Raw genomic sequence first — 57,671 nt, forward strand, 5'->3', positions numbered from 1 at the left:
GTAATCCTAAATCTAAAATTACATTACGAACGGCTTCTTTTTGTGTTTTAGAAAAGTATTTGGAAACCAAATCTCCGTTTTCTGCTAATTCTTCTTCAGTAAACAGGGCGATTACTTCTTCTTTAACAAGGGCGAATTTTTCACCTCTTTCTTGTTTTGAAGTCCCTTCCTGTGCGATTGCATAGCATTTGTCGTAGGCAGCTTCTTTTACTTTTGCATAAATAGCCTCGTCATTTTTCTCTTGCTCATACGTACGTACTTCGGTAAGACCTAAAGCGGCACGTAACTTGATTTGTGCGTTGATTTGTGTTTTAATGGCTTCGTGTGCAAATTTGATTGCTTCTACCATTTCTTTTTCGGAGATTTCTTTCATTTCTCCTTCCACCATGGCAACGGAATCCAAAGAAGCTCCGATCATCATATCGATGTCTGACTTTTCTAAATCCTGTTTGCTAGGGTTGATGACCAATTTCCCGTCAATACGACCCACGCGTACTTCAGAGATATACGTTGTAAATGGAATGTCGGAAACCGCTAATGCAGCAGAAGCAGCCAAACCGGCTAATGAATCAGGCATTACGTTTTCGTCGTGCGACATTAATTGGATCATTACCTGCGTTTCAGCATGGTAATCGTCCGGAAATAACGGACGTAAAACACGGTCAACAAGACGCATGGTTAAAACTTCGCTATCACTTGGACGCGCTTCACGCTTAAAGAAACCACCCGGAAAACGTCCGGCTGCGGCAAATTTTTCGCGATAATCTACTGTTAACGGTAGGAAATCCACTCCTGGACTGGCAGTACGGGCAGATACAGCAGTAGCTAATAACATTGCATCGCCCATACGAACCACGACAGAACCGTCTGCTTGTTTGGCTAGTTTTCCTGTTTCGATAGTGATTGTTCTTCCATCACCTAAATCGATAATTTCTTGGGTAACCTTAGGAACCATAAAATTAATTTTAATTCTTAATTAGACAAATGGGTTTTAGTTGTGTTGTTGTCGTTGTTGTTGTGTAGTTGTCTAATACCCAATGAAAAACCAAACTTTTTTCTGTCAAAATATACAAAACAAAAAGAGGCGCGCGGGCGCCTCTTTTCAGTGATTATTTTCTGATGTTTAATTCTTTGATAATCTCACGATATCTGTTGATATCTTTTTTCTTTAAGTAGTCAAGAAGACTTCTTCTTTTACCTACCAATTTCACAAGCGAACGCTCGGTGTTGTAATCGTGACGATTAGCTTTTAAGTGTCCAGTCAAGTGATTAATTCTGAATGTGAATAACGCAATTTGTCCTTCTGCAGAACCTGTGTTAACTGCATTTCCACCGTGTTTTGCGAAAATATCCGCTTTAACTTCTTTAGTTAAATACATGCTAATATTATTTAAATGATTATTATGTAGTGAATTAGGGTAGTCCTATTTCGTGTGCAAAGGTAGCTTTATTTTTGGAACTAACAAATAAAAACAGGAAACAATGTTAAAAAAGTTGTGCAACCTCCTGATTTACAAATTCCAGAAAACGCTCGTCTGCAGCTGTGAACGGATCCAGAACATGCGAGTCGATATCGATCTGACCGATGTTAACACCATTTACAAAAAGCGGTACCACGATTTCGGATTTTACCGTAAGGCTACAGGCAATATAGTTGTCCTGCGCTTTTACGTCGGGAACCACAAAATTCTGATTGGAAACCGCCACCTGTCCGCAGATACCTTTTCCAAACGGAATCACGGTATGGTCGGTTTCAGCACCTACATAAGGACCTAATACCAGTTCTTCTTTATCACCGTTGCGGAAATAAAAACCAACCCAGTTGTAATATTCAATGTGATCCTGTAAAAGCTGACAGATGTTTTTTAATTTTTCATCCCGACTACTATGGGTATTGGCAACAATTGCCTTCACTTTTGGTTCTAATTCTTGAAACTTCATAACATTACTTTTTGCAAAAGTATTTATTCGGAATGTTTTAATTTTTATATTTTTGTTAAAAAAAAGTGTTTTGAAAAATCTATTCTTCCAATACAAGCCGTTTTTTGTCTTTTTAATAAAATTTCTATTACTCTATATCGTATTGACAGTAGTGTATAAATTGTACCTTGGTAAATATGATGCTGAAAAATTTCAAACCGATGGGATTACGACTTCGGTGGCTTTCCAGGCCGAAAGGATACTACTTTTTTTAGGGGAGCCGGTAACGACCAGGGCAAGTACTGAGGATGCAGCGGTAGTCGTTTTGTTGCATGATAAACCGATAGTACGGATCATCGAAGGTTGTAACGCGGTGAGTATAATAATTATGTTTACGGCTTTTGTCTTTGCCTTTTCTTCCGGTTGGAAAAAAACCTTAATTTATATTATTATTGGAATTGTTCTGATTCATATCCTCAATGTGATACGAATTGTATTGTTGGCGATGGCTCTGGATCGCTATCCGAAACAGGAACATATACTGCACGGAGTGATTTTTCCATTGTTTATCTATGGATTCGTTTTTCTGTTATGGGTGCTTTGGGTTCAGAAATTCTCCGGATATGCTGCAAAACGGGTGGAAAAATAAACAGGCTATTTTAGGAATTCTGTTGGCGGTTGTATTGCTGGCCGTTATCCGGGCTTTTGAAAGCCAGCTTTTTTACGATCCGTTTCTGGAGTTTTTCAGGGGGACTTTTCAGAATGCGGTTTTGCCAACTTACGAAACCGGACGATTGGTAGTTGGTTTGTCATTGCGCTATTGGCTTAATACCGGGATATCTTTATTTGTTATTTATATTGTTTTTAGAGAAAAATCACTACTACAGCTTTCGGGAATATTATATGGCTTCTTTTATATTGTACTATTGACAGCTTTTATCATAGTGCTAAAAAGTTCGGATAAACCCGACTATATGATGTTATTTTATATTCGTCGCTTCTTGATTCAGCCGTTGTTTTTGATATTATTCCTTCCTGCATTTTATTATCAAAAGAAAAAAGTGTAATTTTTTGTACCTTTAAAGATGTGAAAAAATCTATTTAAAGGATGAAAGTTGTAAAACAGTCGGGAGATATCGTAAAATTCGACAGTGAAAAACTGAAACGTTCCCTGCAAATGTCCGGAGCCAGTCCGGAAAAGATAGAGGAGATTCTCAATATAATTGTCAATCAGCTTTATGATGGTATGCCTACCCGGAAAATAAACCGTCAGGCTTTTCAGCTATTAAAAAAAACATCAAAAGTACATGCGGCCCGTTATAATCTAAAAGCGGCAGTTCAGGCTTTGGGGCCAGCTGGTTTTTTCTTTGAAAAATATGTAGCATTATTGTTTGAAAACGAAGGATATGTTGCCAAAACGAATCTGGTTTTAAACGGGAAGTGCGTGGCACATGAAGTAGATGTGCTGATTAAGAAAGATCAGCGGATCGGAATGGTTGAATGTAAATTTCATAGCCGGAATGATATTAAATCGGATGTAAAAGTACCAATGTATATTCTGTCCCGGTTTAACGATTTGAAAAGTAAAACCCATTCTGTTTTTAGTCAGAGCGATACGATCACCCGATGTTGGGTGATTACCAATAACCGTTTTACAACCGAAGCGCTACAATTTGGACGGTGTTCCGATTTAAGGATGGTGAGCTGGGATTATCCCGAAAAGGAAAGTCTGAAATTTAAGATAGAGGAAAGCGGACTTTTCCCGATTACCTGTCTTACAACCCTGACACAAAGTGAAAAGGAGAAATTATTGATTACGGGAGCTTTACTGGCATCTGATATCTTGGATAATAGTCAGCTGCTGGAAGATGTGAATGTACATCCGAACCGCATTAAAAACATTATCCGCGAAGCTTCGGCCTTATGTGAGCATATCGGAAATCAATGTAAAATCTTTAACGATTAGCGTATGAAAGTTCAGTTTTTAGGTGCCGCTGGTACGGTAACCGGTTCCAAAACACTTATCGAAAGTGATAATGGAACTCGGATTTTGGTTGATTGTGGTTTGTTTCAGGGTGGAAAATTATTGAGGAGTTTTAACTGGAATCCGCTATCGGTACTTCCGTCAACCATCGATTATGTGGTACTTACACACGGTCATTTGGATCATTGTGGCTGGTTACCACGATTGGTTAACGAAGGCTTTGATGGGAAAATCTTCTGTACCGGGCCTACAAAGTCAATTAGTAATCTGATTTTGCAGGACAGTGCCAAGATTCAGGAAGAGGAAGCCGAAAAAGCCAATAAAGAACATTATTCAAAACACGATCCGGCCGAACCGCTCTACACAGTTGAACAGGCCGATAAAGTGCTGCCGTATTTTAAAGTCATCGCCATCGATACGCCTTTTGAATTGGAAGAAGGTATAACGGCTACCTATTTTTATGCGGGACATATTCTGGGGGCTTGTTCCATTGCATTGGAGATTGATGGAAGGAGACTCGTGTTTTCAGGCGATATCGGGCGCGACAATGATGTGTTGTTGTATCCGCCGGTACATCCGAAACAAGCCGATTATATTTTTCTGGAAAGTACCTACGGAAACAAAAAGCATCCGGACAACGATCCGAAAGCCGAACTGGAAGCCTGTATTAATGAAACCTATGAACGTGGTGGTACTGTCGTGATTCCGAGTTTTGCAGTCGAAAGGGTGCAAAGTATTATGTATCTGATCTGGCAACTTAAAAAAGAAGGGCGAATACCGGATATGCCGTATATTATTGATACACCGATGGGTATTAAAGTCCTGGATATTTTTACCGACAATGAAAAATGGCACAAATTAAAATGGGAGGAATGTACCGGAATGTGCGCAATGTTTACGATGATCTCCAATTATGAAGAAACAATCGAAGCGATTTACGATGATCGTCCGAAAGTGGTTATTGCTGCGAGTGGAATGATCACCGGAGGACGGGTTTTAAGTTATCTGGAGCGGTATATCGTCCGACCGGAAACGACCGTTGTTATCGTAGGCTATCAGGCCGAAGGAACCCGTGGCCGAAAATTACTGGAAGGCGAAAAAGAAATAAAAATTTACGGACGTTATTATCCGGTGGAAGCCAAGGTTATTGAAATCGAAGGCTTATCGGCGCATGGTGATCAGGACGATTTGGTAAACTGGCTATCAGACCTTGAAAATAAACCCAAAAATATATTTCTGGTTCACGGCGAAGCGGATAGTTTTACCGAGTTAAAAGCGGTAATCGAAACGCGCTATGGCTATGAATGTATCATTCCGGAACTGGAACAAAGTATCGAATTATAAAGTCATTAATACAGTACTACAAAAAAAGTACTATTTTTGTGGCAATGAAAATTAAAAAGCACATTAGTATACTTATAGCAATGCTGATATTGGTCTCCAATATCGGACTGGCTTTTAATGTGCATTATTGTGGTGGAGAAATCGCCTCGGTTTCATTGGCCTACAAGTCGGAAATGCCATGTATGGACACATCTGATTCGGACAGTTCCTGTTGTGCTGCCACCGAAAAAAAAGACAGCTGTTGTTCTAATAGTAAAGTCGACTTAAAGAAAAATACTACCGATAATATTATCGTAAAAAGCTTCCAGCTTGATTTGGGGGCTTTTACAATAGTCGATAACTGGAAACCGGTTGTTGATAGCGAAGAGGAGGAAGTAATCGTAAAAAGCGATATCGCGTCTTTTTACTGCGATAGTAATGCGCCACCACTCTTTAAACTCTACTGCCAATATATTTTTTACGCCTGATTTTTAATGCTTTGAAATCCTGCGCACGATGCGCATACCTTACATTCAAACATTAAAAATTAAATTATGCACAAGAACTTTATGTTTTTTCTGTTGCTGTTTGTCAATTTTATAACAGCGCAAGAAAATGTAACAGGTACGATTACCGATGAACACAATCTACCTGTAATTGGAGCTTCCGTTACCTGGAAAGATACCACAATTGGAGTAACCACCGACGAAAACGGCACTTTTAGTCTACCGTATTCCAAAGAGAATCATTTATTGGTGATCAGTTATGTGGGTTATGAAACACAAACACTTGAAATTCACGAACCGAAAGCGGTTAAAATAAATATTAAACCCTCCAAAACACTGGGCGAGGTTGTTGTACAAACCAAGCGAAACAGTCTGCAGAAATCGTATGTAAAAACGGCTAATGTCGTTACGATGAGTAGTAAAGAATTGCTTAAAGCGGCTTGTTGTAACCTTTCCGAAAGTTTTGAAACCAATCCGTCGATTGATGTAAACTTTTCGGATGCGATTTCCGGAAGCAAACAGATCAAAATGCTGGGATTGACCAGTCCGTATATTCTGATTGCCGAAGAGAATATTCCTTCTGTACGCGGTGCGTCACAAGCCTATGGGTTGTCTTTTACACCGGGAACCTGGGTCGAAAGTATTCAGGTAACCAAAGGAGCCGGAAGCGTGGTAAATGGCTATGAGAGTATCTCCGGACAGATTAATACCGAGTTGATCAAACCTGCGAATGATATTCCGTTTTTCCTGAATGCCTATGGATCGACCGACAGTCGTTATGAGTTAAATACCCATTTTAATAAAAAAATATCCGATAAATGGAGTAGTAGTCTTTTCCTGCATGGAAATGCGCGTGTCGCTAAAAACGATATGAATAACGATGGTTTTCTGGACAATCCTTTGGGAAAACAAATCAACGTGCTCAATCGTTGGCAATATAGCGATGCCGAAAAAGGTTGGGTAAGTTTTATCAATCTTCGCTATATGCGCGATGAAAAACAAACCGGACAAGTAGATTTTGATCCGGATCGGGATAAATTTACCAATAATTATTGGGGATCCGAAATTAACACTGATAAAGTAGACCTTTCCACAAAAATCGGATATGTATTTCCGGATATGCCGTACCAGAGTATCGGTTTTCAGAATTCCTTTAATTACCACAAACAGGAATCTTATTTTGGTTTTAACCAATATAATATCCAGCAAAACAGCTTTTATTCCAATCTGATTTTTAACTCGATTATCAGTAATACGCTGAATAAATTTTCAACGGGGTTAAATTTTACGTCCGATGATTATAATGAATATGTATTTGTTGGATCAGGCATGGATGTGAGCCGTCGCGACAATTCCATCGGAGCCTTTTTCGAATACACCTATGACAATACAGATAACTTTAGTCTGGTTGCCGGAGCGCGTTATGACATTCACAACCGGTTGGGTGCTTTTTTTACACCGCGTTTGCACCTGCGATACAATCCGTGGGAAAAAGCGGTTTTCAGAGCATCGGCAGGAAGAGGAAAAAGAAGTGCGAATATCTTTGCTGAAAACCAGCAATTGTTTGCTACCTCAAGAGCGTTTAACATCTTAAATACGGGCGGTAAAATTTACGGATTGGACCCGGAAATCGCCTGGAATTATGGTGTGAGTTTTATGCAAGGGTTTAGCCTTTTTGGTAGAACCGCAGAGGTAAGTGTGGATTTTTACCGTACCGATTTCGAAAATCAAGCGGTAGTCGATTTGTATGCGAGTCCGCAACAGGTGTTGTTTTATAATTTGGATGGGAAGTCGTATGCCAACAGTTTGCAATTGGAGTTTAACTACGAATTTTTCAAGCATCTAAACCTACGTACGGCCTATAAATATTACGATATCCAAACGGATTACCTAAGTGGAGCCAAAGAGAGACCATTGCAGGCCAAACACCGTGTTTTTGCCAATCTGGCATTCGAAACGCATATCAAAGAAAAAGGGCAACAATGGAAATTTGACTTCACCTATAACTGGATGGGAGCGCAACGTTTGCCGAATACCGCCGACAATGCCTTATTGCGCGATCGTTTGCCGGATTATTCACCGTCATTTTCGGTAATGAATGCCCAGATTACCCGAACCTTTTCGAGTACGTTCGAAGTATATGTAGGAGGTGAAAATATTGGGAATTATAAACAGAAAAAAGCTATTTTAGGAGCGGAAAACCCATTTGGCCCGTCATTTGATAGTTCTATCATCTATGCACCGGTATTCGGACAGATGTATTATGCCGGATTACGATTTAAAATTAAATAACTAAAAATTAAAAACAATGAAAAAAATAATAGTAGTGCTTTTGGTGTCGTTAGTAGGATTTGTGGCACAGGCACAGGAAAAGAAAAACAAAAATGCAAAACACGATATTGCTGTAAAAGGAAACTGCGAGATGTGTAAAAAACGTATCGAAAAAGCGGCTTATGGTGTTCCGGGTGTTAAATCGGCGATATGGACAGCCGATAGTCAGTCGTTACATGTGATTATGAACGAAGAAAAGGCGACGCCATTACAATTACAGGAATCGATAGCCAAAGCAGGGCATGATGCCGGCGAGGTTAAAGCCAGTGCTGATGCTTATGGAAAGCTGCACAGTTGTTGCCAATATGAACGATAAAATTAAAATCCCGATTCTTTCGAATCGGGATTTTTTTATGAAAGAAACGAAATAACAATACTGTGACTAAATCATCATTGTAAAGGACAAGAAGGGAATTGCGTAGCGTCGAGCTATTGAAAATGAATATATTGTATTTTGTTTTTAAGATGGACGGGGTGTTAAATGATTTTGAAAGTTCGGATATTTTCAGAACTTTTTGTACTTTTGAGATGAGGATAATAGGACGGAAAATAATTTTAAAATTAAAATGGAAGAATATCGGAAATAAAAAACTGTGCAACGCAATTGATCAATTACTCGCAGATTTAGAAACATTCGATTTTAAAGTAGCGACTATAACGGATATTAGAAAAGATGCAGATTGTGTACATAGCGAAGGGTTTTATTTTTTTAATATTCATATCCACAGGACATTAATTTTAATCGAAATGGATGATGAAGGAGAGGCAACCCTAGTTTGGGCCGGATCGCATCAGGAATATGAAAGGACTTTTAAAAACAATAAAGCGACCATTGCAAAATGGTTGCGTACTAAAAATTATATCGAATGATGAATACCGATTTTACAATAGACGAATTTATAAGAAAAGGCATCATTACCGATGAACTGGAACTGGAACGCGCGTTAATTGCCGATCGGAAATTGCGACTGCTGGCAAAAGACAACCTTCATTTTAAAAACCTTAGAAAAAAACTAAGAAATTTAATTGAAGCATACGAACGCAAAGAATGGTCGGATATAGGACAATTAACGGATGAAAAACTGGCGGAAAGTAACTTTTGGGAAACCGTAGCGGAACAGGAACGGATTTTTATAGAAAAAAGAAAACACCTTATTCGAAAAGAATTAAAAATCCGGAAGCTGATACAAAAAGACCTCGCACATCTATTGGGACACAAAAGTAAAACCCATATGTCCGAATTAATGAACGGGATAAAACCGTTTACGTTAAAAGACCTGATCCTGATTCATCAATTATTACGGATCGATATAAAAGAATTGATTCCTGTTTTTTTGTCAAAAGAAGACATGATTCGGGTACAATCAGCACTAGCAGAACTGGGTAAACCGCATATTAAATTATGCAGCTAAAACAAGATGTTGAATTAAAATATAAGTATTTATTCCGCTGTATAAAATAGATACAGCTCTTCGATAAATGGAATACTAAAATCAAAATCCCGATTCTTACGAATCGGGATTTTTTGTTGTGAAAAAAAGATTTATAGTTTATATTTATTATATTGCTTTGAAAATTAATGTTTTAATATATGGATCCAATAGAAAAGTTTTTATCTGTAAATAAAGATGTCAAACGTATAAATGAAACTGATCATATAATTTTAGAAAATCTTTGGGGGGATGATACATTTATATGTCGTTTTGATAAGACAATAGATTTTAAACCACTAGAAAATATTGAATTACCAGCCGAGTTTTCCGCATTGTTTCACGTTCAAGAAAATACGTTAGAGTTTATATATAATACATTGCCGGAAAATGAGATAATTGAAAGGAAATTCATGTTTTATTATGCAGGGCTAGAATTTGAAGTTTCATTTGGAGAAGCATCTAAATCATTAGAAATATTAGCTACTGCTTTTAGAGAAATAAGTATAAAAACCGATACGGATTATCGTAACCTAAAAATATTGAGAGATTATTACAGAGTAGATAAAACAGAAGGAATGAAGCGTTTTTTTGCTGATAAAAAACCTATTTCATTCTTTGTTAAAGGAGACTTTTGTAAAATAAATAAAGATTTTATTGGTCTATCAAAACATATGAACTTTTATATGAGGTATTTTGATAGAAAAGCACCAATGATTTTAATTTTTGATGATGACAAGTCAAAAGAGAAATATGAACTTCCATGTCATACAGGGAATAAGCATTTTCCCGATAAGATAAGGGCAAAAAAGATTGAACCTGTGATACTGGATTTACTACATATTGCAAGTTTAACAACTAATATACGTCTTAAATATATATTTTATTATCAAATTTTAGAATATTGCTCATATTATCATTTAAATGATGAATTAAAAAGAAAGCTTAATAATATTGTCAAGAATCCTGATGTATTGAATGATTCGGGTAATTATAGCAGACAAATTATTGATCAATTTAAAAATTATTTTAAGGCAAATGATGATAAACAAAAGTTAGAAAAATTGATTTTTGACCATTTAGATTATAATGATATTAAATTGGAAATAAAATGTAACTATAAATATTTTTCACAAGATTTTACTTTTGACGGAGATTTTAAAATTGAGGCTTTAATAAAGAATCAAGATGATGCTGAAAATCCACCAAAAGATATATTGAAAAGTATAGTTGATAGAATAGATAAAATAAGAAATGTATTGGTGCATATTAGAGAGAGTAGAGAAAACAAAGTGATTTTACCAACAGCTAAAAATAATCATCAATTGATTCCTTATTTTTATTTAATTAGAAGGATTGCTGAAGTGATAGCTATAAAGTATGAATAGGGTTTGTATAAAATAATGAAAATATTTTTGATTTAACAAAATACAAAGAGAAAGTAACTGAATTAAAAATTCTACATAATGATAGTAAACAAGGAAAGTAAAGGCTTAAAAGCAATATTTATAATTCTTTTATAAACCAAATTTTTATAAAAAGAACATAAAAAAGCCAAAATCAGAAGGTTTGGATTGTGTCTTTCATGGCTTTTTGATCCGAAAACGGTATATTTGTAAGAATAGGTCGGTGGTGATAAAATCCATTCTGAGAGGGGTAATGTTTGTGTAAAAGATTTTTGGAACCGACTGTCTATCGCTTAAAACTCACTTTACTACATTTATGAAAACAACTAACATTTTAGCGGCAGGATTGCTGTTGCTAGGGTTTTGTATGCCGCAACATTTGCAGGCGCAGGACTTTTTTAAAGACAGGAAACTTAACCTGAATGAAGACGGTTCCAATTATGTGAAATTTACCTTTCTGACCCAAGCCTGGTTACGTCATCAGGATTTTAATCCCGGGTCGACCATCAACGGAGTAGCGCAGGATAATGGAACCGATATCGGAATCCGTCGTTATAGAGTACAAATGTACGGTCAGTTAACGGATCGTGTTTTTATCTACACTCAATTCGGTGAAAACAATTTTAACAATATGTCCGATCGGAAAGTTGGTTTTTTTGTACACGATGCGATGGGTGACTATGCGATCGACAAAGAAAAGCTGTCGTTGGGTATGGGATTATCCGGTTGGAGCGGATTGGCGCGTTTTGCATCACCGTCGGCAGGTACGATTCTTGGCGTAGATGCGCCCTTATACCAACAAAGCACCAACGATGTAACCGATCAGTTTTTACGCAAGTTATCGGTTTTTGCAAAAGGAAAACTTGGTAAGCTGGATTACCGAATTGCGATGGCCAAACCGATGAACATCCAAAAATCGGCAAACTATAATCCAACCGTTACGACCAATGCCACTTTTTCGTCTGAACCACCCAATATGCAGTGGAACGGTTATTTTCAATATCAATTTAAAGATCAGGAATCCAACCAAACACCTTATATGACCGGAACGTATTTAGGGAAGAAAAAAGTGCTGAATGTTGGCGCCGGATTTATCTACCAAAAAGATGTTATCTGGCGACTGGGAACGGTTAATGACACCATTCGCGAAAATATGGTACATCTCGCGGCAGATGTGTATTATGATGCTCCGATAGGAAGTAGAGGAGAAGCGATTAGTGCTTATGGTAGTATCACACATTATGATTTTGGTAAAAACTACACCCGAAATGCAGCGGTGATGAATCCTGCAAACGGTACCACTAACCCGGCCATTTTAAACGGAAGCGGGAATGGTTTTCCAATGTACGGAACCGGAACCATTTTCTACGGTCAGATTGGCTATAAGCTAAAAGACAATTTAATCGGAAAGACGACTTTAATGCCGTATGCTTCGTTACAACACGCGAACTATGAACGACTCAATCGCGCGATGCAGTTTTACGACGTTGGTGTCAATTGGTTGTTGTCCGGACATACATCTAAATTTACGGTTGCCTATCAAAGTCGACCGGTGTACAACACTACTGGAGACTATCTGGAGCGAAAAGGCGCTATTATTGCGCAATATCAGGTGTTCTTTAATTAAAACTATTAAAAAACCGAAGTCCAGGCTTCGGTTTTTTTATTTTATAATTGGATCGTTTTTTCCTCGGAAATGAGTTCGCCATCGGGGTCGATTCCCTCAATTTTTACCCGAACACTTTCTTGTTTGCAATCGGGAATAAAAAAGAAGAAGTCTCCATTTGGATCTGTTTTTACTACTGGAAACCAGGCAACCGTGCCATAGTTTGCAAAACCGTCGTCATAATTCAGGTAATCCGGATTTTTAAAATCTTTAGGAGCCTGTGCGGCTTTTTTTATCACATACGTTTGCGCTTTCGATTTCACCGTTTCAGTTCCCATATAGCGTTTGGTATAGATGCGAATATAACCGCTTCCACCATCCATACCCATGCCGTAACCGCTTTTGCTGATGTATATTTCTTCCACCATATCGAGCGACATCCCGATCAGCATGGTCAAATCCGATAAGGGTACATCATCTATAAAAACAGCAGGAGAGGGATTGCCACGCAGGGATCGGGAAATTCGGTTGTTGATATAGACAGAGCCGTTTTTATAGATCACATCAAAGCCATTGGCACCGATAAAAGGAAGTACCTCCCTAAAAGTTGCAAAATCACCATTGCTGATTTTGTAGCCTCTGGCCATGGAATTGTTATACCGCCCTACATTTTTTAAGGGAACCGTTTTGGCTTTTTTCTTCAACGTCACATTACTTAACTGAACAACTTTCTGATCCCTAAAGTCAGGTAGTTGATACGATTCGGTAGCTATGGGATTTGCCGGATCTGTCGGACAGGTTGAAAATAGTTTTGGAAGTGGTTTTAAGAACAGATTTTGCCCTTTTAAGATCTGAATCGCTAATGGGACATCTTCGGTTCTACCGGTATTTCGATTGTGTAGGGTTAAGGATATTGAAGTAGAATCATACACAATGGCATTGTTAAAAATAAACTCATTACTATCATTGATTTCAGATTGCTTTTTAACGCTATTGTAAAAGGAACTCATTTCTACATAATAGTTACTTTTTTTAGAAAGCGGACGGTTAATGGTTCCCTTAATCGTAACTCCTCTGTCGGGTTCATATTTAGGAACCATTGGTTCGGTACTATTTAGAATTTTTTCGGCATCGTATTTTGGTTTTTGGGTGATAAGATACGTATCCAACTCATAATGTTTATTTTTTGAAAAATCAGAAAAATAGTAGGCGGTATTCGTAATCATAGGATTTTCCAGATAGGAAGCAAAAACAAATGCATCGTTAATGGATATAAAATTACCGGTTGCTACCGATTTTTCCGGTACCACCGAAATACTCAGATTACCGAGGGGAAAATTAGATGTTCCTTTTAAAATAATAGTGTCTTTTTGTTTTTGCACAACCGAAAGCATTATATTTCGATTGGCTGAATAGGGTTGAAAAATAAGTCGCTCGGCGAGTTTTATATTGTTTTGATCCAGGAGTACGATCGTATTAATGCCTTCGTAAAAATGTTTATTGTCTATAGTAAAAGTATCTTCTTTGACTCCGGCTTTAAGCGATAAGTTTTCAATCAGTGAAACTTTTTCATCTTGTTGGATCAATAACGATAAGTTCGTTTGTGAAGTAACAGGTTGAGCTGTTTTCAGGGATACAATCGCTTTGTCGAACCTGTAATTGTTGATACTAAAGGTATAACCGGTATTTTTCGGTGTCGGTAAAGTAAATGACTGTATGTCGTTATTGCTCTTAAAAACGGCTTTGTAGGGGGCGTTGTTGTTTTGTGGCAGCTCAAATCGACCAACCCCTTTTGCGTTAGTGGAAAAATGAGTGACCACATCCCCTTTAGCATTTACAATAGAACCATTTTGAATTGCAATAGGAATATCGTTGCAATCGCTAATTTTTAGGGCAATTACATTGGAATTATTTTCCAGAAAAACACCACTTTCCGGAAAAAACTGAACATTCAGGTTTGATAGATTGGGCTTGTTATTGGTAAAGGATGTTGTTTTATCCATCGGATCCAAAATCGTGACAGGATATAAGGCCGATTCATCTTCTGCGAAATTATTCATAAAACCAGTATAGGCTCTGATATAGTAGCGACCGGATTTTATCATTTTGCTTAAAGGGATATAGCCTTCAAACGATCCATTGGCGAGGTAACACAACTCCGACTGAATTCGCGTTCCGTTTGGATCGTAAAGGTCGATATAGGCATTGGTTATAGCTGTAAAGGGTTTTTTGTTTTTTTCTTCAATGACATAACCTTTAAACCAGATTGTTTCCTCGTTGAGGTAGGTTGTTTTGTTTAAATGCAGGTAGATTTTTTCCCGGTCGGCTTTAAAATAATTACTGTAACGTGCGGTAATATCTTTTTCCCGTTGGGTTCCCGGTGTTGTTTGCGCCATACTGCCATGATGTGTTATCATGATAAGAAGAGTGATAAAGAAAAGTAATGATTTATTCATAGTGGAATTTTCTCATTTTTGTAAAATAAATATACAAAAAAAACCGCCACAATTTTGTGACGGTTTTTTGTATAGTTGAAAGGAATTTTACATCATTCCTGGCATTCCACCACCCATTGGCATGGCACCAGCAGCATTTTCCTCTTTGATTTCAATTAAGGCACACTCCGTAGTCAGGATCATACCCGATACCGAAGCAGCATTTTCAAGTGCCACACGGGTTACTTTTTTCGGATCGATAATTCCGGCTTTTAACATGTCTACGTATTCGTCTGTTTTAGCGTTGTATCCGAAACTGTCTTTACCTTCGGCTACTTTTGCTACAACAACCGAACCTTCCAATCCAGCGTTTTCAACAATAGTGCGTAACGGTGCTTCAACTGCACGGGAAACAATCTGAACTCCGGTTGCTTCGTCAGCATTGTCGGCTTTAATATTAGCTAGAACCGTTTTAGCACGTAATAAAGCAACACCACCACCGGCAACAATTCCTTCTTCTACTGCTGCACGAGTTGCGTGTAAGGCATCGTCTACACGGTCTTTTTTCTCTTTCATTTCCACTTCGGAAGCTGCACCAACATATAATACCGCTACACCACCTGCCAATTTAGCAAGACGTTCCTGTAATTTTTCTTTGTCATAATCGGATGTAGTTGTTTCCATTTGAGCCTTAATCTGGTTCACACGGTTTTTGATCATATCCGCTTCACCGGCACCGTTTACAATAGTAGTATTGTCTTTGTCGATCGTTACTTTTTCACAGGTTCCCAACATATCCAACGTTGCGTTTTCCAGGTTGTATCCGCTTTCTTCAGCGATAACAGTTCCACCTGTCAGGATGGCAATATCTTCCAACATCGCTTTTCTTCTGTCGCCAAATCCTGGTGCTTTAACGGCAGCGATTTTTAACGCACCTCTTAGTTTGTTTACCACCAAAGTAGAAAGCGCTTCACCATCTACATCTTCAGCAATGATCAATAGTGGTTTACCCGATTGTGCCACTGGTTCCAGGATCGGTAATAACTCTTTTAAAGACGATACTTTTTTGTCGTATAAAAGGATATAAGGTCTTTCTAATTCCACTTCCATTTTTTCCGGATTGGTTACGAAGTAAGGTGATAAATATCCTCTATCGAACTGCATTCCTTCTACCACATCCACGTAAGTGTCGGTACCTTTTGCTTCTTCAACGGTAATAACACCTTCTTTTCCAACTTTTCCGAAAGCAGTAGCGATCAAATCACCAATTACATCATCGTTGTTAGCAGAAATAGAGGCAACCTGTTTGATTTTGTCGGTTGAGCTACCTACTTCCTGTGCTTGTTTCTGAAGATCGGCCACAATAGCTTCTACTGCTTTGTCGATACCTCTTTTTAAATCCATTGGATTGGCACCGGCAGCTACGTTTTTAAGTCCTTCTTTTACGATAGCCTGTGCCAAAACCGTTGCAGTAGTTGTACCGTCACCGGCTAAATCGTTTGTTTTGGAAGCTACTTCTTTTACCATTTGCGCTCCCATGTTTTCCAAAGTGTCTTTTAATTCCACTTCTTTTGCTACAGAAACTCCATCTTTTGTTACGGTTGGTCCGCCAAAGGATTTACTGATGATTACATTACGTCCTTTAGGACCTAAAGTTACTTTTACTGCGTTTGCTAAAGCGTCTACACCGCGTTTTAAACCATCGCGTGCTTCAATATCAAATTTTATATCTTTTGCCATTTTATGTATTCTTTAATTTTACGTATTCGTTTTATGGTTTGTATTAGATGATTGCTAAAATGTCATCTTCTCTCATAATCAGGTAGTCCTTACCTTCGAATTTTAAATCGGTTCCAGCATATTTTCCGTATAAAACAGTGTCACCAACCTTAACGGTTAGCGGTTCGTCTTTTTTACCGTTTCCAACAGCTACCACAATACCTTTCTGAGGTTTTTCCTTAGCTGTATCAGGGATGATAATACCGGAAGCGGTTTGCGTTTCAGCAGCCGCAGGTTCCACGATAACGCGATCTGAAAGTGGTTTGATGTTTAATGCCATAATACTATATTATTTTATGTTATGATTATTTAGATGCAAATTACTTTTCAGAAAGTATGCCAATTGCTAAAACTGACAGTTTTTTATAAAAAAAAATGCCAGCACTGACAGGCTGGCATTTTCTAGTGATTATTATATCTTATTTTTTAGCTTCTTCAGTCGGAGCTGCCGGAGCTGCTGCGTCAGTCGCTGCCGGAGTTTCAGATGCTGCTGCCGGAGCCGCTGCTTTATCGGCTGCTGGTTTTGCCGGAGCCGGAGCTGCTGGAGCTGGTGTATTATTGTCAATTAATTTAGACCCGTTATCCCCCATGCTTCCTGTAAAGCTCAAGCTGGATAATAAAATCAATACGATTAAGGCTGTAGCCAACGTCCAGGTACTTTTGTCAAGGAAGTCATTTGTTTTCTGAACACCACCCATCATTTGAGAACCACCAAGGCTTGATGATAATCCTCCACCTTTAGGGTTTTGAACCATGATAACCACAATAAGTAAAAAACAAACGATTGTTATTAGTACTAAAAAAACTGAAAACATATTTTAATTTTTTAATTGTTATTTTGTTGTAATATCTTAATATCCGAAATTCGGTCTGCAAAGAAATGACTTTTTTCTGGATATTTCAAAATTAATATTTCATAAGCTTGAATTGCTTTCTGATATTTTTTTTGTTCAAGGTAAACTTTAGCCAGTGTTTCGGTCATCAGATAGGAGGTGTCTTGTGAAGATTTCTCAATGTTTACGGGAGCTGATGGCGTATTTTTGACGGGCGTTATTTTTGGATTTGTCTCGATAAATTTGTCAATTAAATCTAATTTTTTCTTTTTCTCCGGATCAATTTCTTCTAAATCGGCCGGCTTTTCACGGTCAATAGGGCTGAATTTGGCCAGTTGTAACCATTCCTGGAACGAATGTTTTTCTTCTTTTGAGAATTCCAACGGTTTACCGATTTCCAGTTTTTCTGCAGCCGATTTGATTTCCAGCGGTTCTTTAGCGATTGGTTCCGGTTCCGGTACAACAACTTCTGCCACAGGTTCCGGTTCGGCAACGCGTATAGACGAGCGGATGGATTGCTCCAAGGCGGTTTCGATTTTTGGTTGTTCGGTAGCGGATGGTTCCGGTTTTGGTGTTTCGATTTCCGGTTCGGCTTCCTTAATGGAGGAACGGATGGATTGTTCCAGAGGATCGACCTCGGGTATGGTTATTTTGGCTTCTTCCGGAATAATAACTTTATACTGGTTGACAATAATATCGTGGATTGCGGCTTCTTTTTCTTCAAAAAAGGCCTGTTGAATTGCGGTGAAATTTTTCGAAGTAATAAATTCAAACAGAATACTACGGTCGGTAGTATAGGCGGCTGTCTTTTTTAACTCCTGATTATAACGATAACTATTTTCGTCGTAAAGCCCTTTGAGATGTATGGCACGAGCCGCCTGGAAATAGGGAAACTGATGCAAAACCGCCTCCAGTTCGACCGTTTGCCGGGACCGGATGTTTTGGGGGTTATTGAGTAAATATGATAAATCGTTTACGTTCAAAATGACAGTTTTAGAGTGTTACCACTTTGCTAGTGACTGGTTGAATACATCCTGAGTAATCCTTTCGAAAACAACATTCAGGGCTTCCGATAAACGGGAGCCTACTAATTGATCATTAGCCGGGAAATCATAATAGAAAGAGAATTTTCTTTCGAAATCATCGTCCGATTTATTTTTATTGGTAAAACGTACGTTAATTGTGATCGAAAGTCTGTTCTGATCGGCGCCCTGATTGGCGTTCGACCCCATAGGTGTAATACGGTAATCGGTTATTTCACCTTCATAGATCAGGTCACCGCCGGTATTGGTAAGACTCAGGTTCGTTTGATTCTGAATAATCTTTTGCAGTTCGAGTGTAAAAGTTCGTTCGATACCCGGTTCTACCAAAGGAGCATTATTTTGAAAATAATTCACCTGAAATGTTTTGGCGTCTATTTTTCCGGTTCCGGTAAAATTATAAACGGAACAGCCGGTTAATACTAACAGGATTGGGACAATTAGGATGTATTTAATAGCTTTCATGGTATTACAAATCGAATTGCTTGATTTTTCGGTATAAAGTTCGTTCAGAAATTCCAAGTTCGTCTGCGGCGGCTTTTCGTTTTCCTTTGTTACGTTCCAGTGCTTTTTTGATCAGTTCGATTTCTTTCTGATCCAGTCGAAGGGAATCTTCTTCCTCAATAGCCTCAGCGATAAGATAATTTTCTTCATCATCATCGTCAAATTCTTCCTGTATGGTTTCCGATGGCATTGGAATCACTTCCAGACTGGTTTGTTTTTCAAACGGAATCTCGTTTTCTTCTGTGGAACCGTAAATACGTTGAATCAGGGTTTTATTACTTTCCTGTACCTTGTTGGTATTTCCGTTTTGCATTAATTCCAATGTCAGTTTTTTCAGATCGTTCAGGTCGCTTTTCATGTCGAAAAGAATTTTGTACAGGATTTCCCGTTCGGAACTGAAATCACTGTCGGCTTTTTTCTCGCTGATCACTGAAGGCAGATTACTGCCTTCCATTGGTAAATACGATTGTAAAGTAGCGAGTGAAATATCACGGCTGGTCTCCAGTACAGAAATTTGTTCGGCTACATTTCGCAATTGACGGATATTTCCGCTCCAGCGGTATTTGGTGAGCCATTGGACAGCTCCTTCGTCTAATTTTAAAGGCGGCATTTTGTATTTATGGGCAAAATCGGATGCAAATTTTCGAAAAAGCAGATGGATGTCTTCTTTTCGTTCGCGTAAGGGCGGAAGATTAATTTCTACGGTACTCAAACGATAATAAAGATCCTCCCGGAATTTTCCTTTATCGATAGCGCTAATCATGTTAACATTGGTTGCAGCAACAATTCGCACATTGGTTTTTTGTACCTGTGAGGAACCTACCTTAATAAATTCTCCGTTTTCCAGTACCCGTAGCAAACGCACCTGAGTGGTTAGCGGTAATTCGCCTACTTCGTCAAGGAAAATCGTACCACCGTCGGCCACTTCAAAATAGCCTTCACGGGTAGCGGTTGCCCCGGTAAACGCGCCTTTTTCGTGTCCAAATAATTCGCTGTCGATCGTTCCTTCGGGAATAGCACCGCAGTTTACGGCGATATATTTTCCGTGTTTCCGGTGGGAAAGGGAGTGGATGATTTTCGGAATACTTTCTTTACCTACACCGCTTTCACCGGTTACCAATACCGAAATATCGGTTGGAGCTACCTGTATGGCTTTTTCGATGGCGCGATTGAGTTTTGGGTCATTCCCGATAATCTCAAAACGCTGTTTTATGGCTTGGATGTTTTCCATGACAGAGGTTGTTTGGGTTATATTGATGAATGGACCGGTTTACAATTAATTCATGTCGGAATAACCGGTTGCTTCTCCTATTAGCGTTGCGGTAGTACAATCGTTGATTTTTACCATAACAAAATCACCTACTTTGTAGTTTTCTTTCGGGAAAACAACGACCACATTCTCAGAATTTCTTCCGGACCAATGGGCATCAGATCTTTTGGATGTTTTTTCGATCAATACTTCTACCGTTTGGTTTAGGAAACGCGAGGTTCGTTTATGACTTAGTTTTTGTTGTAAATCAACGATTTCCTGTAAACGACGTTTTTTAACTTCTTCCGGAACGTCATCCTCCATTTTACGGGCTGCCAGTGTTCCCGGTCTTTCGGAATAGGCGAACATATAACCAAAGTCATATTCTACATATTCCATCAGGCTTAAGGTGTCCTGGTGATCCTCTTCCGTTTCCGTTGGGAAACCAGTAATTATGTCCTGAGAAATAGAACAACCCGGTATAATGGTTTTGATTTTATCGACCAAAGTCATATACTCTTCACGGGTATGCTGACGGTTCATTTCCTGTAAAATTCGAGTACTTCCGGATTGTACCGGTAGGTGGATATAATTACAGATATTAGGATGTTTGGCGATGATATGTAATACTTCTTCGTGCATATCCTGTGGATTGGAAGTCGAAAAACGGAAACGCATTTTAGGATGTGCGATGGCACACATGTCTAATAACTGAGCAAAATCTACTGCAGTTGCTTTTTGCATTTCAGTTGCTTTTTCAAAATCTTTTTTCAATCCGCCACCATACCATAAATAACTATCCACATTCTGGCCTAAAAGTGTTACTTCTTTAAAGCCTCTGCTGGCCAGATCGTTTATTTCTTCGAGGATACTTTGGGGTTCACGGCTACGTTCGCGACCACGGGTAAATGGAACTACACAAAACGTACACATATTGTCGCATCCTCTAGTGATGGATACAAAAGCGGTAATTCCGTTACTAAGTAGGCGGACAGGAGAGATGTCTCCATAGGTTTCATCCTTAGACAAAATAACATTGATGGCATCACGACCTTCGTCTACCTCTTTTAAAAGGTTTGGAATATCTTTATAGGCATCCGGACCAACCACCATATCCACGATTTTTTCCTGTTCGAGGAACTGGCTTTTCAGACGTTCGGCCATACAACCTAAAACGCCGACTTTCATACCCGGGTTTATTTTTTTTACGGCATTGTATTTTTCAAGACGTTTACGCACGGTTTGTTCTGCTTTGTCCCGAATAGAACAGGTATTAACCAGAACCAAATCGGCCTCTTCCAGTTTTTGGGTTGTATTATACCCTTCGTTGGCCAAAATAGAGGCAACGATTTCACTGTCGGAAAAATTCATGGCACAACCATAGCTTTCGATAAAAAGCTTTTTAGAATTTCCTTCTTTATTTTCGAGAACAAGACTGGTTCCCTGTTTATTTTCTTCAATAATCTTTTCCATATAGCACTATAGAGTGAAAATCTTCATAATCTGCAAAGATAGTATTAAATTTTATTTTCTGACAAGATGACAGATTTGTTTAACATAGATTTTCAATTGTGCTGAAAAGGGCCTGAAATGACTATTCCGGCTATCTTCTGAAAAGATCCCGGAACTGATATAACAGGCGTTCCAGTAGGCGAAGATCTTCGGTGATAATATCAGCTGTTCCACCCATTTCCTGTTGGAAGGTAATTTTTTTATGGTAGGATGTATTTAAACCTTTAGGAAGGGAAACATCAATTAATAAGAAGCCATCTTTGTCGGGTGTTAACGAAATGGATTTTACTTTTCCTTTCACAACACCGAATTCGCGATCGGGATAATTTAGTAAACGAATATTGACATCCTGATTGGGTTTTAGTTTTCCGGCATTGACTGTTCTCGCTTTGACTTTACCTATATATTGTGTAGAGGATTCCGGAATGACGGTAAATACATTTTCGCCCACATTGATCGTTTGGTTTTCCTTCCAGATTTGCAGATAGGACACTTCACCTGGAATGGATGCCCGAAGCACATACGCCAGATCCCAATCGGCAATAGCCTTTCGTAACTGATTATAGGATTGTGCCATATTCCGGAAAAAAATGATCTGATCTTTAGTCTCGTTGATCTTAGTTGTTTTACTACTGCGATTGAGTTCGTTTAATGATGAATGCAATTGTGAGATCTGAGAATTCAGGTTTTTTATGTTTTTTTCGTTCTGTAGGTAATCGATATTTTTGGTTTCCCACTCCTGTAATGCGATTACACCATTGTCGAATAGTTTTTTATACCGCTCCAGTTCTTTTTTCTTAAGCTGTAACTCGGTTTGGGCAATCGAAGCCTGTTGTTCCAAAAGCCCTAAGCGTTCTTTTAGCTGAATGGCTTCATACCGTTGTGCGCTGTTTTCCACACGATAGGGTTGTAAATCTTTATTCAGTTCGTAATTGGCATAGTCTTTTTCGAAAAGCGCAAAAACACTGGAAATATCACCCAGTTGTAAGGTGGTTAATTTTTCAAAAGGAAATTTAAACTCCGGATTGATTTTTAACGTATCGGTGATGCTTTTTAAAAGAAAAACATCCGGATAACTGGCCGTATTTTCAATAACAGCCAAAGGAGTATCCTTTTTGACTTTGGTACGATCCGAAACCAATATTTTTTCGATGCGCCCCGAGGTTCGGGCGATTAGTTTTTCGGGAGGTGTTTGCGTTGTTATGGAAATTTCGGCAGTCACGATATCCGGATAACGGACAAACCAGGACAGGATTAACATTAATGATAGGATAATGAAAATTACAATATTGCCCCATCGGATCATCCAATGTGGTACCTGCGCTAGTATTTCCTGAACTTCTTCGCTTCTTAGCTTTATATCTGTATTTCTATGTTGCGGCATTTGATAGATTTTTTGTTTTAATTGCCCAGTTGTAACTGATTTTTAACCAAACGGTAGTAATTTCCGCGACTATCAACCAGTTCGTCGTGGCTTCCGACTTCAATAATTCGTCCTCTGTCCAATACCACAATCTGATCGGCATTCATAACGGTACTGAGTCGGTGGGCGATTACAACTACTGTTTTATCCCGAAAAAAGAGATCCAGTTTTTGCATAATTTCCCGTTCGTTGTTAGCATCCAATGCAGAAGTTGCCTCGTCAAAAAACAACATCTCCGGATTTTTATACACGGCACGGGCGATTAGTAAACGTTGTTTTTGTCCGGTACTCATTCCGGTACCTTCCATTCCGATTTTTGTGTTATAGCCCAACGGAAGCTCCTCGATAAACTCCTGTATGTTGGCCACATCGGCGGCATAAGCCAGTCGCGCTTTATCTACTTTATCGGCGCCAAGGGCAATGTTGTTCGCAATTGTATCATTAAAGATATAGCCTTCCTGCATAACACAACCAATATGCGAACGCCAGGTTTTTTGGGACATATTTTTAAGATTGGTTCTGCCTAAAAAGATCTCCCCGGAATTCGGATCGTAGAACTTTAATAAAATTTTCATCAGCGTAGTTTTTCCACTACCGCTAACCCCAACAATGGCGGTTACTTTTTTGGCTGGAATGGTCAGGTTGACATCTTCCAGTACCGGTATATCGGAACCGGTATATCGGAACGAAAGATTTTTGATATGTAAGGTTTCGTCTTTAGGGAAATCGTGTATTTTTTCATCTTCATCCTGAGTTTCATCGTCTTTTTCGTGTATTTCCGATAAACGCGCCAGGGAAATCTTCGCATCCTGTGCTTCTCGTATAAAACCTATTAATTGTAAAATAGGGCCATTTAAACTTCCTACAATAGAACTGATCGCCATCATCATCCCTAGCGTAATGGCACCGTCGATAACCAATTTGGCCGAAAGGAAAATGATCAGAATATTTTTCAGCTCGTTGATAAAATTGGAACCAATTGACTGCGTCTGTTCCAATACCAGACTTTTCATAGACACTTTAAACAAACGCGCCTGTATGTATTCCCAACCCCATCGTTTTTGCTTTTCAGCATTGTGCAGTTTAATCTCCTGCATTCCGTTGATCAACTCAATGACTTTACTTTGTTCCTGGCTGACTTCCGAGAAGCGTTTGTAATCGAGATCCTCCCGTCTTTTCAGGAAAAGTGTTACCCATAGGAAATAGAAAAAACTACCAATAAAGAAAATGGCAAAAATGGTTAGATTGTAATACGCCAAAACCGCTCCCATGATGATCATGTTTACAAAAGAAAACAATACATTCAGGGAAGACGTGGTTAATATCCGTTCGATCCGATGATGATCACTAATACGTTGCATAATATCCCCGGTCATTCGTACGTCAAAAAATGAAATGGGCAGATTCATCAGTTTGATAAAGAAATCCGAGATCAGGGAGATGTTGATACGGGTGGAAAGGTGAAGTAAAATCCAACTTCGGATAAACTCCAGTCCGGTTTTTCCAAAAAATAAAAACAACTGCGCAAACAAAACCATGTAGATAAAATGGATGTTCTGATTTTGTATTCCTACATCGACCACACTTTGGGTTAAAAAGGGGAAGATTAGTTGCAAGCAACTTCCGGCCATTAATCCAATGATCAATTGAACGAGGAATGACTTATAACGTAGCACGTATTTAGAAAGGAGTCCGAAACCAAAAGCTTTATTATTGGAGTCGGATTCAAATTCACTCTGGTAAAACTTAGGAGTAGGTTCGATTAGCAGCGCAATACCTTCCTCGGTTGTTTCGGTCACATTATTACCGATCCAAAATTTAAGAAACTCCTCTTTATCGTACTCCAAAAGGCCATGTGCCGGATCGGAAACATAGAGTTTGTTTTTCTTTACTTTATAGAGCACCACATAATGGTTGTTATTCCAATGCAAAATACAAGGAAGTGGTACTTCTTGTAGTTTTTCAAGCGAAATACGCACACCCAATGTACGGAAACCGATTCTTTCGGCGGCATCACTCAGCGATAACAAATTGCTTCCTTCCCGGGTCGTTTCGGAAAGTGCTCTTAGTTTCTGAATATTGATAACCTTTTTATAGTGCTTGGCAATTATTTTAAGACATGTAGGACCACAGTCTTTGGAATCGGCTTGTTTATAGAATGGGAATTGCGACATTATTTGTTGGTATTGATTCTAATGATGCATAATGCGATCATGTTTGTGTTCATTTTGCGGATAATTCTCCATATTCACAAATATATAAATATTGTTAAGGAAAGCTTTAAATTTATTTTTTTTATTCAAAAAGTTAAATACTATCTTTTGAGTTGAATTTTTATAAGAAATAATGCTTGATAGTGTTTGCTCCGATTGAATTAGAACTTGTTTCATAAGATTTATCTACAGTCCCAAAAACCGGAAAAAAGTTTAAAGCCATATTTTATTTCATAGTCCTTCTTTTTGGTATCAACCATGGTTGAAACAATAAGCATTTTTTTTCTCATTGCATTTACTGTATCTAAGTTTATGTTTTTTATATGCCCTAAAGCCGCGGGATTTAAAAGATAGGCTCCAGTTAATTTAATTTTGTCACAGTAATAAGGGAATTTGGATTTATAGCGGTAGGCATTATCATAAATAAGACCAACATCTCTTGGGTGAATATTTCCCTTTTTGATTTCGTTTAATAAGGTTTTTTTTAGGAGGTAATACGAACAAGGGTTGTGTACAAGGATGATTTGTGCCCATACTGTGGATAAACTTTCTTCTTCAGAGTTCATATAGAATAGTTCTTTATGTTTTTTTCGCTGCTGATATAGATCCAAGTACGATTTCCCAATTTCACGAAAGATAGAGCTGTCTTCGATGCCGATTAGTTTATCGCCCGGAAATCCCTTGTTTTTTATGTATTCGAGAAGCTTTTGTGTGGTTTGGTATACAATGTTATGGTATTTAGGTTTTCGTTTGTCCAATTGATCTTTAATAGCGAGGTAATAAATAGTGTTTCGGTAATCAAAATCAATTCGGGCAATATATTTTCTTCTGTTTTGATTATACGTTTTGATGAGTTTAGTATCTTTTTGTAATTTCTGCAATTCTTTTTTAAAGAGCGGATAATAGTTTAAATGCGCTATTTTTAATCCCTGTTCAAACCCCTGTTCAATATAAAAACGATAGGGTCTTTTTTCGAAAAGAACGATTTGAGCAGCGTTGACCAAATCTTTAACATATATAAAGTTGTATTCTTTAAAAACCTGATTGTAGTAAAACAGAGTGCTATCCGTTTTGTGTTCCATAAAGTAAAGTTCCTCGGCTTTATTTATCAGGGTATGATACTTGGTATAGTCATCGGTTTGAGAAAAAACAAGGCAAGAATAGAGGCCAAATAAGAGTAGTACCTTTTGTTTCATAACAAGCTATTTGAACTGATAACGTTGACAATATCAACGCTATCAGTTATTAATGTTAACATTCCCGATACCAAAAATCCCGGGGAGTACCACCTCCATCAACGGATCCGGTTTCATTTGTACGGTAATCGTAACAATCCGGATTACCACCTCCATAGGTTGTAGCTACTTTTGCACCTCCAATAATTGATTTCATTTTCTTTAAAGGATTGAAATCTATCCTGTTCTAAACTTTCTAATCTTTTCATGATATATAAACTTTATAGATTATTTTTTAATAGATTCTTAGTTATATGTTCATTGATAATTAATATTATTGTAGGTGCACCTAAAATCAGTACCATTTAAATTCGGATTTAATTTTTTTTGCAAAATCAGGATCTTTCACAGGAATTTCTTCGTTGTTTTTGCGGTAATATTCGGGTATGTTTTTAATACTGATCAAACCGAAAACCTGATAACCATAATGTAAATACGATAGGTTATCGTAATTTCTAAAAATCATATAATCAATCTCATCTTTTAAATAGGCTTTTTTGTAATAGGGATAAAATAAGGTCCAGTAATTATCGTAATTAGCTTTGGCTTGTAGATTGTGGATTTCAACTATCCCAAATCCTTTTTGAACCAAAGCGAAGGATTTAGCAGTTGGAAGATTCTGGTGTTTTTGAGTGATATGATAGAGCGTACCGGCATTTTTGTAGAAATAGTCGGAGAGTAATTTCATATTTTTTTCTTTCTGAATGGAGTCTAAACCTGGTATTTCCGAAACATTGGCAGCGTAACTATTTACCAGTTGATCTTTCATGGCCAATTCATTTAGCTTTCGCAGGTCAATCTGTTTTTCAAAATTATTTTTCAACCATTTTGTATGGCATTTGAGATACATTTTTTTAAACCATTTTGATAAATCACCTTTCATTATGGCATCATAAAATTTTTCTTCTCCAGACATATAGGCTACATTAAAGCCATATTTTTCGACTAATAGGGACAATTCCTTTTTTAAAAAAGGAATGTCGTTATGGGAAAAACTGTTATTTAATAACCTGTATTTAAAATCTGGCTCATAACCGCCGCTTTGTCGTTCCAACTTTAAAACATTTTTTTTCAGTATGGCATATTCTATTTTACTTGAAATAGAATCGTGTATAAAAACATCTCTTTTGTTTTGGCTTACGGAATAAAAGCAGATAAAGCATAAAATGAGTGTGAAGAGTATGTTTTTCATAAATTTTTAAAAAGTAATGAAGCGAAATTTTCGCTTCATCGAGTGTGTTAATAATAGCATTTTGTTAATCACACCAGTCTTGCCCTACTCGAGTAGGTGTAGAATCAGTAATCAAATCAGTGCTTTCAATATTGTCGCCGCAGTCCTGTCCGTCCATGGTACATTCTGTATCGCCGGTTGCTCTTGATTCCTCTGGTCCAGATAACATATGACCGCCATTGATTTTCTGTAGCGATTGTTTTAGGATTCTCGCATCTTCAAACTTTTCAAATAATTTTGACCCAAATTTTTCCATAACATATAGATTAGATTAATTAATACTTTTATGACCGGATTAAGATATTCAGCAAATAGCCAGAGTTTAGGAATAAAACTGGTTCTTCTCAAATGTAGGAACAGTTTTTAAGCATTTATTAAAAGTGCACTACGCAAAGACACGCAGCAAACACGTAAAGACACTCAGTAAAACTGTGAAACGAAAATAAAGCTATAGATGTAGCGAAAAGAGAAGTGAGAATAAATAAGAAATCCTACAAGCCGCGCTCTGCGATTTGTAGGATTTGAAAGGTGAAATATAATGTAACGTTATCCGACTTTAATTCGGATTAACTAAAATGCCGACTCCTCGAAATTCCCCGATCATTTCATCGGCAAATAATATAAACTCCTGTGTTTTGTATTCATTTGGATACTGATAGCTATTGATAAAAGTAGCTGGAGTATATAAAATTCCATTGGCATCACACCAGGAACGATGGGACTGAAGCAACTGTAACTTTTCCGGACTAGGATTCCCGGATTTGTTTTCCCACTCCGAAATGTTTTTTTTCTCAAACCATTCCTTTAATAGGAGTAAAGCCTGTTTTGGGTCACGGGAATAGGCTTCCAATGCCTCCAATGCAATTTTGGTCGAAAGCGTATCGGGTTTCTCATACGGAACACTAAAAATAAATTGGATCTGAATATCCGTTCCGTGTTTTTCCAATAACGAGAAATAGGCTTTAAAAGCGTCAGTACAATAGCCGCATAAAGGATTGGTTACCGCCTGGATCGTAAGAACCGGATTATCGGAACCAAACCGCACTTCATGGTGTGGTGGAATGTGATTCGTGTTGGTTAATTGTTTCTTATATAATAAGGAGGTGAAAAGTCCGTAGTTGCGTTTGAATTTAAAGAAATCCATTTCACTTTTCTTTAGGGCTATGTTTTTTTCGATCAGCATTTTCGCCTGATTTGCTCCTAAGCTTACCAATGTGATGCACAATAACGCTTTGATCCAGTAGGTCGCGTTAAAGGTTAAAAGGAGTGGTGCTGTAAAAACAATGCCCATTTCTAGAAAAAGTAGCAAAGCAGTCGCCAAACAAAGGGCGCACCATTCTTTTAAAACAAACGCCTGACTGTATAAGGAATACAAAACGGCCGGTATTGCCGCTAATAAAGCAATTGAAAAAAAAGTCGGATCCAAACCGATAAAAAGCAATACCAGCAATTGTGATACAAAAAAAACACTGGTAGCAGTACTGAGTGGGATCAAACCTAAAAAGCGAACCTCGGAATTGATGATGTTCGAACAACTCCCTTTTTCATTTAATGTGCTACACAAAGTGGCTGTAATCGTGTCCCGGATGCCCAATTCTTCTTTAGTGATCAACCAGCTTATATAAATGCCGATAAGTGCCAACAAACCGATAAGTGCTGATATAAGCGAAAAGGGATAGAATAGTGTCAGTAGTGTTAAAGCAGCAGCGATTCCTAAAACGACTAATATTTGTCTGTTTTTGGCGTTTGAAGGCACCGTATTCTTTTCTACAGCAATAATCGTCCCGGACCAGATTTTTTTAAAATCGGCATAGCTATATTGTTGTGATTTCTTTTCCGTGCTCTTACAGCTAATACGGTTTTGGGTTTTATGTACCGAAACAAAAATGCTTTTACCTTCAATATTGATTAAGGTCAGGAAAAACTCAGGAAGTTGTTCCAGGGCTTCAACAGGAACAGTGGCTGCCAGGTTTTCAATGCCGAAATAATCGAATGTATCCGAAACCGATCGAAAACTAGGGTAATCCTCATGGGATAATAGTTGGAGATTCAGATCCTCTTTATTTAAGGAGTGTGAATTTTTGAGTAGAAAATCATTTATAAGGTTTATGAAAGAGGGCATATCGTAATTTTTTGGTAATAAATGTGAATTATTTTTCCAAAAATCATCATAAAGTGCGTTTGTCCAAAATTTTAAATGTTAATTTTTTTAACTTTTTCGGATTATTTATAAATAAAAGTGCTGATAATGTGTGAAATGTTTTCCCGGCGTTGTTTTGGGAAGTCAGGTGGGATAAGTGGTGGTTTAATTTTTTTAAATCAGGTGGTTTAAAACGACTATCGGAATGGAATAATTGTTGTTATTACGGATCGTTATTAACAAAGAAATGGGAATAAATAAATAGGTTTTAAAAAATCAAAAAATGTAATATTTAAAAAAATCATATACTTTTGCGGAACAAACAGAAGAAGTATGGCAAAGAATTTAGTGATTGTGGAGTCGCCTGCCAAGGCAAAAACGATAGAAAAATTTCTAGGAAAAGACTACCAGGTGGAATCAAGTTACGGACATATAGCCGACTTGCCATCAAAAGAAATCGGTGTGGATATTGACAACAATTTTAAACCGAAATATGAGGTTTCCTCCGATAAAAAAGCGGTAGTAAAAAAACTAAAAGATCTTTCCAAGTCAGCAGAAATTGTTTGGTTGGCTTCCGATGAAGACCGCGAGGGAGAGGCTATTGCATGGCACTTGGCGGAAGAATTAAAATTGGACCAGAACAAGACAAAACGTATCGTTTTTCACGAAATCACTAAAACAGCTATTCAAAAAGCAATTGAAAACCCGAGAGGAATCAATTACGACCTTGTAAATGCGCAACAGGCGCGACGTGTTCTGGATCGTTTGGTAGGATATGAATTGTCGCCGGTTCTTTGGAAAAAAGTAAAAGGTGGTTTATCAGCCGGACGGGTACAATCGGTTTCCGTACGTTTAATCGTAGAGCGTGAACGCGAAATTCAGGACTTTAAAGCGGAAGGATCGTATAGTGTTACAGCCGAATTTGCTAATGAAGCGGGAAAAGCATTTAAGGCCAAACTGCCACATAATTTCAAAACAAAACAAGAAGCGGAAAACTTCTTAAAACAAAATATAGGATCGGATTATAAAGTTTCCGATCTGGAAACAAAACCGACCAAGAAATCGCCGGCAGCACCGTTTACCACATCAACCTTACAACAGGAAGCGGCTCGTAAGCTGTATTTTCCGGTAGGAGTAACCATGATGTTGGCGCAACGTTTGTATGAGGCCGGATTGATCACTTATATGAGAACGGATAGCGTAAACTTGTCGCAGGAAGCTATGGCGGCAGCCGAAGCGGAAATCATCCGTTCCTATGGAAAAGAATTCAGTAAGCCGAGAAACTATGCGACCAAAACAAAAGGAGCGCAGGAAGCACACGAGGCGATCCGCCCTACGGATATGTCGTTGCATTCGGTAAATATCGACCGGGATCAGGCGCGTTTGTACGATCTGATCTGGAAACGTACGCTGGCATCGCAAATGAGTGATGCGCAGTTGGAGCGAACCAATGTGAAAATTGTAGCAAGCAATCATAAAGAAGTATTTGGAGCGGTAGGCGAAGTGTTACTTTTTGAAGGTTTTCTGAAAGTATACCTGGAAGGAAATGACGACGAGGAAGAAGAACAGGAAGGAATGCTACCGGCTTTAAAAATCAACGAAAAGTTAACGAATAATTATATAACGGCAACCGAGCGCTTTTCGCGACCGCCGGCACGTTATACCGAAGCATCGCTGGTTAAGAAACTGGAAGAGTTGGGTATTGGGCGTCCGTCGACGTATGCACCGACCATTTCGACGATTATCAATCGAAATTATGTCGAAAAAGGAAGTTTTGAAGGTCAGGAACGTAAATATGCGATGTTGACATTGAAAGGTGGTAAAATTGCTGATCAGGAATTAAAGGAGAATTTTGGTTCGGATAAAGGGAAATTAGTCCCAACTGACATCGGGATGATCGTAAATGACTTCCTGGTTAAAAACTTCGAAACCATTTTGGATTATAACTTTACAGCCAAAGTAGAGCAGGATTTCGATGAGATCGCGGCCGGAAATGAAGATTGGGCAACCATGATGCGTGTTTTCTATGATCATTTCCATCCAACCGTGAAAAATGTCGAAGAAAATGCGGAAAGAGAATCCGGGGAACGTATTTTGGGAGTTGATCCAAAATCAGGAAAACAGGTAAGTGTTCGTTTGGGTAAATTCGGACCGATGGCACAGATTGGAGATGTGGACGATGAAGAAAAACAATTCGCCAGTTTGCGACCGGAACAGAATATTGGAAACATTACATTGGAAGAAGCTTTAAACTTATTTCTGCTACCTAAAAATCTGGGTACCTATAAAGGAGAAGAAGTAGAGGTGAATAATGGCCGTTTCGGACCGTATGTTCGTTTTGGAAGTGTGTTTATTTCATTGCCTAAAGGCGAAGAACCATTAGATGTTTCATTTGATAGAGCTGTAGAGTTGATCAAAGAAAAAGAACAAGCTGATGCGCCTATCGGGACCTATAAAAACGAACCGGTACAAAAAGGGGTGGGACGTTTTGGGCCATTTATCAAATGGAATGGAATGTTTATCAACGTAAATAAAAAATACAATTTTGATAACTTGTCACAGTCGGATATTGTAGCATTGATCGAAGAAAAACTGCAAAAAGATATCGATAAAGTACTGCATAACTGGGAAGAAGAAGGTATCCGTGTTGAAAAAGCACGATGGGGACGCTCGGTAATTCTGAAAGGAAAAGTAAAAATTGAGCTTTCAAAAGAGGTGGATGCGTCGAAGTTGACTTTGGATGAGGTGAAAGAAATGATCGAGAAAAAAGCACCGGCCAAAAAAACAGCTGCTAAGAAAACAACGGCCAAAAAAGCGACAACCAAGACAGCTGCCAAAAAAGCAACAACAACGGCAAAAAAGAAATAAGCAATGGCATTTGATTATATTCAACCGGTAGATGCCGATTTTTTAGAATTTATACAGGGGCTAAACGTCCAGACCTTAGGTCGAAAAGTGGTATTCCATACCGAAACGGAATTTCCGAATATTGAAAGTGCTGCGATAGCGATTATCGGAGTGGTAGAAAACAGAGGATTTGCCGGTCATAATGATACGATTGAACTAACCGCGATACGGAAAGCGTTTTATCAGCTTTTTCCGGGAAACTGGGGTGCTGAAATCATAGATCTGGGGAATATTGTTGCCGGAAGTTCTTCCGAAGATACCTATTATGTGTTGAAAACGGCAGTTGCACACCTGATCAAAAACAAAGTAATTCCGGTAATAATCGGAGGTTCTCAGGATCTGACTTATGCAATCTACAGAGCATACGACCAGTTGGAGCAAATGGTAAACCTTGTTGCCATTGACAATCGTTTTGATTTTGGAAAAGAAGAAGAGCAATTGACCGGTCATTCGTATTTGACGAAAATGATTGTTGAAGAGCCAAACAACCTCTTTAATTATAGTAATGTAGGGTATCAGACCTATTTTAACTCACAGGAAGAAATTGACCTGATCGAGAAATTGTATTTTGATGCCTATCGATTAGGTGAAATCAGTAATAATCCGACCATTGCAGAGCCGGTTTTCCGCGATGCTGATTTGGTCAGTTTGGATCTGACTTCGGTCAAATCGAGTGATTCGGGGAACTTTACTCAATTTATGCCGAATGGATTTAACGGTAAAGAAATCTGTATTCTTTCCCGTTATGCCGGGATTAGCGATAAAGTATCTTCTTTTGGTGTTTTTAATCACAATAGTACCGAAGGAGAAGCCATGTTGGTGGCGCAAATCTTATGGTACTTTATAGAAGGTTATCACTATCGTTCGAAAGAATATCCGTTTGGAAGCCGGGAGGAGTATTCCCGTTATATTGTGCCGCTGGAAGACGAAGAGTTAATCTTCTATAAAAGTGATAAAACGGATAGATGGTGGATAGAAATACCCTTTTTAACAAGTTTTAACAATAAATTAAAAAGAAACACGTTATTACCTTGCACATATGAGGATTATTTGGGTGCAACAAACCATGAAATCCCGGAAAGATGGTGGAAGGCGCAACGTAAAAATATGGTTTAATTAACATGTTCGTAACGTTGAATGTTTAAAAAACGTTTATTTAAACCCTAAATTGTGTTTTATTGTTTTTTTTAAGTTTTTTTTAATAAATTTTTTGCTTTTTAGAAAATAAATAAATAGGTTTACGCCCTTAAAAATATAAATACTATTAACCCAAATTTATATGAAGAAGTTCATTGCATTAACAGCTGTTGTATCCTTGTTTTTCAGCTGTGGTTCTAACGACAGAGGTGAGCTGGTAGGAGTTAAAGGAAAGAAATGGCATCCGGAAAAGCCGTATGGTATGACTTTGGTTCCTGGTGGCGCTTTTATCATGGGTAAGTCAGATGATGATTTAGCCAACGTTCAGGACGCACCGACAAAAACGGTAACAGTTCGTTCCTTTTACATGGATGAGACGGAGATTACGAATAGTGAATATCGTCAGTTTGTCGAATGGGTAAAAGATTCTACAATCCGTGTTCGTTTAGCTATCTTGGCTGATGAGCAAGGGATGAAGCCAGGTTCTGGAGGAAATAAAGGTGGAAGTATTGGAGATTTCGCTTTTAGTGACCAGGATCCTGCAAAAATGTCTGCATACGACAAATACATGTATGAGAATTATTACAGCGTAGGAACTGATGAAGATCCTTATGCTGGAAGACGTCTTAACAAAAAAGTAAAACTACATAAAGACCCGCAAAAATACCCGGATGAGTATTATGTTGAGGTTATGGATTCTTTGTATTTGCCTGCAAGCGAGTCGTATAATGGATTGCGTACTTTCGACGTGTCGAAGTTGAAATTCCGTTATACCTGGATGGATATTCAGGCGGCTGCTAAGGATAAAAGTACTACAAGTAGCAGATCGAAAAGAAGTAAATTCATCAAAACAGAAAATCAGTTAATCTATCCGGATACTACCGTTTGGATTAAAGACTTCGCATATTCGTATAACGAACCAATGCACAATGACTATTTCTGGCACCAGGCTTATGGAGATTATCCTGTAGTTGGAGTTAGCTGGAAACAGGCGAAAGCGTTTTGTGCGTGGAGAACGTTAAACAAAAACTCCTATATCAAAAAGAAAAAGGGAAGAGATCAGGTGAATTCATTCCGTTTGCCAACAGAGGCAGAATGGGAATATGCTGCCAGAGGTGGTTTAGAATCTGCGACCTATCCTTGGGGAGGTCCATATGCTAAAAATGACAGAGGATGTTATTTGGCAAACTTCAAGCCAAGCCGTGGAGATTATGCAGCAGACGGTGCACTTTACACTGTTGAGGCCAAATCATACGAACCAAACGATTTCAATTTATACAACATGTCGGGTAACGTAGCCGAGTGGACGGATTCATCTTACGATGCAGCTGCTTATGACTATGTTTCGACAATGAATCCAAATGTACCGGATGCTAAAAACCAACGTAAAGTAGTTCGTGGTGGATCTTGGAAAGATGTATCGTACTACCTGCAGGTGGGTACCCGTAACTTCGAATATGCGGATACAGCAAGAAGTTATATCGGATTCAGAACGGTACAGGATTATATGGGAGCACAAGCTACCGGAAACAGACCGAACTAAAATTCACAAAATAATCAACTTAACTCAATATTAAAATTTAACCAATTTTTATTTATAATTAACTTAACTAACTAAAATTTTATTTTATTATGGCACTACCTAAAAAAGTTATGAATTTTGCCTATGGTATGGGGGCAGCAGTGGTAATCATCGGAGCGTTATTCAAATTGATGCACTGGCCAGGTGCGAGCGCGATGCTTATTATTGGTCTTGGAGTTGAGGCTTTCATCTTCGCATTATCAGCTTTCGATCCAGTTGAAAAAGAATTAGATTGGTCATTAGTTTACCCTGAATTAGCAGGTGGAGAAGCTAAAAAGAGAGATGCTAAAAAAGCGGACAACCCAACTGAAGCGCAAGGATTATTATCTCAGAAATTAGACAACATGTTAAAAGAAGCTAAAATTGACGGAGAGTTAATGTCAAGCTTAGGTAACAGCATCAAAAACTTCGAAGCTGCTGCTAAAGGAATTGCTCCAACTGTTGATTCAGTTGCTTCTACTAAAAAATATGCTGAAGAAATGTCATTGGCAGCTGCTCAAATGGAATCATTAAACAGCATGTACAAAGTACAATTAGAAAGTGCTACTCGTAATGCAGAGATCAACAAAGAAGTTGCAGAAAACAACTTGAAACTGAAAGATCAAATGCAATCATTGACTGCAAACTTATCTTCATTAAACAACGTATACGGCGGAATGCTTTCTGCAATGAGCAACAGAAACTAATTAGTTGCATTATTTATTAATCTTTAAAACTAATTAGAAAGAAATGGCAGGAGGAAAATTAACCCCTAGACAGAAGATGATTAACCTGATGTACCTGGTTTTCATCGCAATGTTGGCATTGAACATGTCAAAAGAAGTATTATCCGCTTTTGGTTTGATGAACGAAAAATTCGAAACAGCAAACAATGCTGCGATGGAAACGAATTCACAAATTTTAAGCGCATTAGGTACAAAAGCTGCTGATAATTCGGCTCAGTTCGGAGCTGCTAAGAAAATGGCAGATCAGGTAGCGGTTATCACTAAAAATTTCTATGATTATATCGGAAAATTAAAAGTTGATGTAACTGCAGGAGTTGAAAAAAATGAAAACGGTAAATTGCCTTATGAAGCAATGGATAAAGGTGACAAAATCGACGAAGGTTGGTTTGAAGGTGACGGATATTCTGCAAAAGGTAAAGAAATCGTGAGCACTATGGACAAGTATAGAGCTGATATGAAAGCGGTACTTGGAAACGATGCAAAATACAAAGCAATCATCGCTGAAATTGATTCTAAATTCAACACGGCTGATGTAAAAGACGGAGAAGGTGTAACTAAAAAATATTTAGATTACAACTACAAAGGATTCCCATCAATTGCTTCTTTGACAAAATTAACGGCTATGCAAAATGACGTTAAAGGAATCGAAGCACAACTTTACAACGCATTCATGGGTAACACTGCTATGGCAGCGGCTTCTATGAAAAACTATAAAGCGTTCGTAATGATGGATAAATCAGCGTTCTTTCAGGGAGAGCAAGTTACAGGACGTGTGGTATTAGGACGTTATGATGCGTCTACTGTACCAACAAATGTTACTGTAAACGGAGCTTCTACTTCAACTGAAAACGGATCTGCAGTATTCAAAATGGCAGCTGGAAGCGTTGGAGAAAAAGAAATTACAGGTAAATTTACCTTTATGGAAGACAAAAAACCAGTTGTAATCGACATTGAAGGAAACTATGTAGTAGTTCCTAAGCCAAACCAGGCTATCGTTTCTGCTGATAAAATGAATGTAGTATACCGTGGAGTTGCGAACCCGATTTCGGTTTCTGTACCAGGTATCTCTTCTGATAAAGTAAAAGCGTCTGCACCAGGAATGGCAGCTGCTGGAAAACCAGGTCAGTATATCTTAAAACCAGGAGCTGGAAATGAGGTAACAGTTAACGTTACGGCTACTATGCCTGATGGAAAACCATTCTCTAGCAAACAATCATTCCGTATCAAAGGATTACCGGCACCAACCGGAAAAGTACGTGGAGAAGTTGCTGCAAAAGGAGCAAAATCAAACTTAGAGGTTTGTACAATCTCAGCTGAGTTAGAAGATTTCGATTTCCCGGTTACTGTAAACGTAACACAATTTAACATTAAAGTACCAGGTCAACCTACTATTGTGGTTTCCGGAAACAAAATGGATGCAAGAGCAAAAGCTGCAATTGCTAAAGCCGGAAGAGGTGATGTTGTTGTTATCTCTGAGATCAAAGCGAAATTCGCAGGTTTAGATCAGATCGTAAAAAGAGTTGCACCTTGTACATTCGAAATACAATAAAAACGACCAAGTTTGAGTTTATAATTACTTAAATAGTATATAAAGAATAAAAAATGAATTGGAGAAATTTTTCATTAGTAATTGCATTTACTTTTAGCTCAATTGCAACTTTTGCACAGTCTAACCTTTTAAATGCAAAAACCCCGGCTGAAATCGGTAAAAAAACCGCAGCACAATTAAATGCAGATAACGACAAGCCGCTACCGTACGGATATGTGGATGACCGTGATGTATTAATGGGAAAAAAGATTTGGGAAATTATCGACCTTGATGAAAGAGTTAACTTCCCACTGTATTACCCTATTGAAGGGAACTTAGGTCCGGATAGAAAACCATTATACGATGTGTTGGTAGAAGGAATTAAGTCAGGTAAGCTTACCGAAATCTATGATGATAGTTATTTTACAACTAAAAAATCATTAAAAGATATCGAAGCTTCCCTATTCAGAATCGATACAACTGATGCCGGTAAAGAGCAGTACAACAGCTTCACGGCAAAACAGAAAAAAGCAGGTGCTAAAATTTCTGAAGAGTATATCAACAAAACAGAAATCGCAGCTGTTCACGTATCCGATTATAAAGTTGTAGGATACTGGTATTTCGACACCCGTCAGGGCGAATTAAAATACCGTATTTTAGGAATTTGCCCAATTGTTCCGGATGTGTATACAATGGACAAAGAGGAGAAAGAATACATCGAATTGTTCTGGGTTTACTTCCCATCAGCAAGAGATGTATTGCACGCCAGCAAAGCCTTTAACGATAAAAACTCGGCAATGCCAATTACGTTCGACCACCTGTTAAATTCAAGACGTTTCAACGGTGTGATTTACAGAGAAGAAAACGTTTATGGAGACAGACAAATTGACGAGTACGTAAAAGAAAATGCACAGATGCAATTATTGGAATCAGAACGTGTAAAAGAAAAAATCCGCAATTTCGAGCAGGATATGTGGAATTACTAAAAAATAATTTCTCCAATTTCATAAAAACTCTTACCCTAACCGGTAAGAGTTTTTTATTTTTGTGCTATGATAGATTATTTGATTGTCGGTTCCGGAATTGCCGGTATCTGTTTCGCGGAAACCTTATTGCAAAACGGAAAGACCTTTACAGTATTGGAAGATAATTCCACCTCCTCGTCGCGCGTGGCGGGAGGATTGTACAATCCGGTTATTTTAAAACGTTTTAGTCAGGTTTGGATGGCGAGTGAGCAATTGGACTACGGTTTGCCTTTTTATGCGGCTATTGCCAAAAGAATCAGTGCGGAATTTGATTTTAAAATACCGATCTACCGGAAGTTTGCTTCCATAGAAGAACAGAACAATTGGTTCCATGCGGCCGATAAACCGAATCTGGCGCCCTATTTGTCTTCCGATATAATTCATCGGAAATACCAATCGATTACGTCCGATTTCGGTTTTGGTGAAGTACGTATGACAGGTTATGTCGATACGGCCGTACTATTGAATTCCTATAATGGTTACCTTGACCAAAACAACTTGTTGCTTAAAACACATTTCGACCATTCGAAATTGATAATCAACGACGATTTTGTGCAATATGAGACACTATCCGCGCGACATATCGTTTTTGCCGAAGGTTTCGGGATGATTCACAATCCGTTTTTTAATCATCTGCCATTAGATGGAACCAAAGGCGAATTACTGGTCATTAAAGCGCCGGAGTTAAATCTGGATGTGGTTTTAAAATCCAGTATTTTTATCCTTCCTATCGGTAACGATTTGTTTAAAGTAGGGGCGACCTATAATTGGGATGATAAAACTGATTTACCAACAGAAGCCGGAAAACAGGAATTAGTAGAAGAACTCAAAACCCTGATCGATTGCGAATTTGAAATTGTCGACCATTTTGCCGGTGTACGACCAACGGTAAAAGACCGGCGTCCGCTCATTGGTACGCATCATGTATATCCTAATGTACACCTGTTAAACGGACTGGGAACCCGTGGTGTAATGTTGGGACCGTTTTTGGCGGATAAACTCTTTGAATCGATCGAAAACCAGACGGCATTAGATGCCCAAATCGACATCAAACGTTTTTATAAAAAATTAGGAATCCGTTTGGATTCCTAAGCTTATATTGTGTCGTTTTTATCGATATGTTGTCTCCAGTTTTTGTCATAATGCACAAAAATGTTAATCCAGATGTTTCGGGACAAACGCATGATTACCGGCATAAAAACGATTAAGGTTGCTATAATAGCTATAAATGCAGTTTTAAGACTGGTTCCCAGAAAAATATGGGAAATAACAAATGCTGCGACTCCGAAAGCGATACCAACACCATAACTCACATACATGGCACCGTAAAAAAAAGACGGTTCGATTTTATAATAGGTTCCGCAATGACTGCACTTTTCATGCATAGTAAAAACGTGGCTTAGTTTATACGGATTTTTCTCTACATACATGTTTTCTTCCTGGCATTTTGGGCAACTACCCGTTAAAATGCTGTTGAGTTTGCTTCCTTTTTTAAACATTTGTAAAAATTTTTGTAAAGGTACATCTTTAAAAAATTACCTTTGTAACCTTTGTAACAAAATTATGCTAAATATACACAATTTATCGGTTTCTTTCGGGGGAACATACCTGTTTGAAGAGGTAACTTTCCGATTGGGAGCAGGGGATCGCGTTGGGCTTGTAGGAAAGAACGGGGCCGGAAAATCGACCATGCTTAAAATCCTGTCACGGGAATTGGCTCCCGATTCAGGAAGTATAGCTACAGAAAAAGAAGTAAAACTTGGTTTTCTAAAACAGGATATCGACTTTGTAAAAGGAAGAACCGTTCTGGAGGAAGCCTATCAGGCTTTTGAGGACATAAAAAACGCAGAGCTAAAGATGGAAGAAATCAACCATCAGTTAGTAACGCGTACCGATTATGAAAGTGAAAGCTATTCGGAATTGATCGAACAGTTAAGCGATGTAACACATCATTACGAAATATTAGGTGGTTATAACTATGTAGGGGATACCGAAAAAGTATTGCTGGGATTGGGGTTTAAACGGGAGGATTTTGATCAGCTCACGGATACCTTTTCCGGAGGATGGCGTATGCGTATCGAATTGGCCAAACTATTATTGCAAACCAACGATGTATTGTTACTGGATGAGCCAACGAACCACCTCGATATCGAGAGTATCATCTGGTTGGAAAGCTTTTTGCGAAACTTCCCGGGTGTAGTCGTTATCGTTTCGCACGATAAGATGTTTTTGGATAATGTAACCAATCGGACCATTGAAATTTCATTAGGAAAAATATACGACTTTAGTAAGCCTTATTCGGAATACCTGATACAACGTCAGGAAATCCGTGAAAAGCAGTTGGCTACGCAAAAAAATCAGGCTAAAAAGATTGAAGAAACGGAAAAACTAATCGAAAAATTCCGGGCCAAAGCCTCAAAAGCTTCGATGGCGCAATCGTTGATCAAAAAGCTGGATAAAGTGGAACGCATTGAAGTTGACGAAGATGATAACTCCGTAATGAGTATTTCGTTTCCGGTTTCGGTTACGCCGGGTCGGGTAGTGGTTGAAGCCGAACACGTGACCAAAAGCTATGATGAGAAAACCATCTTAAAAGACATTTCGTTATTGGTCGAACGCGGGAGTAAAATCGCATTTGTTGGACAAAATGGTCAGGGAAAATCGACTTTTATTAAAGCGATTGTGAATGAATTCGAATACGAAGGAACCATCAAACTCGGACATAACGTACAATTGGGGTATTTTGCGCAAAATCAGGCTGAATATCTGGATGGTGAGAAAACCCTTCTTGATACCATGATCGAAGCGGCAACCGATAGCAATCGGTCGAAAGTACGCGATATGTTGGGCGCCTTTTTATTCCGAGGTGATGATGTTGAGAAAAAAGTAAAAGTATTGTCTGGAGGTGAACGAAACCGATTAGCCCTTTGTAAGTTATTGTTACAACCGATTAACGTGTTGGTAATGGATGAGCCGACAAACCACCTGGATATTAAGTCTAAAAACGTTTTAAAAGCCGCTTTACAGAAATTCGAAGGAACGTTATTGTTGGTGTCACACGACCGTGATTTCTTACAGGGAATGGCGAATATCGTTTATGAATTCAAAGATCAAAAGATACGGGAATATCTGGGAGATATTAATTTCTTCCTGGAACAGCGTAATGTGCAAAACATGCGTGAAGTAGAGAAGAAAGATGTTGCCAAAGAAACAGTGGTACAGAAAGATAATAAAGCCCTTTCGTATGAGGAGCAAAAGAAACAAAAAGCCCTTCAGAACAAGCTGAGTAAAATTGAAAGTCAGGTTCAGGAACTGGAAAAGGAAATCCGAAAAGACGATAAAGCTTTGGCAGAACATTATGAAAAATTAATGCAGGATGCGTCTTTTTTTACAGCTTATGAAAAGAAGAAAAAAGAATTAGAACAGCTTTTGGAAGAATGGGAAAATGTTCAGGCGGAAATAGAAAGCAATAGCTAAAAATACAGAAAGAGTGGTTTAGAACCGCTCTTTTTTATTTAAACGGATTGCGTTCCTGCCAAAGTATTTCCGGTTCCAGTGAACGGAATAGTTTTGAAATATAACGGTTGATAAAAGAATTTTCGTGTTGAATATAACCAAACATTTCCTCTGGTTTTGCACCTACGGAACTCTTGATTTCAAGAGCCGTACGGGCAAAAACAATTTTTGTAAAGCCTTTATTCACCGAATAGCCAATCATATCGTAAAGCATATTCAGATACAACATTTTGTCCCGTTGGTATTCGTCGTCATATCCCAGAAAATACGTGTCGATGGTTGAACCGTTTTGGATCAATGTATTAAAACCAATCAGTTTATTATCCAGAAAATAACCGTAAAATAAAAACCGGTCACCCAGTAATTTTTTGAGCTTAAAAAAATGATTTTCGGCCAGAAAAAAAGTATTAAAAGGCGCATTACGCGCTACATTCTGATACAAACAATTAATGGTGTCGGAATGTTTTTGGATTTCCTCCAGACTAAACTTTTGTTTAACAATGTCTGTTGCCTTTTTTCGCGCTCTTTTATATTGATCCCGGTATTTTTTAGTCAATGCCTCTACATAATCCGTTTCGTAATTCCAGTTTTCCGGGATGTTAAAAAGCATATTGGGTTGAGTGGTGAACCGGTAAAATGAAGCGAATTCGGGAATTGCAAAAGAAAGGGTATCATATTCGGAAAAATCCTTAAAAACAGTCAAATGGATTTTTGTTTTTTGTTTTCGGAAGTGTTCCTTTAATGCTTCTGTAGCCTGTAGTAATAGCGTAATAGCCTGCGACGGTTTCATTTTTTCGTTTAAAACAAAAGCATTCTGACCGGTAAGCATATTATTTCCAATAAAAAGCACATGAGCGCTAAAGTTTCGGAATATAAAATTGCGGGCTGACGTTTTAAGACAACTATCTCTTTCGCCAAATGATTCGACTTTGTTTAAATCCAAAAACTGCGATAAGGCAATTCCGCATAATTCGTCTTGTCTGAATAAACCGATATAATGGCAAACCATATTGGCTGGAGCCGATTTCTCCAGGACTTTAATATACGCTTTGCTCAGAAAAATATTGGCAACAGCGATATCATCCCAGTTTTTAGGGAGTTCGCCGGCAGTTGTGTAAATTTTATAGGTAAAGTCTGTTATCACAAAATAAGAATCGCTCCACAAATGTAGAGCGATTAGTATATAAATAAGTGTTAAAAGATAAAATTTTCTATTTCATAGCACAAATTATTCCCCCCATAATCATACAGCTAACCACCCAGAAACCACCGGCGATTAAAGTATATTTCCAGGATCTGCGTTCAAAAAGGGCGCCGGTCCCTACTACTGGTAAAGCAAAAAATAATCCTGAGAAAAAGCCGTGTAGCATTCCGTGTTTAAAAGTGCGGAAAGCCTCGCCATAATCGGCCATAAAAGCTTGGTACGACGGTTTTGCAACAGTAGGATCACCTCCAATCATTCCCAATGCTCCGAATTGGTGAATAGTCAGCATCTGAAGAATAAAAGAAATAAAAAAGGCATAGACAATAGCCATTCCGAATATAACAGCCATATTGCCTGTTTTTACCTGTTCTTCTGTTAAGTGTGCTTCTTTCATCCAGATAGTACCGAAAACTTTAGGATTATACCATATAAATCCAACTACAAGAGTGGATAATGCAGCTAATAGTAGCGCTAAAAAGTTAATTTCCATGATTTTTTGTTTTTTGTTGTATAAAAGTATGAAAATTAACACATTCTTTTTGAAGTTTTATTTTTAATGATTTTTTTGACTGAAAATAGAATAGTTTAATAGCTATTAAACATACAGGAGTATTACAAAATCAGTATACGCAAATCCACTCAAAAAGTAATAAATTAAATATTTAACATATTGATTTTTAGGTGTTTGTTATTTTTTTTGCTCTTGAGTATAGCTGCGTAGTTGAATTTTTTTTCGTTGTTTTTTTTTGCAGTTACTTTGCTCTGTTGATGATCTGGAAATCACGATGAATTATATAAGGTTAAAGATTTCGGAGTCAGAGCGTTTATTAAGAGAGTGGAACAAGTTGGAGCGTTAGTCCCTTCTATACTAAATCTGATTTTGTTACAACTTAATAAAGAGCAAAAGATGTTCTTTATTTATCAGGGGATTATTGTAGATTATTTAAAATTAAAGTTTTTTAGGGTTAAGTTGTTAATGAAGTTCCCATGTGAATTCTTGAAATTGATTTGGGGAATCAGTTTTGAAGTAAGGGAGTCTCTTAACTATTTAAAATGTAAAAATTGTTATCACCTGAAAAAAGTAAATAAGACAGTTTTTATAGATGAAAAACAGATGATTTGAAAATAAAGTTTTTTGGGGTTAAACAGTTGTTAATGAGGCACCCGTTAGATTTTTAAAATTGATTGGGGGAGTCAGTTTTGAAGGAGGGTGCCTCTTAACTATTTAAAATGTAAAAATTGTTATCACCTAAAAAAGTAAATAAACAATTTTTATAGATGAGAAACAGATGATTTGAAAATAAAGTTTTTTGGGGTTAAACAGTTGTTAATGAGGTACCCGTTTGATTTTAAAATTGATTAGGGGAGTCAGTTTTGAAGGAGGGTGCCTCTTAACTATTTAAAATGTAAGAATTGTTATCACCTAAAAAAGTAAATAAACAATTTTTATAGATGAGAAACAGATAATTTGAAAATAAAGTTTTTTGGGGTTAAACAGTTGTTAATGAGGTGCTCTTTAGATTTTTAAAATTGATTGGGGAGTCAGTTTTAACGCGAGAGTACCTCTTAACTATCTTATCTTAAGATGATTTTTGCGAGGCAAAGATATATTCTTTTTTATATAATTTTAAAAAAAGATATTGTTTGTCGGTAATTGACAATAGAATGTCTCGAAATGGCTTTAGTGGTTGTTGTGTTGAAAGTTTTATTTCTTCTAATAAAATCAGCTGAATTTCATTGCATTTATTCGGTAATCTGATTGTTGGTTTCAAAAATAATACGACGTAGTTTCAAAATAATTGTTGGGGAAGAGTATGTTTTTTTAGGATAATAAGCGATGGCTGTCGATGCAATCATAATACTGTTTTAAAATGCAGGTTTGTTGCTATAAGTACTGCTTTTAATTTGGGTAAAGAACGCTTACGCATACCGTGAAAAAACATAATTTTTTTTCGTTACAATGAGACAGATATTTAACCGAATTACTGTTGTTTTCCAGAGCTCATCTTTCCGGAGTCGAAAATTGTGCTAAAAATTAATTTTTAGTTTTTGGAATTTTTTTACATACTACGTACACCAGATAATCGTTTCTTTGTAATAACGTTACCCGTTTTTACAGGTACGAAGTAACTTTTTCACGACTGCTTTTTTTAGTATTTTTTCTTGTTCTGTAAGCAACAATAATTTTGATATACATCAAAGGTAATTATGTGATCTTTTAGTACTCTTATAGGTCGATAATTTGTTTTTAAAAAGATAAATTTCAAATGGTTATGGAATAGAAGCCTAATGATATCGGTATAGGCAGTAAAATACACTGCATTTCCATGTGATTTAAAGTAGCCATAACTGATTACTTCTTCGGCTTTTGGTATAACATCTTTAGTCGTATTGTGAAAATGATTTGGAAGTAGCTGAATTTTCTATGGAAAATCCTTGATATAATGGCTAATTTCTTTCGATGTTTTCAGAAACGGTAATTTTAGTTATAATTATAAAAATTTATATTCGACAGCCATTTTAATGAGCTCTGCTACATTTTTAGCTCCGAATTTTTGAAGCAGATTGCGTCGGTGAGTTTCAACTGTTAGCGGACTTACGAAAAGTTCATCAGCAATTGTAACTGTAGTTTCGCCATTCGCAATTTTCTGTAAAATCTGTTTTTCTCTTTTTGTCAATGTTGGAATCGCTTTCCATTCGTTTTGGGATGGTTTCATTATGATTTCTTTCGCTTCTTTGCTAAAAGCCAGCTTCCCTTCCAAAGCTTCGGAAATACAGTTTAAAAGTTCGTTTGCATCCGCATTTTTTAGTACATAACCACCGGCACCGTTTTGAAGTAGTTGCATCATAATGCTTCGTTCCGCCTGATTACTCAAACCTAAAATAACCGTTTCTGGTGTTTTTTTCTTGATGATTTTACAAAGCTCAATCCCATGGTAGTCGGGGAGCATAATGTCAAGCAATACAATATCCACCTCGTTGCTTTCGAGAAAATTTATAAAAGACTCCCCATTAGTAAAACTAAAAGCAGTAATGCGTAAATTACTCTTTAATAATGTTTTCAGGCCTTCAATAACAATTGGATGATCATCTACAATGGCCAGGATAATTTTTGAAGTATCAGACATATAATTCGATGTTTATAGTGGTTCCCTCGTGAGGAGCCGAATGAATTTCAACAGTTCCATTTAGGTATTTAGCTCTGTTTTCAATATTGGTAATACCAATTCCTTTCTTCTGATTCAGAATATTTTTATCAAAACCGTAACCATCGTCTTCAACAGTGATAAAAAAAGTTTTTCCATTCTGACTGCATTGTACCATAATATTTTGGGCATTTGCATGGCGGATGGCATTGGATAGAGCTTCCTGAATGATACGGTAGATGATCACCTGGGTAGAAATCTCCATTTCGGTATCCAAATTAAATGACTCATAACTAATGGAAATATTCTGGGATTCTAGGGATTCACACAGATCTTTCAGGGCTGTTTCGAGACCAAAGCGAAGTAATGTTTCCGGCATCATATTACGAGCTATACGACGTAATTCGGTAACAGCATTGTCGAGTTGACCGATGATTTTATGAATTTCTACAGGATTGGGATTTTTATCACCATGGCTCATTTCACCGGATAATTTTATTTTTATTCCGGCCAGCATTCCGCCTAAACCGTCATGAAGGTCGCGTGCTACCCTTCGACGTTCCCGTTCTTCGCCTTCCAGCATGGCTTCGGTTGTGGATAAAAGTTGTTGTTGGTGTAACTCTTTTAATTGTTGCTGGTGATTGATCTCTTTTTGTTCCGATAGTTTTTTCTGATTTCTATAGAAAGCAAAAGCGAGTAAGGCGATGGATAGAAAAAATAATGTTGATGCGCCGAGCAAACTACTAAAAAGCCGATTGTTGCGAGCTGCCAAATCGGCTTCTTTTTTATCGGTTTCCAAAGCTGTAATTTTTTTCTGATTTTCTGCGTTTTGAAATTGGACTTCCAGCTCATTGATTTTTTCTTTGAGCTTACTGTCGTTAATACTATCGCTCAGTTTACTGTATTGTGTCTGCCATTGATAGGCTTCTTTCAGGTTACCCATTTTTTCATTAACGGAAGCCAATTGGGTATAAAACATTTTGCGGTTGTTTACCTCGGCGGACAGATTGCCTTCTTTTAAAAGTTTTACTAACAAATCCCGGGCCTTTTTATATTCTTCCAATTGCAGGTAGATATCATACTTTCTAAAAGTAAGCATTTGTAATAAAGTCGATTGATTTAGACTTTTTGCCAGTATCATTCCTTTATCGATACTTTTGATAGCATTGTTAAAATAGCCTTTTGAAATAAGATACAACCCTTCGTTGTAATAGTAATAGGGATACTGTGTCGATTCTTTATGCGGCTCCAGGATAACTTTAGCCTTGTCCAATAAGATTTTAGCGGTTTCACTATCACCTTTGTAAATGAAATTACTTACCGCACCGAGGTAGGCGAGCATAAGTTCGGAGGATCCAGGTTTCTTTTTTTCGAGCAAATCGATAGCCTTTTTATTATAAGCTTCGGCTTTATCAAATTGGGCGTTATACATAAAAAGGGTGCCCAATTGTGAGTAATAATGTGCCATTTTTTCGGATTTACCGGATTGTTGTGCAAGGGGGATTGATTTGTTTAATAAAATATTAATTACGAATGGGTCTCCTTTTTTATTTCGTTGCAATATGCCATAGTTGTACCAGGCCGCTGCTGCTGCTTCATAACTGGCTGCTGTACGGAAGGCCATTAGTTTTTGAGTGGCTTTGTATAGGGATATTTGTGCCTTTTCCGGATGGATTGCCGATAGATGTTGGCCTTCATAAAAAAAATATAGCGCATTTAGATAGGGATTTTTAGCACTCAGTTGTTTGCCTTTGGTTAGGAACATCCGACTTTTTACAGTGTCTTTTGCCCGCCAGTAATCGGAAAGCAAAAAACTGGCATTGGCTTTACTACTATCGGCTGATCTGGAATAAACAATCTGACGAAGACTATCGGCATAGTTTTTTTCGTTAACGGGTAATAACTGTTGTGCAGTAACGGAAAAGAGAAAACCGTGTAGTATTAAAAAAAGCCATAAAAGCTTGCGGAGGTATAAGGACCGTTGCATGGGAGTGTATTGATTTTTGAGAAATAAACAAGAATTTTCTTTCTAAGAATATTATTTTAAAAACAAATTCTTTCAAAGATTGTAAAAACATCGCAAAAAGCCATGTGGATGTGATAAAATACTGGAAAACCATTAGAAAAAAATACTCATTTCCTGTTATTGTTGCAGTTTTGGCGGGAATCTAACTTTGCTTCAGAAAAAGATTGTTAACCATTTAGACATTTTATATTATGAGAAAGAAGATTTTAGCGACGTTAGTATTGACCATGGCCTTCGGATTAATTGCCACATCGTGTAGCAGCGATAGTGACGGGTCGGGAAATGGCAGTGGATCCGGAGGAACCAACAAAATGGTGCGTTATAAAGCAATAGCATCCGATAATGCTACTATTGATGTGATTGCCTATACCAATGCGCAAGGGGATATGACGACCCATACGGATATAAATGCAACTACTTGGGAAAGCCCGGAAATTAACATGCCGGCATCGGTACAGGCGATTTCGTTTGGAGGATCGGCTACTGTAGCGACACAAGGAGAAACAGGCACACTAAAAGTACAGATTATTATAAACGGCGAGGTGGTTAAAGAAAATATTTCAACCGGATCGGTTATGTCGGCATCGACAACATTATATTAATATAAAAACAATACTACCCTCCGTTTGTTTTTTATCCGATAAAAAAGCCGTTTTACTAAAAAGCGGCTTTTTCGTTTTGTGAGATGTACCATTTAGAATATTATTAGTAGCCATGTTTTGTGCTATAGTAGATTTTTTTTTTTCGACCGAGAAACGTGTCGCCTTTGCTAATGGATCCGGTTATCCCAAGTCCTGCGGATTTTCGATAGATTCAGGGGCGGATACTATTGGGGTATAAATTGTTATAGTCAATTTCTTTAAAATCGACCAATACATTATTGGTATTTATCCATGATCATGGGATATAAGTTTCAAAGCTAAGGTTTTGAGTGTTATATAGATAGGATGGCTGATTGTGTACTCCGGTTGCTTCCCTGGTATCGTGTGACGTCAATATAAGCCCATACTCTCCGGGAGGGATGTTGGGATGTGAATTAAAAAGTACTGTTGTATCAGGTAGATTTACTTTTAAAAGTAAGTGTTTTGTCTATTTTATTGTGGATTAAAATTTGATTGTAATCACTATTCGGTCTCCAGAAATCGGGATAAAATGATCATCATATTTTTGAAGGGAATAAAATAAACTGTACTTTCTGTAGGTGGAGGTAGTGCTAAGAGTTTAATAGAATGGGATAAGAAGTTTTTTTGTGTATCAGTGACTCTATTTGTCCTTAGTATTCCACCTGACTTTTGTATATTTAGTATATAAAACTGCAATAATGAAAATATACTTAGGGTTGTTCGTACTGGTATTAACGTGTCAGGCTTGTCAGAATACAGAAAAAACGAATTCGATCGAAAGGCAAAAAGAAACCCGAAAGGTCATGTCGTTTGATAAGGAAAAATGGGCGGTTAAAAGTGATGCAGCCTATGCGTATAGGGCGATGATGCTTCAGGATTTGATTGATAGTAAGCGGTTAAAACAGCTCAAAAAAGCAGCTATTCTGGAATTATTAGGAACACCCGACCGAACGGATAGCTTATATCTCTTTTATACCATTCTACAGAAACGGGCACTGTTTTTTCCGTTGCAAACCAAGTCAATGGTTATAAAGCTAAAGGAAAATGATAGTGTCGAATGGGTGAAAATACACGAATAACAAAATTGCAACACTTGACAGGTCATAAAGATCTGTCAGGTTTAAATAAAAACAGAATGGAGTTAAAAATAAGGCAGGAAGATAAAAAGGACTTTAAAGCTGTTTTTGAGTTAATCGAAAAGGCTTTTGAAAATGTTGCATTCAGTGATCATCGGGAGCAGTTTTTGGTGGAACGACTAAGAGTTTCAGATGCATTTGTACCGGAATTATCGCTGGTTGCAGAGCAGAATGACCAAATTGTTGGGTATATCTTGCTGACAAAAATCAAGATTAAAAATGAAACTGGAAAAACAGCGGAGTCTTTAGCATTGGCACCGGTTGCAGTTTTACCGGATTTTCAGGGAAAAGGTATCGGTGGTCAGCTGATCCGGACGGCACATGACAAAGCCCGTACAATGGGTTTTGGTTCGGTTATACTTTTGGGGCATGAAAAGTATTATCCAAAGTTTGGGTATCAAATGACCAGTCAATATGGAATACGATTGCCTTTTGATGTGCCTCCTGAAAATTGTATGGTTATCGAGCTAATTCCCGGAGCACTAAAGGATGTGTCGGGAGTTGTGGGATATCCCAAAGCGTTTTTTGAGTAATAAGGCGTAAGTTATTTGTTTCTAATTAAGACTAGAATTATCGATGGTTTCGATTTTTTGGATCCAATGGGATAGTGATTGTGTTTTTGATATCCAGTATCGTTCCGTTTTCTGACTGCTGATTGTAGCATACCAATTTGTTTTCGCATGATGCTATAAAATTGTAAATAGGTGCGAAAATTACCGTATTAGTAGAGGGGAAATATCACTATATTTTAAATGCAGTTTTTTGCAAATAGAATCAAACACCTTTCAGATGCGTTCCATTTCAAGGAATTTTTTTTCGGCAATTGCTATTTCTACCGGATTCATGATTTCTGAGGTTTTAGGTAATCTCAAAAATAAGATAAAAAAGGAGAAAAAGATTAGTGAGGTTATTTTAAGACGATTAAAATAGGTGGGGATTAACAATAAAAAAAGCCAAAAAAGAATTTCTTTTTTGGCTCTTAGTAGCGGGAACAGGACTCGAACCTGTGACCTTCGGGTTATGAGCCCGACGAGCTGCCTACTGCTCTATCCCGCGCTGTGCGTTTGTATTCTCAGTATGTTTTCTTAGTAGCGGGAACAGGACTCGAACCTGTGACCTTCGGGTTATGAGCCCGACGAGCTGCCTACTGCTCTATCCCGCGATGTTTCGAGTGCAAAACTACAACGAATATTTGGATTGACAAGACTTTTTTTAAAAAAAATAAAAATTTCATTCTTATTCGCCTGATATGCCTACCTTTGTAGGCTAAAATTTTTACTATGGCACACAAAGCAGGTTTTGTTAACATCATCGGGAATCCCAATGTCGGTAAATCGACATTGATGAATGCCTTTGTTGGCGAACGCCTTTCTATTATAACTTCCAAAGCACAAACCACCCGTCACCGTATTCTGGGAATTGTAAACGGAGACGATTTTCAAATCCTGTTTTCCGATACACCGGGAATCATCAAACCGGCGTATGAATTACAGTCGTCGATGATGGATTTTGTAAAATCCGCTTTCGAAGATGCCGACGTACTGGTATATATGGTCGAAATAGGAGAGAAGGAATTAAAAGACGAAGCGTTTTTTAACAAGATCATCCACGCCAAAATCCCGGTATTGTTGTTGTTAAACAAAATCGACAAATCCAACCAGGAACAACTGGAAGAACAGGTAAACCTTTGGAAAGAAAAAGTGCCGAATGCCGAAATTTATCCGATTTCAGCCCTTGAAAATTTTAACGTAAGTACCGTATTCGACAGAATTATCGAATTATTACCGGAATCGCCGGCCTATTATCCGAAAGATGCGTTAACCGATAAGCCGGAACGTTTCTTTGTAAACGAAACCATTCGTGAAAAAATTCTGTTGCATTACGAAAAAGAAATTCCGTATTCCGTAGAAATCGAAACGGAAGAATTTAAAGAAGACGATGATATCATCCGAATCCGGGCCGTAATCATGGTAGAACGCGATACGCAAAAAGGAATCATCATCGGACATAAAGGTGCTGCGATCAAAAAAGTTGGAATCGAAGCCCGACATGACCTTGAGAAATTCTTTGGAAAGAAAATCCATATCGAAATGTTCGTAAAAGTGAACAAAGACTGGAGAAACAGCAGTTACCAGTTACGTCGTTTCGGATACAACAATAAATAAAAATACCAAAATAGAAAACAGTGTTGTAGTTAGGATAAGGCCGCTACAATTAAAATAATGTACTTTTGCAAAAAATAAAGAAAGATGAATAATATCGTAGCCATAGTAGGAAGGCCCAATGTTGGAAAATCCACTTTTTTTAACCGATTGATTCAGCGTCGTGATGCCATAGTCGATTCGGTAAGTGGTGTTACCCGCGACCGTAACTACGGAAAAAGTGAATGGAATGGAAAAGAGTTCTCGGTGATCGACACCGGAGGATATATTAAAGGTTCCGACGATATTTTTGAAGGCGAAATCCGCCGTCAGGTAGAATTGGCTATCGATGAAGCCGACGCGATCATTTTTATGGTCGATGTGGAAGAAGGCATCACCCCGATGGACGATGAAGTGGCAAAACTGTTGCGTAAAGTGACCAAACCCGTTTTGCTTGCCGTAAACAAAGTAGACAATGCCATGCGTGAAAAAGACGCATTCGAATTTTATAACCTTGGACTGGGCGAATACTATACCATTGCCGGAATGAACGGAAGTGGAACCGGTGAATTACTGGACGCTTTAGTCGAATTATTACCGGAACTTCCGGATGCAGTGGAAGAAGAAAATCCGCTACCGCGTTTTGCCGTGGTGGGACGACCAAATGCCGGGAAATCATCGTTTATCAATGCGCTGATCGGGGAAGACCGTTTTGTGGTAACCGATATCGCCGGAACAACCCGTGATGCAATCGATACCAAATACAACCGTTTCGGATTTGAATTTAACTTAGTCGATACGGCCGGAATCCGTAGAAAAGCCAAGGTAAAGGAAGATTTGGAGTTCTATTCTGTGATGCGTTCCATTCGTGCGATTGAGCACAGTGATGTTTGTATCCTGATGATCGATGCTACCCGTGGTTTTGAAGGACAGGATCAGAGTATTTTCTGGTTGGCCGAAAAGAACCGAAAAGGAATCGTGATCCTGGTAAATAAATGGGATTTGGTCGAAAAAGATACCATGTCGACGCGTGACTATGAAGCCCGAATCCGTCAGGAGATTGCACCGTTTACCGATGTGCCGATCCTGTTTGTATCTGCATTGACCAAGCAACGACTTTTAAAAGCTCTGGAAACCGCTGTTGAGGTTTATGAAAATCGTAAGCAACGTATTGCGACTTCAAAATTCAACGAGTTGATGTTGCCTATTATCGAGCATACGCCACCACCGGCTTTAAAAGGGAAATACATTAAAATTAAATACTGTATGCAGTTGCCGACACCAACGCCTCAGTTTGTGTTTTTTGCCAATTTACCACAGTATGTTAAAGATCCGTATAAACGTTTTATCGAAAACAAATTACGGGAGAATTATAACTTTTCAGGGGTTCCGATTGATATTTATTTCAGACAGAAATAGTTTGTTAAAGTTTCTGTAAGAACTTCTGTTTTTATATACGAAATGATTTCTTTTGCGGTTATTATGTTTACATATTAACCGCAATTTTTTTATACGAATGCAAAAAATCACCTTACTTTTTGCGCTTTTGTTGATAAGTTGCCTGTCTTTTGCTCAGAATAATATAGTGTTAAAAGGAAAGGTAATAGACAAAAACTCAGGATTACCAGCCGAGTCGGTTACCGTTTATCTTTCGGTTGTAAAAGATTCTACACTTATCGACTATACGATTACCAACAAAGCGGGCAATTTTGAATTTAGCGTTAAAAAAAGCACTCAGCCGGTTTTTCTAAAGATATCGATGATCGGTTATGAGGATTATAAACAGGAACTCGATGGGATTGCCGCATCCCGGGATTTTGGAACCATAGCCATTGTCGAATCGTCTAAAGTATTGGATGAAGTGATTGTAAAAACCGAAGCGCCGCCCATTCGGATTAAAAAAGATACTTTAGAATTTAATGCCGCCTCGTTTAAAGTGCGACCGGATTCCAATGTCGAAACATTATTAAAACAATTACCGGGTGTTGAAGTCGATAACGGCAAAGTAACGGTCAATGGAAAGGAAGTTAACCAGATATTGGTAAACGGCAAACCGTTTTTCGATAAAGATGGTAAGATTGCTTTACAGAGTTTGCCATCCGAAATCATCAATAAAATACAGGTAACCGATACCAAAACGAAAAAAGAAGAGTTCTCCGGACAAAAAGCCAGTTCAAATAATGCTACAATAAACCTGACGATAGATGAAGATAAAAACAAAGGATTTTTTGGAAGGTTTACCGGAGGATATGGAACTGACAGCCGCTACGAAAGCAGTGCGTTGATCAATTATTTTAAAGGAAACCGTAAAATCAGTTTTTTAGGATCATCAAATAATATCAATTCGGCCGGATTTTCAATGAATGAAATTTTCGACAATATGAGCGGCGGACGAAATACTTCGGTGAATATTGGTGGAGATGGCAGTTTTGGAGTGAACGGAATGAATTTTGGCGGTGGAAAGGGAATTACCCAATCCAATATGGCGGGGTTAAATTATGCCGATCAGTTTTTCAAAGGATTTGACGTAAGCGGTAATTATTTTTATACCGATGCCACGTCAAAAAATGACAATAAAAGCCGGTATCAGAACTTTCTTCCGGATCGGACAATTATAACCGAATCAGTCGGAAACACGCGTGAAGATAAGTATATGCATAATGGAAGTCTCATTATTGAATATAAGATCGATTCGACGACAACTGTTTATGTTTCGCCACGATTTTCCAAAGGCAACACCAAATACAAAAGTCAGTCGGAAGAGGCGACGATGAACGAAAACAATCGTGTTTTGAACGATAGTGACAGTAATTTGTATAATGAAAGTGACAGTCAGAATTTTTCAAATTCCATTAGTTTTAATAAACAATTTGGGAAAAAAGGAAGAAGTCTTGGGGTTGACCTCGATAATTCCAATTCCAAAGATATCGGTAGCAACCTAAATCAGTCAAAAACCCGTTTTTATGATGACAACGGAGCTTTGCTTCGAACCGATAACCGGGATCAGATTCGGTATAACCGGAACTTTAACGATCGTGTGGAGATCGACCTGGAATATCTGGAACCGGTAATGGATTCCGTACGTTTAAAGCTGGCAGTGGATTATAGCAGGAATAAAGTATTGGATACTAAAACGGCCTATAACTTTGATACGACTACGGAAGATTATACGATACAAAACGATACGCTTTCCAATTTCCTTCGATCCATAACGACTACGATAAGTCCGAAAGCCGGAATCAATATTGAAAAAAATAAATTCTTCCTGAGCAGTTATTTCGGGACCAATATTACCCGTTTGGATAACGAATCGTATTACCTGTATCGAAATACCAAATTGATACGGGATTATATACTGCCCTCGGCTTCGCTATATATGAGCTACAAACTGTCGAAAGCCAAATCGTTTTCGATGAACTATTCGTATCGGGTTTCATTCCCGTCGGCCGTTCAGATGTTACCGGTAGATGACCCGTCAAATGCGTTGGTAAGTTATATTGGAAATCCGGATTTAGATCCAACCAAAAGCCATTCAGCCGGAGTTTATCTTCGAAATTATAATTATGCTACCCGATCGGGTTATAGCTTTTCGGTTACCGGTCAGTATTACGACAGCCAGATTATAGCGTCAACCATTTATGATGAAAGCGCGAAACGTTATACAACTTATCAGAATATATCCGGAGGATTTAGTCTCACAGGAGGCGGAAACTGGAGCAAAAGCCATGTCATTGATATGCATAAACTCCGAATTGGCGTTTCGCCGAGTCTAAGCCTTACAAAAGACAAAGGTTATACTAACGGAGAACTGTTTGATGCGTTGAACTACCGTTTTCGTACCCGATTTAATTTAAACTGGGATTATGGCGAACTATTGACGGTGTCGCCATCGTACACGTATTCGTATAACGTGACAAATTATACCAATTACACCGTTAATTCGGCATCCAACTACACGCATCTGTTCAATCTGCAAACCACAAGTTACTGGCCTAAAGGATTGGTAATCGGAAATGATTTTGGATATACGTACAACTCGGCTATTTCCGACGGTTTTAAAAAGGATTTTTACCTGTGGAATACCAGTGTGGGCTATAATTTCTTTAATGAAAGAATGTTATTTAAAGTTAAAGTTTACGATTTGCTAAACCAAAATCAAAGTGCCATCCGAACAATTGGAGCCACCAGTATCCGGGATGAGGAGAATACGGTATTAAAGCGTTATGCTATGTTTTCGCTGACCTATAAGATTGAAAAATTTGCCGGAAAAGAGAAAAAAAGCAGAGGGAGAAGACCGGGTGTCTTTTAAGACAAAAAAAGAAGCTCAGAAAACGGCTTCTTTTTTCTGTTAGTCCCGAAGTATATTTGCAAAAAAATTGAAAAAGAAAGATGAAATATTTTTATGCCGGAATTGTGCTCTCCACCTTATTTGGATGTGAGCCCGAACGAAAGAACTACGATCTCAGGATGTTGCCGCGGGAATGGGTACGGCTCACCAAAACAGCAAAAGGTCTGGTAGTCTATAATACCTGTGATTCCGGGAATTTATTGCTAACGATTACACATACCGGTGAAAATTCGGAAATCTTCCTTCACGGTCAGCAGGAAGATCAGGAATATCAGGTTTTAAACACCTACCAGTCGGGCGATACGATAGTGGCGGTAACAAAATGGAAAAACGGGAAAGACCTACAGGATTTTAAATTTCTGCCGGCCGAAAAGGAAAAACATTTGGGCCGTTGGATTACGACATTTCCAAGTGGAATGACATCGGATAACATATTTGTAACCACCGAAAAACAAAATCATTATCCCAAAGTCGACCAACCCTGTCGGGAATGTTGGGGTGATGAATGTGATTAACAATTTCAAACC

The 57,671-nt window shown here is 38.1% G+C and carries 49 protein-coding genes and 2 tRNA genes (1 of these 51 running past the window's edge); 26 read left to right on the top strand and 25 right to left on the bottom strand.

Going from position 1 to position 57,671, the window contains the following annotated elements; all coding sequences use genetic code 11:
* The 3 genes from E6C50_RS05525 to E6C50_RS05535 all read right to left on the bottom strand — a co-directional run.
* A protein-coding gene (locus E6C50_RS05525) for a polyribonucleotide nucleotidyltransferase (protein ID WP_136402218.1) crosses the window boundary here: on the bottom strand, nucleotides 1-955 show its start. The gene continues 1,208 nt to the left of window position 1, outside the view; 955 of the gene's 2,163 nt are visible here — the first part of the coding sequence; the start codon lies at nucleotides 953-955; its stop codon lies beyond the left edge, outside the window.
* Between the two features lie 154 nt (nucleotides 956-1,109).
* Nucleotides 1,110-1,379, bottom strand: a complete 270-nt coding sequence (gene rpsO / locus E6C50_RS05530) for a 30S ribosomal protein S15 (protein WP_136402219.1) — start codon at nucleotides 1,377-1,379, stop codon at nucleotides 1,110-1,112.
* 106 nt (nucleotides 1,380-1,485) lie between these two features.
* On the bottom strand, nucleotides 1,486-1,941 hold the full coding sequence (locus tag E6C50_RS05535; RefSeq protein WP_136402220.1) for a GAF domain-containing protein: 456 nt from the start codon (nucleotides 1,939-1,941) through the stop codon (nucleotides 1,486-1,488).
* Between the two features lie 70 nt (nucleotides 1,942-2,011).
* Here E6C50_RS05535 and xrtF point away from each other — a divergent pair, with 70 nt between their 5' ends.
* The 11 genes from xrtF to E6C50_RS05590 all read left to right on the top strand — a co-directional run bounded on the left by xrtF (nucleotide 2,012) and on the right by E6C50_RS05590 (nucleotide 12,527).
* Nucleotides 2,012-2,569, top strand: a complete 558-nt coding sequence (xrtF, locus tag E6C50_RS05540; RefSeq protein WP_230978963.1) for an exosortase family protein XrtF — start codon at nucleotides 2,012-2,014, stop codon at nucleotides 2,567-2,569.
* Nucleotides 2,544-2,987: an exosortase F system-associated membrane protein gene (locus tag E6C50_RS05545; RefSeq protein WP_168732754.1), complete on the top strand. Its 444-nt coding sequence runs from the start codon at nucleotides 2,544-2,546 to the stop codon at nucleotides 2,985-2,987. The genes xrtF and E6C50_RS05545 overlap by 26 nt, the downstream gene beginning before the upstream one ends.
* 41 nt (nucleotides 2,988-3,028) lie before the next feature.
* Nucleotides 3,029-3,886, top strand: coding sequence for an ATP cone domain-containing protein (locus E6C50_RS05550; protein ID WP_136402223.1), 858 nt, complete (start codon nucleotides 3,029-3,031; stop codon nucleotides 3,884-3,886).
* Nucleotides 3,887-3,889: 3 nt separating this feature from the next.
* A complete protein-coding gene (locus tag E6C50_RS05555) occupies nucleotides 3,890-5,248 on the top strand; it encodes an MBL fold metallo-hydrolase (RefSeq protein WP_136402224.1) in 1,359 nt (452 codons plus the stop codon).
* 44 nt (nucleotides 5,249-5,292) lie between these two features.
* Complete coding sequence (locus tag E6C50_RS05560) at nucleotides 5,293-5,715, top strand: HYC_CC_PP family protein (protein WP_136402225.1); 423 nt, start codon at nucleotides 5,293-5,295, stop codon at nucleotides 5,713-5,715.
* A gap of 66 nt (nucleotides 5,716-5,781) precedes the next feature.
* Nucleotides 5,782-8,025, top strand: coding sequence for a TonB-dependent receptor plug domain-containing protein (locus tag E6C50_RS05565; protein ID WP_136402226.1), 2,244 nt, complete (start codon nucleotides 5,782-5,784; stop codon nucleotides 8,023-8,025).
* 16 nt (nucleotides 8,026-8,041) lie between these two features.
* Complete coding sequence (locus tag E6C50_RS05570) at nucleotides 8,042-8,380, top strand: heavy-metal-associated domain-containing protein (RefSeq protein WP_136402227.1); 339 nt, start codon at nucleotides 8,042-8,044, stop codon at nucleotides 8,378-8,380.
* Between the two features lie 212 nt (nucleotides 8,381-8,592).
* Nucleotides 8,593-8,934 (top strand): type II toxin-antitoxin system HigB family toxin, encoded by a 342-nt coding sequence (locus E6C50_RS05575; RefSeq protein ID WP_136402907.1) that lies wholly within the window; start codon nucleotides 8,593-8,595, stop codon nucleotides 8,932-8,934.
* A complete protein-coding gene (locus E6C50_RS05580; protein ID WP_230978964.1) occupies nucleotides 8,931-9,476 on the top strand; it encodes a helix-turn-helix domain-containing protein in 546 nt (181 codons plus the stop codon). Before E6C50_RS05575 ends, E6C50_RS05580 begins: the two co-directional genes overlap by 4 nt.
* 179 nt (nucleotides 9,477-9,655) lie before the next feature.
* Nucleotides 9,656-10,882 (top strand): hypothetical protein, encoded by a 1,227-nt coding sequence (locus E6C50_RS05585; RefSeq protein WP_136402228.1) that lies wholly within the window; start codon nucleotides 9,656-9,658, stop codon nucleotides 10,880-10,882.
* 334 nt (nucleotides 10,883-11,216) lie between these two features.
* Entirely contained in the window at nucleotides 11,217-12,527 is a 1,311-nt protein-coding gene (locus E6C50_RS05590) for a hypothetical protein (protein WP_136402229.1), read from the top strand.
* A 41-nt stretch (nucleotides 12,528-12,568) separates the two neighbouring features.
* Here E6C50_RS05590 and E6C50_RS05595 read toward each other — a convergent pair whose 3' ends face one another.
* From E6C50_RS05595 to E6C50_RS05660, 15 genes are all read right to left on the bottom strand, one after another.
* Nucleotides 12,569-14,962, bottom strand: coding sequence for a hypothetical protein (locus tag E6C50_RS05595; protein ID WP_136402230.1), 2,394 nt, complete (start codon nucleotides 14,960-14,962; stop codon nucleotides 12,569-12,571).
* Nucleotides 14,963-15,049: 87 nt separating this feature from the next.
* A complete protein-coding gene (groL, locus tag E6C50_RS05600; protein WP_136402231.1) occupies nucleotides 15,050-16,681 on the bottom strand; it encodes a chaperonin GroEL in 1,632 nt (543 codons plus the stop codon).
* 43 nt (nucleotides 16,682-16,724) lie between these two features.
* Nucleotides 16,725-17,000: a co-chaperone GroES gene (locus E6C50_RS05605; RefSeq protein ID WP_136402232.1), complete on the bottom strand. Its 276-nt coding sequence runs from the start codon at nucleotides 16,998-17,000 to the stop codon at nucleotides 16,725-16,727.
* A 139-nt stretch (nucleotides 17,001-17,139) separates the two neighbouring features.
* Nucleotides 17,140-17,535: a preprotein translocase subunit SecG gene (secG, locus tag E6C50_RS05610; RefSeq protein ID WP_136402233.1), complete on the bottom strand. Its 396-nt coding sequence runs from the start codon at nucleotides 17,533-17,535 to the stop codon at nucleotides 17,140-17,142.
* 11 nt (nucleotides 17,536-17,546) lie between these two features.
* Nucleotides 17,547-18,536 (bottom strand): tetratricopeptide repeat protein, encoded by a 990-nt coding sequence (locus E6C50_RS05615; protein WP_136402234.1) that lies wholly within the window; start codon nucleotides 18,534-18,536, stop codon nucleotides 17,547-17,549.
* A gap of 18 nt (nucleotides 18,537-18,554) precedes the next feature.
* Nucleotides 18,555-19,058, bottom strand: a complete 504-nt coding sequence (locus tag E6C50_RS05620; RefSeq protein WP_136402235.1) for an LptE family protein — start codon at nucleotides 19,056-19,058, stop codon at nucleotides 18,555-18,557.
* 4 nt (nucleotides 19,059-19,062) lie between these two features.
* Nucleotides 19,063-20,328 carry a sigma-54 interaction domain-containing protein gene (locus tag E6C50_RS05625; RefSeq protein ID WP_136402236.1) on the bottom strand — a complete coding sequence of 422 codons (1,266 nt, stop codon included), beginning with the start codon at nucleotides 20,326-20,328 and terminating at the stop codon, nucleotides 19,063-19,065.
* A 45-nt stretch (nucleotides 20,329-20,373) separates the two neighbouring features.
* Nucleotides 20,374-21,819, bottom strand: a complete 1,446-nt coding sequence (miaB, locus tag E6C50_RS05630) for a tRNA (N6-isopentenyl adenosine(37)-C2)-methylthiotransferase MiaB (protein WP_136402237.1) — start codon at nucleotides 21,817-21,819, stop codon at nucleotides 20,374-20,376.
* A 130-nt stretch (nucleotides 21,820-21,949) separates the two neighbouring features.
* Complete coding sequence (locus E6C50_RS05635) at nucleotides 21,950-23,242, bottom strand: HlyD family secretion protein (protein ID WP_136402238.1); 1,293 nt, start codon at nucleotides 23,240-23,242, stop codon at nucleotides 21,950-21,952.
* A gap of 17 nt (nucleotides 23,243-23,259) precedes the next feature.
* Complete coding sequence (locus E6C50_RS05640; protein ID WP_136402239.1) at nucleotides 23,260-25,455, bottom strand: peptidase domain-containing ABC transporter; 2,196 nt, start codon at nucleotides 25,453-25,455, stop codon at nucleotides 23,260-23,262.
* A 221-nt stretch (nucleotides 25,456-25,676) separates the two neighbouring features.
* Nucleotides 25,677-26,690 carry a hypothetical protein gene (locus E6C50_RS05645; protein WP_136402240.1) on the bottom strand — a complete coding sequence of 338 codons (1,014 nt, stop codon included), beginning with the start codon at nucleotides 26,688-26,690 and terminating at the stop codon, nucleotides 25,677-25,679.
* Nucleotides 26,691-26,745: 55 nt separating this feature from the next.
* Complete coding sequence (locus tag E6C50_RS17605; RefSeq protein WP_168732755.1) at nucleotides 26,746-26,886, bottom strand: hypothetical protein; 141 nt, start codon at nucleotides 26,884-26,886, stop codon at nucleotides 26,746-26,748.
* 138 nt (nucleotides 26,887-27,024) lie between these two features.
* Nucleotides 27,025-27,921: a hypothetical protein gene (locus tag E6C50_RS05650; protein WP_136402241.1), complete on the bottom strand. Its 897-nt coding sequence runs from the start codon at nucleotides 27,919-27,921 to the stop codon at nucleotides 27,025-27,027.
* Nucleotides 27,922-27,985: 64 nt separating this feature from the next.
* Nucleotides 27,986-28,216 carry a hypothetical protein gene (locus E6C50_RS05655; RefSeq protein WP_136402242.1) on the bottom strand — a complete coding sequence of 77 codons (231 nt, stop codon included), beginning with the start codon at nucleotides 28,214-28,216 and terminating at the stop codon, nucleotides 27,986-27,988.
* A 300-nt stretch (nucleotides 28,217-28,516) separates the two neighbouring features.
* The gene (locus E6C50_RS05660; protein ID WP_136402243.1) at nucleotides 28,517-30,082 is read right to left on the bottom strand and encodes a vitamin K epoxide reductase family protein; all 1,566 of its coding nucleotides are present in this window, start codon (nucleotides 30,080-30,082) and stop codon (nucleotides 28,517-28,519) included.
* A 351-nt stretch (nucleotides 30,083-30,433) separates the two neighbouring features.
* Between E6C50_RS05660 and topA the strand changes: the two genes are divergently transcribed.
* The 7 genes from topA (at nucleotide 30,434) to E6C50_RS05695 (ending at nucleotide 40,096) form a co-directional block, all read left to right on the top strand.
* Nucleotides 30,434-32,968: a type I DNA topoisomerase gene (gene topA, locus E6C50_RS05665; RefSeq protein ID WP_136402244.1), complete on the top strand. Its 2,535-nt coding sequence runs from the start codon at nucleotides 30,434-30,436 to the stop codon at nucleotides 32,966-32,968.
* 3 nt (nucleotides 32,969-32,971) lie between these two features.
* Entirely contained in the window at nucleotides 32,972-34,123 is a 1,152-nt protein-coding gene (locus tag E6C50_RS05670; protein ID WP_136402245.1) for a formimidoylglutamase, read from the top strand.
* Nucleotides 34,124-34,286: 163 nt separating this feature from the next.
* Nucleotides 34,287-35,687: a T9SS ring complex lipoprotein PorK/GldK gene (porK, locus tag E6C50_RS05675; protein ID WP_136402246.1), complete on the top strand. Its 1,401-nt coding sequence runs from the start codon at nucleotides 34,287-34,289 to the stop codon at nucleotides 35,685-35,687.
* A gap of 86 nt (nucleotides 35,688-35,773) precedes the next feature.
* Nucleotides 35,774-36,412, top strand: a complete 639-nt coding sequence (gene porL / locus E6C50_RS05680) for a type IX secretion system motor protein PorL/GldL (protein WP_211089529.1) — start codon at nucleotides 35,774-35,776, stop codon at nucleotides 36,410-36,412.
* A gap of 43 nt (nucleotides 36,413-36,455) precedes the next feature.
* Nucleotides 36,456-38,000 (top strand): type IX secretion system motor protein PorM/GldM, encoded by a 1,545-nt coding sequence (gene porM / locus E6C50_RS05685; protein WP_136402248.1) that lies wholly within the window; start codon nucleotides 36,456-36,458, stop codon nucleotides 37,998-38,000.
* Between the two features lie 53 nt (nucleotides 38,001-38,053).
* On the top strand, nucleotides 38,054-38,965 hold the full coding sequence (gene porN / locus E6C50_RS05690) for a type IX secretion system ring subunit PorN/GldN (RefSeq protein WP_136402249.1): 912 nt from the start codon (nucleotides 38,054-38,056) through the stop codon (nucleotides 38,963-38,965).
* Between the two features lie 66 nt (nucleotides 38,966-39,031).
* A complete protein-coding gene (locus E6C50_RS05695) occupies nucleotides 39,032-40,096 on the top strand; it encodes an NAD(P)/FAD-dependent oxidoreductase (protein WP_136402250.1) in 1,065 nt (354 codons plus the stop codon).
* Between the two features lie 2 nt (nucleotides 40,097-40,098).
* Here the strand turns inward: E6C50_RS05695 and E6C50_RS05700 are convergent, their stop codons facing one another.
* Nucleotides 40,099-40,503 (bottom strand): DUF983 domain-containing protein, encoded by a 405-nt coding sequence (locus E6C50_RS05700; protein ID WP_136402251.1) that lies wholly within the window; start codon nucleotides 40,501-40,503, stop codon nucleotides 40,099-40,101.
* Nucleotides 40,504-40,567: 64 nt separating this feature from the next.
* Here E6C50_RS05700 and E6C50_RS05705 point away from each other — a divergent pair, with 64 nt between their 5' ends.
* Nucleotides 40,568-42,481 carry an ABC-F family ATP-binding cassette domain-containing protein gene (locus E6C50_RS05705; RefSeq protein WP_136402252.1) on the top strand — a complete coding sequence of 638 codons (1,914 nt, stop codon included), beginning with the start codon at nucleotides 40,568-40,570 and terminating at the stop codon, nucleotides 42,479-42,481.
* A 34-nt stretch (nucleotides 42,482-42,515) separates the two neighbouring features.
* Here E6C50_RS05705 and E6C50_RS05710 read toward each other — a convergent pair whose 3' ends face one another.
* From E6C50_RS05710 to E6C50_RS05725, 4 genes are all read right to left on the bottom strand, one after another.
* Nucleotides 42,516-43,664: a GNAT family N-acetyltransferase gene (locus tag E6C50_RS05710; protein WP_136402253.1), complete on the bottom strand. Its 1,149-nt coding sequence runs from the start codon at nucleotides 43,662-43,664 to the stop codon at nucleotides 42,516-42,518.
* A 67-nt stretch (nucleotides 43,665-43,731) separates the two neighbouring features.
* On the bottom strand, nucleotides 43,732-44,214 hold the full coding sequence (locus E6C50_RS05715) for a DUF1761 domain-containing protein (RefSeq protein ID WP_136402254.1): 483 nt from the start codon (nucleotides 44,212-44,214) through the stop codon (nucleotides 43,732-43,734).
* Between the two features lie 2,002 nt (nucleotides 44,215-46,216).
* Nucleotides 46,217-46,852 (bottom strand): response regulator transcription factor, encoded by a 636-nt coding sequence (locus E6C50_RS05720; protein ID WP_136402255.1) that lies wholly within the window; start codon nucleotides 46,850-46,852, stop codon nucleotides 46,217-46,219.
* Entirely contained in the window at nucleotides 46,845-48,857 is a 2,013-nt protein-coding gene (locus E6C50_RS05725; RefSeq protein ID WP_136402256.1) for a tetratricopeptide repeat-containing sensor histidine kinase, read from the bottom strand. Before E6C50_RS05725 ends, E6C50_RS05720 begins: the two co-directional genes overlap by 8 nt.
* A gap of 230 nt (nucleotides 48,858-49,087) precedes the next feature.
* On the opposite strand from E6C50_RS05725, the gene E6C50_RS05730 reads away from it, so the two are divergent.
* From E6C50_RS05730 to E6C50_RS05740, 3 genes are all read left to right on the top strand, one after another.
* A complete protein-coding gene (locus E6C50_RS05730) occupies nucleotides 49,088-49,498 on the top strand; it encodes a hypothetical protein (protein ID WP_136402257.1) in 411 nt (136 codons plus the stop codon).
* A 719-nt stretch (nucleotides 49,499-50,217) separates the two neighbouring features.
* Entirely contained in the window at nucleotides 50,218-50,598 is a 381-nt protein-coding gene (locus E6C50_RS05735; RefSeq protein WP_136402258.1) for a hypothetical protein, read from the top strand.
* A gap of 56 nt (nucleotides 50,599-50,654) precedes the next feature.
* Nucleotides 50,655-51,188 (top strand): GNAT family N-acetyltransferase, encoded by a 534-nt coding sequence (locus tag E6C50_RS05740; RefSeq protein WP_136402909.1) that lies wholly within the window; start codon nucleotides 50,655-50,657, stop codon nucleotides 51,186-51,188.
* A 450-nt stretch (nucleotides 51,189-51,638) separates the two neighbouring features.
* Here the strand turns inward: E6C50_RS05740 and E6C50_RS05745 are convergent.
* Nucleotides 51,639-51,711, bottom strand: a tRNA-Met gene (locus E6C50_RS05745).
* 33 nt (nucleotides 51,712-51,744) lie between these two features.
* Nucleotides 51,745-51,817: transfer RNA gene (locus tag E6C50_RS05750), tRNA-Met, on the bottom strand.
* Nucleotides 51,818-51,935: 118 nt separating this feature from the next.
* Here E6C50_RS05750 and era point away from each other — a divergent pair.
* The 4 genes from era to E6C50_RS05770 all read left to right on the top strand — a co-directional run bounded on the left by era (nucleotide 51,936) and on the right by E6C50_RS05770 (nucleotide 57,659).
* Entirely contained in the window at nucleotides 51,936-52,820 is an 885-nt protein-coding gene (gene era / locus E6C50_RS05755; protein ID WP_136402259.1) for a GTPase Era, read from the top strand.
* Nucleotides 52,821-52,904: 84 nt separating this feature from the next.
* Nucleotides 52,905-54,215, top strand: coding sequence for a ribosome biogenesis GTPase Der (gene der, locus E6C50_RS05760; protein ID WP_136402260.1), 1,311 nt, complete (start codon nucleotides 52,905-52,907; stop codon nucleotides 54,213-54,215).
* A 97-nt stretch (nucleotides 54,216-54,312) separates the two neighbouring features.
* A complete protein-coding gene (locus E6C50_RS05765) occupies nucleotides 54,313-57,105 on the top strand; it encodes an outer membrane beta-barrel protein (protein ID WP_136402261.1) in 2,793 nt (930 codons plus the stop codon).
* 80 nt (nucleotides 57,106-57,185) lie between these two features.
* Nucleotides 57,186-57,659: a hypothetical protein gene (locus E6C50_RS05770; protein ID WP_136402262.1), complete on the top strand. Its 474-nt coding sequence runs from the start codon at nucleotides 57,186-57,188 to the stop codon at nucleotides 57,657-57,659.
* Nucleotides 57,660-57,671 lie beyond the last annotated feature (12 nt).

This window comes from Flavobacterium supellecticarium (assembly GCF_004801375.1).
Classification (GTDB): domain Bacteria; phylum Bacteroidota; class Bacteroidia; order Flavobacteriales; family Flavobacteriaceae; genus Flavobacterium; species Flavobacterium supellecticarium.

What these genes read in the sequence shown, in the direction of transcription:
- E6C50_RS05720 (WP_136402255.1), bottom strand. Translation starts at nt 46,852, where the DNA reads ATGTCTGATACTTCAAAAATTATCCTGGCCATTGTAGATGATCATCCA.
- E6C50_RS05535 (WP_136402220.1), bottom strand. Translation starts at nt 1,941, where the DNA reads ATGAAGTTTCAAGAATTAGAACCAAAAGTGAAGGCAATTGTTGCCAAT.
- E6C50_RS05605 (WP_136402232.1), bottom strand. Translation starts at nt 17,000, where the DNA reads ATGGCATTAAACATCAAACCACTTTCAGATCGCGTTATCGTGGAACCT.
- E6C50_RS05700 (WP_136402251.1), bottom strand. Translation starts at nt 40,503, where the DNA reads ATGTTTAAAAAAGGAAGCAAACTCAACAGCATTTTAACGGGTAGTTGC.
- E6C50_RS05640 (WP_136402239.1), bottom strand. Translation starts at nt 25,455, where the DNA reads ATGTCGCAATTCCCATTCTATAAACAAGCCGATTCCAAAGACTGTGGT.
- E6C50_RS05560 (WP_136402225.1), top strand. Translation starts at nt 5,293, where the DNA reads ATGAAAATTAAAAAGCACATTAGTATACTTATAGCAATGCTGATATTG.
- E6C50_RS05670 (WP_136402245.1), top strand. Translation starts at nt 32,972, where the DNA reads ATGGCATTTGATTATATTCAACCGGTAGATGCCGATTTTTTAGAATTT.
- E6C50_RS05695 (WP_136402250.1), top strand. Translation starts at nt 39,032, where the DNA reads ATGATAGATTATTTGATTGTCGGTTCCGGAATTGCCGGTATCTGTTTC.
- E6C50_RS05740 (WP_136402909.1), top strand. Translation starts at nt 50,655, where the DNA reads ATGGAGTTAAAAATAAGGCAGGAAGATAAAAAGGACTTTAAAGCTGTT.
- E6C50_RS05735 (WP_136402258.1), top strand. Translation starts at nt 50,218, where the DNA reads ATGAAAATATACTTAGGGTTGTTCGTACTGGTATTAACGTGTCAGGCT.
- era (WP_136402259.1), top strand. Translation starts at nt 51,936, where the DNA reads ATGGCACACAAAGCAGGTTTTGTTAACATCATCGGGAATCCCAATGTC.
- E6C50_RS05565 (WP_136402226.1), top strand. Translation starts at nt 5,782, where the DNA reads ATGCACAAGAACTTTATGTTTTTTCTGTTGCTGTTTGTCAATTTTATA.
- topA (WP_136402244.1), top strand. Translation starts at nt 30,434, where the DNA reads ATGGCAAAGAATTTAGTGATTGTGGAGTCGCCTGCCAAGGCAAAAACG.
- E6C50_RS05660 (WP_136402243.1), bottom strand. Translation starts at nt 30,082, where the DNA reads ATGCCCTCTTTCATAAACCTTATAAATGATTTTCTACTCAAAAATTCA.
- E6C50_RS05715 (WP_136402254.1), bottom strand. Translation starts at nt 44,214, where the DNA reads ATGGAAATTAACTTTTTAGCGCTACTATTAGCTGCATTATCCACTCTT.
- E6C50_RS05635 (WP_136402238.1), bottom strand. Translation starts at nt 23,242, where the DNA reads ATGCCGCAACATAGAAATACAGATATAAAGCTAAGAAGCGAAGAAGTT.
- E6C50_RS05730 (WP_136402257.1), top strand. Translation starts at nt 49,088, where the DNA reads ATGAGAAAGAAGATTTTAGCGACGTTAGTATTGACCATGGCCTTCGGA.
- porK (WP_136402246.1), top strand. Translation starts at nt 34,287, where the DNA reads ATGAAGAAGTTCATTGCATTAACAGCTGTTGTATCCTTGTTTTTCAGC.
- secG (WP_136402233.1), bottom strand. Translation starts at nt 17,535, where the DNA reads ATGTTTTCAGTTTTTTTAGTACTAATAACAATCGTTTGTTTTTTACTT.
- E6C50_RS05645 (WP_136402240.1), bottom strand. Translation starts at nt 26,690, where the DNA reads ATGAAACAAAAGGTACTACTCTTATTTGGCCTCTATTCTTGCCTTGTT.
- E6C50_RS05570 (WP_136402227.1), top strand. Translation starts at nt 8,042, where the DNA reads ATGAAAAAAATAATAGTAGTGCTTTTGGTGTCGTTAGTAGGATTTGTG.
- E6C50_RS05725 (WP_136402256.1), bottom strand. Translation starts at nt 48,857, where the DNA reads ATGCAACGGTCCTTATACCTCCGCAAGCTTTTATGGCTTTTTTTAATA.
- E6C50_RS05580 (WP_230978964.1), top strand. Translation starts at nt 8,931, where the DNA reads ATGATGAATACCGATTTTACAATAGACGAATTTATAAGAAAAGGCATC.
- der (WP_136402260.1), top strand. Translation starts at nt 52,905, where the DNA reads ATGAATAATATCGTAGCCATAGTAGGAAGGCCCAATGTTGGAAAATCC.
- E6C50_RS05650 (WP_136402241.1), bottom strand. Translation starts at nt 27,921, where the DNA reads ATGAAAAACATACTCTTCACACTCATTTTATGCTTTATCTGCTTTTAT.
- E6C50_RS05770 (WP_136402262.1), top strand. Translation starts at nt 57,186, where the DNA reads ATGAAATATTTTTATGCCGGAATTGTGCTCTCCACCTTATTTGGATGT.
- E6C50_RS05595 (WP_136402230.1), bottom strand. Translation starts at nt 14,962, where the DNA reads ATGAATAAATCATTACTTTTCTTTATCACTCTTCTTATCATGATAACA.
- porM (WP_136402248.1), top strand. Translation starts at nt 36,456, where the DNA reads ATGGCAGGAGGAAAATTAACCCCTAGACAGAAGATGATTAACCTGATG.
- E6C50_RS05545 (WP_168732754.1), top strand. Translation starts at nt 2,544, where the DNA reads ATGCTGCAAAACGGGTGGAAAAATAAACAGGCTATTTTAGGAATTCTG.
- E6C50_RS05590 (WP_136402229.1), top strand. Translation starts at nt 11,217, where the DNA reads ATGAAAACAACTAACATTTTAGCGGCAGGATTGCTGTTGCTAGGGTTT.
- E6C50_RS05575 (WP_136402907.1), top strand. Translation starts at nt 8,593, where the DNA reads ATGAGGATAATAGGACGGAAAATAATTTTAAAATTAAAATGGAAGAAT.
- E6C50_RS05550 (WP_136402223.1), top strand. Translation starts at nt 3,029, where the DNA reads ATGAAAGTTGTAAAACAGTCGGGAGATATCGTAAAATTCGACAGTGAA.
- porN (WP_136402249.1), top strand. Translation starts at nt 38,054, where the DNA reads ATGAATTGGAGAAATTTTTCATTAGTAATTGCATTTACTTTTAGCTCA.
- E6C50_RS05655 (WP_136402242.1), bottom strand. Translation starts at nt 28,216, where the DNA reads ATGGAAAAATTTGGGTCAAAATTATTTGAAAAGTTTGAAGATGCGAGA.
- E6C50_RS05765 (WP_136402261.1), top strand. Translation starts at nt 54,313, where the DNA reads ATGCAAAAAATCACCTTACTTTTTGCGCTTTTGTTGATAAGTTGCCTG.
- rpsO (WP_136402219.1), bottom strand. Translation starts at nt 1,379, where the DNA reads ATGTATTTAACTAAAGAAGTTAAAGCGGATATTTTCGCAAAACACGGT.
- E6C50_RS05705 (WP_136402252.1), top strand. Translation starts at nt 40,568, where the DNA reads ATGCTAAATATACACAATTTATCGGTTTCTTTCGGGGGAACATACCTG.
- E6C50_RS05625 (WP_136402236.1), bottom strand. Translation starts at nt 20,328, where the DNA reads ATGGAAAACATCCAAGCCATAAAACAGCGTTTTGAGATTATCGGGAAT.
- E6C50_RS05585 (WP_136402228.1), top strand. Translation starts at nt 9,656, where the DNA reads ATGGATCCAATAGAAAAGTTTTTATCTGTAAATAAAGATGTCAAACGT.
- E6C50_RS05555 (WP_136402224.1), top strand. Translation starts at nt 3,890, where the DNA reads ATGAAAGTTCAGTTTTTAGGTGCCGCTGGTACGGTAACCGGTTCCAAA.
- E6C50_RS05620 (WP_136402235.1), bottom strand. Translation starts at nt 19,058, where the DNA reads ATGAAAGCTATTAAATACATCCTAATTGTCCCAATCCTGTTAGTATTA.
- miaB (WP_136402237.1), bottom strand. Translation starts at nt 21,819, where the DNA reads ATGGAAAAGATTATTGAAGAAAATAAACAGGGAACCAGTCTTGTTCTC.
- groL (WP_136402231.1), bottom strand. Translation starts at nt 16,681, where the DNA reads ATGGCAAAAGATATAAAATTTGATATTGAAGCACGCGATGGTTTAAAA.
- E6C50_RS17605 (WP_168732755.1), bottom strand. Translation starts at nt 26,886, where the DNA reads ATGAAATCAATTATTGGAGGTGCAAAAGTAGCTACAACCTATGGAGGT.